The sequence below is a fragment of the Fischerella major NIES-592 genome, from assembly GCF_001904645.1.
GTDB classification, from domain to species: domain Bacteria; phylum Cyanobacteriota; class Cyanobacteriia; order Cyanobacteriales; family Nostocaceae; genus Fischerella; species Fischerella thermalis.
This window is the reverse complement of record NZ_MRCA01000023.1, coordinates 1-41,434: the sequence shown is the minus strand read 5'-3', so window position 1 is coordinate 41,434 and position 41,434 is coordinate 1. Positions and strand designations below refer to the sequence as shown.

The window sequence follows — 41,434 nt, the reverse complement described above, 5'->3', positions numbered from 1 at the left end:
GCTGCGGCGACGATAGTTGGAGGGACACCTCCTGCAAAAATAGCTCGATGCCAGGATATTATTTAGATCGAAAGCCTCCCTACGCTCAAAAAGGAGGCTTTTGATTTTGCTCTATTATGACGATATGAAAAATTGAAAGCTCGATTTTTAGAAAAGACACATCAAAAGCGAGATAATCTTTGAAGCACTAAGACGCAAAGACACAAAGAAACTAATAGCGTTTTGTGAGTTTGATTTGAGTTGATTAATAGGCCAAGTCTAGTAGCTATGAATCACACCACTATAAAAATAGTATTAAGCAACACAGATATCGTATCTAGGTAATAACTCGTGAATAATGTAAAAATGATGTGCCTTTAAGGCATCATGAAATAGTTTCCAATCGCTAGCTAAAAAAGTGGTGTGGTAGGAAAATATTTCGTTGTCTCGATCTACATATTCTTCTGTACCAAGGGCTATGTATTTCCAAGAGTTTTTGCCTTTGGGAATATAAGTGACATATTCTTTACCAAAACTAAATTTACCTTCGGCGATCGCCTGTAGCCATTTTTGGTGTCTAACACTACCTTTTTTATCGGTAATATTTTGTAGCATGGAAGCTATTGTATCTTGGTCAGATTTGGGTAATCCTGGTACATCTGCATCTGGATTGCCTATTATATAGCGCTGCATCGCTTTACACATACACTCAGCCGCCTCTAGAAAATCTTTTGGATTGTCTCTAGTAATTTTTTCACCCCTTCCATTGGTATAACCCCAGCGTAAGTAGGGTTTGTCTGGGTGACTCAGAACTGCTCCATGTCCCAAAGGTAAAGCTTCACTGACACAGTAATTTTTGAGACGATCCATCAGACTACGATCAGGATTGCCGTATTCATCAACCAACTTTTTAGCTTCATTAACTCGATGATTTACACCAGCAAATCCCTGATGCGCCCACGTATCTGCATATACATGCATAGTGATTCCAAGGCGATGTAGTGCATAAGTAGAATCACGGCGACGAATGCATTCACTCACCATATCTTGAGCTACGTAGCTATTAGGACGACAGATGAGCTTGTCAATAAAGCTACTCGTCAGGTATTCTCCTACTTTTTTGCCACCATTTCCGGGTAGAAAATGGAAGGGAATCCAAACGCGATGATTTGCTAGTTCCTGAAAGTTACGATAGTCAAGCATTTTGTGGGCGGAACTGATGCGGCTAAACAACGCGCCGTTGTCAAAGCGAATGATCCCAGCATTTGTGGCATCATCTACGTATTGAGCGCAATATGCAATGATACTAGCAGCTTTATGTTCAAATCCGGCTAGCCGTGCGACTACGTAGGTGACACCATGATGAAAGTCAATTTGCATAACAGTTAGTTGTTTATTGTTAGTTGTTGATTGTTGGTTCCAAACAACCAACAAAAAACTAAATACTACTAATTCTTGTTTGATTAAATTTAAATTTCAGTTAAGCTCCTAAAAGTTTATTTATAAAGATAAAGTAAAAATAAAATTACTTGTCGCTTTTTGCCTCCCGTACTTAATATTTACTATATAATATAGTCTCTGATTCTTTTGCTTCGAGGTGTTTTAATAGTTTTGTAGTCTCAAGAAAATTCATTAATAAATGGTGATATTGCCTTGACAAATTCAGCCGTAGATTCGTATGGTAAAACATTGCGACCAGGAATTTTTATCCCACGACTTTGGGGTAAAGCTGTAAGGTAATCAGATAACCATGCATCTGATTCGAGTTTTTTACCTTCTTTGGCAATACTCGATATATGTTCACCTAAAACTACTAATGTGGGTTTATTAATATTAGCGATCGCATGACTATAGTCCTGTAACCAAAACCCGGCTAGAAATGAAAAAACAGCATAGCGACTAGCAGTATTTTGTGCTCCTGCACGCAAAGTATTTAACCATTCTGAATCAACATCTTCTGCTGCATCAAAAAGTTGTTTAGTTGAAAAATCACGCAAAAATTTTTCTCTCCGGGCGTAGCGATAAAATATATTACCTAAGGGCGAATCTAACAGATTCCAAATTAATTTTGGTTGCCATTTTGGTAATTCTTTTGTGATCAAAGACCAAGCCGGAGGAGATGCTAATACTAACCCTGCAACTAAATTTGGTTCTTTTTTAACTAATTCAATGGCAACTGCGAATAAAGCACCCTGGGCTATCACAATCACAGGTTTTTGGACAACTGTTTTTAAAAAGTATTTTAGTTGTTCTGCCCAATCTTTTGGGGTGTAAGCAATATGGGGCTGATCACTTTCACCACAACCGAGTAAATCAGGGTTATAAATTAAGTTTTGCTGTTGTTGTTCATACCATTTATCACAAAAGCGTCGCCAAAATTGCCGCGATAAACCTACACCAATGGGATGAATTAATAGCAGGGGTATACCAGTAGATGTACCATTAATTGGTTGATGAACTGCGTAAGCACAACGGTACTTTTGCCAAGTGTAAAACTGGGTAGGAGATGCTGTTTGATTTTGAGTCATCATGAGATAGGATTTCTGAGATTGTCAACTAAAAATCATTTGGGGATGAATGAATTCGTATCCTGCTTCTTTTATTTTTTGATTTGATATCTTGGCATTGTATGGACGCTTGCTACTTAAGGAGGAATCCCAGGTAACTTTGGGCAGATTGTGTATTTCACATACACGCTCAAATACTTCTCTTGTTGTTAGCTCATCGTTATCAACTAGATTATAAATCCCTTGCAAACGATGACGACGGGCAAATTCTACAGCAGCAACAATATCATCAACATGAATCCAATTTGCTGGTTCTTCACCACTACCAGGACGAGTTGTACCAGCAATTCGGCTGTATATTTTCACTAGTTCTCGACCAGGACCATAGATTCCTCCCAAACGTAAAATACACACACGGAGGTGATCGCTGGATCCTGCAAGTAATTCTTGCTCAGTAGCATAAAGGATTTCACTACCAGGAGTTTTTGGTGCAACTTGTGTTTCTTCATCTACTAATGCACCATTTTGTTCGCCATATACAGAACAACTACTGGTATATATTAGTTGTTGAACACTAGGAGTTTGCTTTAAAGCTGAAACTAAATTACGAGCAGTTTGTAAGTAGCTTTCTTCATAAGTATTAGGGCCTTTTGCACCAACACTCAAAAGTACAACATCTTGATTTTTTAAAACTGATTTTAGTTTATCAAAGTCATTGCCCTGTAAAACTATAGCTCGTTGGGCTATAGTTTCTAATTCCGCAACTCGTTCGGGAGTAGTTGTGGTTGCAGTGATAATAAAATTACATTCTTGCTGCCAATATTGAGCAACTCTCAAACCTACATAACCACAACCAATGATTGTTATATTCATCGAATTTTTATTGGGTGTTAGTTGTTTGTTGTTTGTTGGTATTCCAATCAACTACCAACAACCAACCATCAACTATTATCAGCCATGAACATTGCCATCGGGCATGATAGCACCACTGAGGTTAGCACCAATCAGTTTTACGAGTAAGCGATCGCCAGAACGAACACGTGCGCCTGTCAAGTCAGCACCACGCAAGTCAGCACCACTTAAGTCAGCACCAATTAAGTTAGTATTCCGGAGATTAGCTTCTCGCAAATCTGCCAAAAGTAAGTTAGCTCTAAACAAGTTGGCTTCAGATAAATCCGCACCCCTGAGGATGACTTTATGCATGAAAGCATCAGTGAGATTTGCACCACTCAAGTTGGCGTAACTCAGATTTCTGCCAGATAAGTCTTTATTACTTAAATTGGCGTGGCTAAAATCTTTACCACTCAAGTCTGGGTTTTGCTTGGGTGGTTCATAGTTTGGTGATTGAGGGTTTGTTGAGCCAGGATTAGGTGACTGATGATTTGCTGATTGAGGGTTTGCTGATTGAGGGTTTGGTGATTGATAGGTAGTTTTTGTTTGTGGCTTTTTTGGTGGGGGTGGTGGCGAATGATGCTGATAAGGCTGATACGAGTTATACGAGTGATGAGAATGATGCGAATGATGGGGAATTTGATGCTTGGTCTTAAGAGAGCGCAATTTTTCTCTAGCCTCGTTAATTTCCTGTAACTTTTTTTGCGCCTTTTCTCTTAGACGCTGGTTTTCTTGGGGGATGCGATCGGGATGCCAAATAAAAGCCAAATCTTTGTAAGCCTGGTTCACCTCCTCTAGGCTTGCTCCAGGCTCTAAGTCTAACACCCGATAATACCGCTCCAGCTCTCTCATAAGACGTTTTGGTAATAATCAACTTAATTATGAGTGATGCAACCAACTATCAGCTAAATTCTTTGTCTAGTGTTTCTGCTGTTGGGAATATTTCAGCTAAAATTCGCAGTTTTTCCGTTGCTTTGGCGACAGTTAGAGCAATGTCGTACTGCTGTGCTCTGATAGGATTGTCTAAGAAATTGTAACAATTGCTTTAGCTAGTCAACTTGATTATCAATTTTTTGTAATGCCTGTATTACCAAAAATCAAGCCAGATTTACCTGCGTCACATGCTCTATAGGTAATTTTCTTAGTAATGTTACTTATTTAAAGGGTGAAGTGCAGTACCTTACTATACAATTTCCCCGACTGTTAATTTTTGACTAGTAGCTGCCATCCTTGAATAATCTTAGTGAAACAGGAAATTTTTGCGACATTACGCGGTTTGTCTGAGCAGGCGCTAGGCTTTGATAACCACTTTCTAGCACAATACAAAGAGTATGTGTTTACCCAGCTACCTCAAGAAAAACCTTTTGCACAGCTTTGCTACGTCAAACAACTGGGGCAATTAATCTACCCTGAGCAAGCGATCGCAGCTGCTTTAAAAATGCTGCAAAATAGTAGCAATGCTGAGGTACGCTTTGCTGTGGCTGAGACATTACAACACTATAATTTAGCGACCAATTAAACGTTGTCGCATAGCTCGCAAATAGGCTCTCACTGGAATCTGATAAATCTCAATCAAAAGCCAAACAATAATTGCTAAATGTGACAAAAAAGTCAATATAGTCCATAGATATGGAACCCAAGATAGAGGGGCATATGGATGTGGCGGAAAAATATAAGCTACTGTTCCAATTAAAGCAGTCGGCAGAAATATAAAAGCAATTGCTGCTACTACATAACTCCAACCAAATTCTACTCCTTCTAAATGAGCTTCTGTCCAGTTAAAGCCATTCCAACGCCAAATTAAAGGAGGTTGTCTAGAAGGTAGAACTAATTGTTGTTGTTCTAAATTGACAGTGAAAATCTGATGGCAAAAATCACAAGACATTGCCTCCATCAATGGCATATTACTAATCTTGCCAACATGACAAACTGGGCAGGGATAAACTCCTTTATAGTCAAATGATGTGGCTAAAATGTTGGATTTGGAGCTAGGCATAATAAAATCACTAGAATTCAGCCGAGAATGAATCAAAATTGTTAATTTTGGTTTTTAGTTGTTAGTTGTTGGTTGCTTGTTATTTTGCTCTACTAGCTACCGTATGCAGGAAAAGCTTTGTGTTCCTACCTACTACTAACCACTATCTACTGTAGGCCGCGTGCATTTGTATGGGTATCTTTTGTTCAAAACTAAATATCTTCATCCAAATGCTACGCCCCTACTTGCTGTTAAATTATGTCAGTACACTAACAAAGGTCTCTTAATTTCTAAGAGCGATATATCTAACAACAAACTGCTTAGCATATACGCAAGCACACAACTAGTTTTGGACCCCAACATTGTAATGAGTCTATCGTTTTTTGAGATTGTGGGGCCATCTGCTTGAGTCTCTAGATTTTACGTAGATAAAATAACAAATATTCTATACTTTTCTATTACCACTCTCAATATTTTCATTTTCTTAATCCTTATTGCTATTTCCGGAAAGGGTATTGACGATACTCAGACCGTCTGTTATCGTTCTTGAGTATAGGTCTATAATTAAGTTTTTCAAAAAAAGCACCTCGCACATGTTTATCAACAATTCCTACTATTATTACTGGTTTAGGGTGGTTCACCGGGAGTGAATTTAGTTTCCTAATGGAAACCGCCCGGTGAACCGCAGAGCAAATTCTGCGGTTTTTGTTTTTCAAGGAGAATGCCATCGTCATGATTTACTTCGATAGCTGGTTTTACTTTTACTTTTGGCCCAGAACAAGTTCCGGGTAAAGTGTCATGTCGATGAAACGCCAGCACCCGGGACTTAAACAAGGTTCCGGGTTTTGTTTTTTGTTGGTTGTTTGGAAGAATGACAGACTCAAAGCTTTATAGCCCAATTAATCAACCACCAATCATTAACTAATAACCATTACTCTATTTTTAAGGAGAACCAGAAGATGATCAATGCCAAATTAGCCGCCAAACCCCATCCTCACCATCAAACCACTGTGAAAATTTCTCAAACAGTTGCTTTTGGTGGTAAAGAAGTAGTAATTATTGGGGGGCCTTGCACAGTTGAAAACACCGAACAAATGGAGATTGTCGCGCAAAAGCTATCTCCTGCATCTGTAAACGCTTTGCGTGGTGGTGTCTATAAACCCCGTACCTCTCCCTATGCTTTTCAAGGAATGGGCGAGGAGGGATTAAAGATTCTGGCAGAAGTGCGATCGCGTTACAATATGCCAGTTGTCACTGAAGTCATGACAATCTCTCAAATCGAAGTAGTTGCCGCCCATGCTGATATGCTGCAGGTAGGTAGTCGCAATATGCAAAACTTCGATTTACTCAAAGCTTTAGGACAAGCTGGTAAACCTATCCTCCTCAAACGTGGTTTAGCAGCGACAATCGAAGAATTTGTTATGGCAGCCGAATATATTTTAAGCCACGGCAACCCAGATGTAGTGTTGTGTGAGCGGGGTATCCGTAGTTTCGATAACTATACCCGCAACGTGTTGGATTTAGGAGCAGTAGCAGCACTTAAGCAAATCACCCACTTACCTGTGATTGTCGATCCTTCCCATGCAGTTGGTAAGCGAGAGTTAGTAGCACCCGTTGCGAGGGCTGCTGTTGCCTGTGGTGCAGATGGTTTAATTATTGAATGTCACCCAGAACCGGAAAAATCCGTTTCCGACGCCCGTCAAGCCTTGTCTTTAGAAGATATGGTGGATTTAGTTGATAGTTTAAAGCCAGTAGCAGCAGCAGTTGAACGCAGTATTTTAGAAAAAGTAGGGGTAGGTTCTAAACCTACCCCTCTTTGTTTGTCTGCGGCTTAGAATTGGGGAATATTGCTACCTGGGTAGCTAAAAATTTTAGTGAATCTCAGATATTGCACCAATGTCAGTAAGCTTGAAATTCCGCCCAGAAGTCAAGTTCTGGGCAATAGCTCACTCCGGTAGCCTTGATCAGCTAAACATAACTGCGATCGCTCAAAACGCACTTTGGTATTTTTGAGAAGGCTATTAGGCTTTTTGCTTACTAAAATCAACTTGATCTATTTTCTAAAGGTAGTGATCAGTTGTGGCTATCGCAAAAATATAACATTCAAAATGGATATAAAAAGATACAGCATAGAAAAACCTTAATCTCCTGCCGAACGTCAAGCTGCAATCAAAGCATTGTGTGAGTCAGCTTTGATAACATTAACAAAATGGTCGACCGCCTACAAACCAAGATATCGGTGTTAACGACTGCGGCAAAAATTTTAGTGCGAAGGAATGAGTAAAATGTTTGACTTAGCAGTTTTTATTTACGATGACACAGATGAAACAACAGCTAATTCCATTGGTCAGTATAGGGCTAGATTTGGAGTTGTGCCAAGAGTAGGAGATTATATTTATAGACATGTAGGTATAGAAGGGGCAATAGACTGTCAAGTCATAAAGGTATCTGTTGTTCCGAAATTAGATCAGAATACTACAGATGCGGATGCAATCATAAAAGCTGTCCGCGTAGAACCCTTATATTGAGATTTCAAAGCCAACTAAATTTCCTCCAAAACACATCTATTTTATTTAAATATTTCTTCCCCCAAAACTGGAGAAGTTAGGGGGATAAATCAACTTTTGCAAAAGTTATAAAAACTCAGTTAATTACCAATTGACACATTGTTATCATGCCAAACATTGGTTAAGCAGAGAAGTAATCTTATTTACATCCAGATTTCTACCAATGAAAACTAGCTGATTTTTAGGTGGAGTCAGCCATTCATCACCATTTAAGCTATAACGAGGGCCGCTAAGTTGAAATATATGTCGTAAATTACTATCACTAAACCAAAGAATACCTTTGGCTCTAAAGACATCTTGAGGAATTTCTTCATTTAAAAAATTCTCAAATTTATGAACATCAAAAGGTCTATCACTTTGGAAAGAAATCGAGATAAATCCATCATTTTCTAAATGATGGGAGTGGTGTCTATGATGATGGTGATGTTCATGATTGTGATCATGATGATGCTCATGTTTCTCCTTAATAAGAGATGAATATTCATCTTTGGGAGTTAAATCTACACCCAAAATTAATGGTAACGGCACTTGCCCATAGGTGGTGTGCAGAATTTTTGCACCAGCTTTCACTTCCCGGATATAAGCTTCTAATTCCTCTAGTTTCTCTTGTGTAACCAAATCAGTTTTATTCAAAAGAACAATATCTCCATAGGTAATCTGTTTTAAAGCTGCTTCACTAAGAAAATGTTCATGGTTAAATGCCTCAGAATCTACCAATGTGAGGATAGAATCTAGGTGAGTGAGGTCTCGAAGCTCTGTACCCAGAAAAGTTAAAATAATCGGTAGAGGGTCAGCAACACCAGTAGTTTCAATTACAAGATAATCAATGCGTTCTTCTCTTTCCAAAACCCGATAAACAGCATCAACTAATCCATCATTGATCGTACAACAAATACAGCCATTGCTGAGTTCCAGCATATCTTCGTCTATTGAAACCAGCAACTGACTATCAATATTAATGTCACCAAATTCATTGACCAGAACGGCAACTTTTAAATCTTGTTTGTTTTTCAGAATTTGATTCAGCAGAGTGGTTTTACCACTACCTAAAAATCCTGTAATGATCGTAACAGGCATTCCTCGCTTAGGAATATCAGCAATTGTGTTTGCATTTGGTGCAGTAAGTTGAGTCATTGTTCGTCCTATATTTCCGTAATGTTTATCTGAACTGAGAAATCCCTATTTCCTGTTCCCTATTGCCTAATTTTTCCAACTACTTGCATCAACATCAGTGCTACTTCCTTGGCAAAGTAAGTCAAAATCAAGTCAGCACCTGCTCGTTTCATACTGGTCAATGTTTCCAAAATGACTCGCTTCTCATCTATCCAGCCGTTTTGAGCAGCAGCTTTAATCATGGCATACTCACCACTGACATTGTACGCAGCTACTGGTAAATTTGTATAATTTTTTACTTTATTAATAATATCCAAATATGCTAGAGCAGGTTTAACCATGATGATATCTGCACCTTCTGCGATGTCCAAAGCAACTTCCTTAATCGCTTCTCTGGCATTCGCTGCATCCATTTGATAAGTCTTCTTATCCCCAAATCTTGGTGCAGAATCCAAAGCATCGCGAAATGGGCCATAGTATGCAGAGGCGTATTTTGCAGAGTATGCCAAAATTCTTACATCTACGTATCCTTCCGCATCTAGTGCCTGACGAATTGCTCCAACTCTACCATCCATCATGTCAGAAGGTGCAACCATATCCGCTCCAGCGGAGGCTTGAGAAAGTGCCATTTTCACCAAAACTTCAACGGTGGGGTCGTTGAGAATCACGCCTTTCTCATCAACAATGCCATCGTGACCGTGAGTAGTAAAAGGATCAAGGGCAACATCGGTAATTACTAGTATTTCTGGCACAGCTTGTTTGATTGCCCTTACAGTTAGTTGTACCAATCCATCTGGGTTGTAGCTTTCGCTAGCAGTATCGTCTTTCTTAGCTTCTGGAATAACTGGGAACAACGCGATCGCACCAATCCCCAACTGATACACTTGTGCTATTTCTTTGAGTAATAAATCCAAAGTGTATCGATAACACCCAGGCATAGAAGCAATTTCAACTTTCTGTTCCTTTCCTTCCATGACAAACACGGGGTAGATTAAGTCATCTACAGTTAGGGTAGTTTCCCTAACCATACGTCTTAGGGTTGCAGTGCGACGTAGGCGGCGGGGACGAAGAATTAAGTTCGTAGAAACCTGATTAGCGTTATTGCTAGTAAGATTTTCTGAAGTCATGATTTTTATTTGAGATGAAATGTTTCAGTACTTATAGACCACTCAAGTGCTCATCAAATGGCAAGGATTATATTGTGTAATTGGTAATCTTAAGCACTTCTAAGCTGTGACAGCGCCATACTCGGCTTCACAATTGCTGGAACAATCTTTTCACTTGCCATTCTTGCACCAGATAAATTTCGTGCTGTTGGTCCTACTTGTAAAGCTGCTAACCCACCCATTAGAAATAATTCACAACCAGGAACGCGCAAATATTGATCCAGAACTGGCAAACCATTAACTATCTTAATTGGGTACACTTCTAATACTTCTTGTAACAACGCTTCAGATGTCACATCAAATTTAGTGCCAGTGGAAAGCCAAATTCGACTGTATTCATGCTGACTACCATCACTACATTGCACTCGCCATTTCTCACCCATCCACTGTGCCATCACCACTTGACAGTTTTCGTTAATCCTAAGATTACCGCTACGTACTTCTCGTCGTAGCTGCATTCCCATTGCTGGTGTCATAGAACCACCGTTACGCGCTTGCAAAATTGTGGCAAAGCGCTTTTGGTAATCTTGTTCTGCAAAAAATCCCTTCAAATACTTTGGCCCTAACCAACCGGGTTCAGCATCGAATAATTTTTCTTGCAGGTGTCGCCTGATCATCAAGTCGACTTTTGCACCACGAGAAATAGCACCTACTGCCAAATGTCCACTCGTTAACCCGCCACCCACAATTAATACTCTTTCGCCTGTAAGGCAAAGCTTACGTAAATCCACTGAACTTGAGTGACAAAGCTTGTGTTCAGGATACCCTGAAGTTATCTGGTTTACCCAATCAGGTAATTGTAATTTACTGCTACCCGTTGCGAGTACTACCCGTCGCGCAATGATTGATTGTCCATCTTGCAACCATAGACGCAGGCGAGGGCGAAACAGATGAGGTAAAGGTTCAATACGTGTCACACCAAGAGGAATAACTTGCTGCTGTAACGAATAGCGGCGAATTACATCCTGACAAAAATCGTCAAATAGTCGAGTCCCTGGCAAGTCATAAGGAGGAAAAAACTCATGAGGACGAGATTCGGCAAATTTCCGTAAAGCAAAAGGATTGGGATCAGGATGATGTACAGCAGGGGAACGCAAATGCGGAATTTCTAAAGCAGCAAATTGATTTTGCCAGCGACTCATCCACCTTCCACTCTTGTCAAACACCAGAAATTTTCCCCACATAGTTTGTCGTTTTTGCAGCAAGTGAGTTACCAAAGTTAAAGCGTGGGGACCAGCACCGATAATTGCCAGGTCAGTTTTAGCGGGTAAGCACTGTGGAGTCTCTTCCATCTGTGTCAGCCATGATAATAATAATTATTATCATAGCCATATATTTAGCAAAATTGTAAAGCGCGCCCTAGCCCGCCAAGAAATCTATTTCTTGACTAATAACTTAAGTCCACTTAAGTGGACTGTTGCATTAGTTCTGGGGGATGAAGATGGAAGCGCCCACTTTTCTTACCGTCGCTTCTTCCCTTTTTGCCAACTTTGGCTATTGGGTTTTTTGCTAAATTCCCCTTTGGGAAATAGCCGTGCTTCTAACTCTTCATAGCTACCTTCAAAGTCACAATGACCATAGAGAGGACATTGGCGACAATAAACACCTTCTGTATAGCGTTCCAAGTTTTCGCGATTGAAGTAATACGGTTTATGGCTGAAGGTGCTGGCTACCCATTGCCATGACATATTATTACTAGCCGGGTCGCCATCTAAAAGATGTTCGAGAAACCATTTAGCTCCAACTTGCCACTGGATACGCCGCCAATGAATAATATAAGCTGCCATCCACATCCGGGCGTGGTTATGAAGATAACCTGTTTCTCGTAGTTCTTGGCTGAAACTATCGATACATACTCTGCCTGTTGTAGCTTGTTTAATATCCTCTGGTAATTCCGGCGCGTATTCACTCTGGTTATAGCCTGTTTTATACTCTTCTTGGTCTTGCCAAATGTTATTTCCCAGCTTGACATACAACCGTTGCCAATAGTCGCGCCAACCTAATTCGTTTATTAGTTTAGTGACCTCATCTTGATTTTGCACGCGATCAAGTACATAATTTCGTATTTCGCGTAAACTGAGAACGCCATAACGAATATAGGGAGAAAGTCGTGTGACTGCACCCGTAAAATAATTACGTGTTTTTGCGTATTTAGCTGGTTCTACTTTTTGTAGTAATTTCTCAGCAGCTTGGCGTCCACCAATTGTTTGACTGATATGATCATCGCGTCCTGCGGCTTGAGGAAATTGTTCGCGCAGGTAAGCTATCAACTCAGCGCGGTTAGCAAATTCGCGTTGCATATCTTGAGTCATGGCACGACAACAGGAGTTAGACAATTATTATAAAAGCGATCGCCTTCCTTGAGTGCGATCGCTTTTGCTAAAGTTTTTACACAAACGCAGAGAATCGCAGAGAAGAACGCAAAGGGACGCAGAGTGTTTGGCAAGATTGTGCTTATCTCAAGGTAATTGCTGTCGAATCTGGTGCTAGTCTGATATCTCTAGCAATAATTACAGGCTTGTTGATGTAATTTCTATAATATTGGTCTTGTAGACTCAGATTGTATTGACGCTCGATTTGTGGAATTGCTAAGTTACGAACTTCACCTGTAACTTGAATGATATTTTCGTGATCACTAGGTAAATCGAAAGGTCGACCAGAAGCATTCACAACTAAAATGGGTTCACCACCAAAAAATCTGCGATCGCTGACTGTAAAGGAACTTAAACCAACTCTTTGCAATGGTCTGCTTCTGACTGTTACAGTTTTGCCAATCAATTCATCAGGGTAGTTAGCTACTTCCGATGTGGTGACAAGTTGGGCAGTTGGAACTGTGGTAGGTTGTTCATTGGTGTAGGAAAGTCTGACTAATACAGCTATAAATGCTATGGCAATTACTACTTTTGCTTCCCAAATACCTTTAAATACGTCTTGGCTTGGATTTCTATAATTGTTTTTATCTTCCGGTTCAGCCATAATCAAAAACTCTTTTTTTATTGCTTAGATGTGAATTTGTCAGAATTTAAGAGTAAATAGTGTTGAAGTCAGCAAATATTTATTTTTTTGAAAAAATGCTGTTTGAACAATATTGATTTTTTGATGAGGACTTACGCAAAAACCCTCTGAAAGCCTCTTTCCTTTGCGTTCTTTGCGTCCTTTGCGGTTCATTTTACCGTGACCACTGCGTAAGTCCTATTGATATATCTTCTTTACATTATTAATTCTCGCTAATAATCTCTTCTCACCCAGGTAATACTACGTCCCTTTCTATGGACAGAGTTGGATGTATCTACTGAGTTGGAGAAATTTTGATTGCTGACTATGACATGGTGAAAGGATACACAAACGGTATCGAAGAAGATTATCGCAAACTAGGTCATTTTGGCAAAGGTGGTGGAGAGGGTTTTGTCTGGATGTATAGTGGTGAGGGTAAATTATTGGTGACAGAAAATGATGGTCTCCGTCTAGATTAAGTCAATTCTATAGGTCTAAGTAATTTCGAGATGCACTGCTGAAAATAGCAAAATTCCTGTAGCCAAACTCTGCGTCCCCTAGCGTTAAAAAACACTACCATAGCGATCGCGAGGCGACAGATGTCTTTAATTTGCGAACTATTTTAGAGTCATCCATAACCATCAACTAGAAAGCACAGTTACGATCAAAAATGTGTCGGAATTGGCTGCGAGGCAATATTAAATGCCCAAATGGAAACTAGTAACTGAATTCTCCTTTAACAGCGCCCATTACATTAAAGATTATGATGGCCCCTGTGGTCGGATGCATGGGCATAATTACACGGTGCGAATCGAAGCAACTTCATCCAAACTACATTCTTCCCAATATTGTCCACACCCAGTCATGGTGGCTGATTTTAGAACCTTGCGCTGGGCCAAACAAGACGTATCCAAAGGCGGACTTGACCACTGTATCCTTAACGAAGTCTTACCGCCTGAGTACGAAACAACTGCTGAGATGATTGCTAAATATATTTATGACGAAACCAAAAAACGAGTCCCAGCAGATGTGCAACTGAAAGTAGCCGTGTCGGAAACACCAAATAGTTGGGCAGAGTATGAGGATGATTAGATATCTTAGTGTCTTTGTGCCTTAGTGGTTCAAAAATCAACTTTCTTCACCACCAAGACACCAAGACACAAAGAAAACTCGCTGAAAAATTAAGCCTTCAGTGCAAAATTAAGTAAAAAATAATTCCTTCTTAAACTTGTAGTGAGATTTATGAAGTCAGGAAAGAATTTCAATTTGACTTCTATTGATCCTGGAGGAATTGATGGCTGATTTGTTCTTCTCGGAATATATTGAGGGAAGCAGCAACAACAAAGCACTAGAAATTTACAATGGTACTGGTGCTGCTATTGGTACAGTCACTCGTACAGGAAGTACAGCCAACGCCCTGACAGTTAGTTTAGCTAGTAACGATACAACTGAGGCTACTGTGCCTACAACAGTAGAAATTCCGGCGGGACAAACCTCAGCAACCTTTGATGTTGCTGCTGTTGATGATGCGATCGCAGACAGTACACAAACTGTCACCTTCACTGCATAGTTTAACATCATCAAGATTGCATAAATTTTAGAAAAAATATTCTTTCAGAGGGATAGTAATCATGAGGGTAAGCGCGAACCTGTAAGGGTAATGGGTAATAGGTAATGAGAAAAACCAATGACCTATTACCAGCGCCTTAACGGTATTAGTAGTTGCAGCCAACAACCAACAACTACCGCATTGTGACAAATTCTTCTGCTGCTGTGGGATGGATACCAACGGTGGCATCAAAATCTTTTTTCGTTGCGCCCATATTAATAGCGATCGCTACACCTTGAATGATCTCACCTGCATTTTCTCCTACCATGTGAGCGCCTAATACTTTGTCAGTACTGGCATCTACTACCAATTTCATCATGGTTCTTTCTTGGGCGCCCGTCAAACTGTGGAACAAAGGACGGAAACGAGTACGGTAGATTTTTACCCCATCGTCTCCCAGCTTTTCCCGGGCTTGGGCTTCTGTGAGACCAACTGTGGCTGCTTCCGGTGTAGAAAAAATAGCAGTCGGGACATTTTCGTGACTAAATACACGGCGGTTATTACCAAATTCACTATCTGCAAACGCCCGCCCTTCACCAATAGCGACTGGGGTTAAATTCATCCGGTCAGTAACATCACCTACTGCAAAAATGTTTGCTTGGGAAGTCTGGCTGTATTCGTTCACAGCGATCGCATCCATTGTGCTATATCCAGGCCCTTCGATGATACCGCAACAGGTTTCGACTCCAGCCTTTTCTAAACCCAGCCCTTCAATATTGGGGGCGCGGCCAGTTGCCACTAAAAACACATCGGCAATAATTGGTTCTTTGTTTTCTCCAGATAACTTGATTTTAAGACCTTCCGGCACTTTCTCCACTGCTTCGACTACATGATTCTGGATGATTTTAATGCCGTGGTTGGTCATCCCCTCTTGAATATTAGTGCGGATATCTTCATCAAAACCATTGAGGATAAGTTCTTTACGGATAACTTGGGTAACTTCGCATCCCAAACCGCGCATAATGCAAGCAAACTCTGTGCCGATGTAACCAGCACCAATAATTGCTATATGCTTGGGTTTTGCTGGGAGATGAAACATTTCATTAGAGGTGATGCCATATTCCATCCCCGGTAAATCAGGTTTAACGGGACGACCACCAACAGCAATTAAAATTTTATCGGCAGTGACTTTGCGTCCATCAACTTCGATAGTGTGCGGGTCTAAAAGAGTAGCACGACTGGGAATAAGTTCTACCCCGGCTTTTTCCAAGAAACCAATATGTAGTTGGGAAAGCCGTCGTACTTCCTTATCTATAGCTGTAATAAAATATTCCCAGTCTAATTCTGCTTCGCCTACCTTCCAGCCATAGCCTGCTGCATCATGGAATAATGCTGGAAAATGGGAGCCATAGACCATCAATTTTTTGGGAATGCAGCCACGAATGACACAAGTACCACCAACTAAACTTTCTTCGGCGATCGCTACTTTTGCTCCGTAGCTAGCAGCACGTTTAGAAGCTGCTAACCCCCCAGAACCAGCACCAATGACAAACAGGTCGTAATCGTAGGTCATAAATTTTTAGATGTCTTTTGCAAAGAAATAAAATTTCATACCAATTTACCAACGAAAAATTGAAAATTTTCAGCCAGGTAAAGTGGTATCGCGGCTTTGAATATTAACGGTGGCATTTGGCGTACATGTGAAAACCACTATCTTGATCCTAGCTTGCTCTTCCCAATCCGAAAATTGAGACAGTAGTGATGGCAAGCGATCGCTTTTTAGGAAATTGTTTCTTCAAAGGTAGAGGGTAGGAGGTTCAGTTGGGGTAGGAATTTTCACTTTTGGTTGTGCCAAAACAGTAGCCTGTTTGTTCAATCATCGCTGATCTTGTGGTTGTACCCTGTACCAGCCAAACCAGTGATGAACTGCTAACCAAACTGCGGAAAGAAAACCAGCTAAACTTAGTGTCAAACCACTATAAGGTACTAACAATCCAAACACGGGTAGCACAGCTCCAGCAATAGTACAAATAACCGCAGCCAGGGAAGCACGAACATTTACACCTAGTCCCCAACTCAACACCAGTAAAACGAGGGAAATCAAAGTCCAAGCAAACTGGGGACTCATGACACGGCTGGTGTAAGTCAAAGCCAATAAACAAGCAAAAAATACCCCACCAGCAACAGCGATATTTTTTAAATTCATAGGAATAGATAAATATAGCAACAATATCCACCACAAAAATAACGCTGGCGCTAGCAATAACAGGCGGGGAAGCACACCTGTATTACGAACAGGATTAGTATTTGTAAATACTCCAAATGGGTTTCTCACAGAAACATTATCGTCAAATACCCAAGTAAATCGGGTGATTTGTCCCTCGCCTGCAATTTCAGTTGGTACAATGCCGCTAGCAAAATCAGCCCCTGGAAAGTTAGCAATAGCTACTAAGCGAAAATTCTGGAGTAACTGTCCATCAGCACTATAAATCCAACGGGGACCGCCTTGAGCTTTGTAAGAGACTCGAAAGGTGGTTTCTTCTCCTTGTCCTAAGGGAAAGGGAAAGCTGTAGTTACCCGGGCTAGTTTGTTGTAATCTCCTACCAGCTTGCTCTATTTTGTAGCCGGAAAGTAGGGAGTAGCCATTGGGGGGTGGTGCTTCCCAGAAGAACTGATTAATGTTTTCTGGAAGCTGATTAACTACTTTATAGTCAGCAGTATAGTCTACGCGATATGTTGCACGGCGATTTTGGACATCGGGAGTTTGGTCGATTTTGACTTGAATTTGTGAACCAGCTAGTGTCAGATAGCGGCTTTCTTCTCGTGTTTCATTGACTGTGACAATCTTGCCATTAACTTGCGTGGTGTAACTGTATGGTACTTGCACGACATAACGTATTTGTGGGGCAATTTGTTCTAGTTTGTCACCAGCAACACTTGCTGCTACTTGCGCCACTTTTGCCTGTTCCCAGTGGTGATATCTATTGCTCAAAGTTGAGCAAAGAAAAAATCCTCCTATTAATAGAATTAAAACTAAAGTTAAGTGTGGTAAGCCTGCGAGGATTTGCGAGTAACGAATTGCCCATTCATCAATAAAATTAGCTTGTTCTACTTGCTGGCGACGCAGGGAAAAGTTGACTAGAGCGATCGCAACTCCCAAAGCCACAATCACAAATACTAGTAACAGCGAAGCTTTCAGGACATCAGTGCCAAATTGAACAAGTTCCGTAGGATGGGTAAGATCAGGTATTCCAGGCATACCTTTAGCTGATTCAGGCATAAGAGAAATTTCGGAGAATGTGAAGAATTTGACCGAGAAAATCTCTCAGAAGTTTCTGACTTTTGATTACAAATTCCGACAAATTTGTTTCTCTAGAGGGATGTTTTAGATATTACATTCACCATTAAATATCAATCAATACGCTACTATTTCTTAAGCAAGTATGCCCCACTGGTGATAAGTTGCAGATTCGCTTTTTTCAAAACGTAGAAGATGAAACCAAACGCCTATCACGCCTCATTGGTGATTTGTTAGATTTGGGGCGTTTGGAAGCTGGGGTGACACTGTTAGAAAAGCAACATATTCAACTGGTAAGCTTGATTAGGCGTGCTGTCAGAGCAGTAGAAACACGAATGCAAAATTCGCAAATCTCAGCCCAAGTCAATGTGGCTGACTTGCAAATCCAGGGTGACTCCGAAAGGTTGTTGCAAATTTATTTGCCTGTATAAAGAATTACTGGGGTATCGTAAATGTTTGAGTTTATTTTTAAACGCAGAGGTTCGCAAAGTGTAACGCAAAGGAGCGCAGAGTGTTAATTTGGTGTTAATTGTTAAATGTGCATTTTTATTTGACTTCGAAATCCGAAATATAGCGATCGCTCTGCCTATTTGCGGTAAATTGGCAAATGCAAGCACACGGAGGAAGAAGTCATGAAAGCAGTCCTAATGACAGCACCTGGCAAGCCTGAAGTTTTGCAACTACAGGATGTAGCAAATCCTAGTGTATCTGTTGGTGAAACTGAACTTGTGGTACGATTAAGAGCAGCTGGTGTTAACCCTATTGATACCAAACTTCGCAAACGTGGCACTTTTTACCCCGATCAAATGCCTGCGATTCTAGGATGTGATGGTGCAGGTGTAGTTGAGGCTGTTGGTGCAGGTGTACAAAAATTCCGTGTCGGGGATGAAGTATATTTTTGCAATGGCGGCTTGGGCGCACACCAAGGCAACTATGCTGAATACACTACAGTAGATGAGCGTTTTGCTGCCCACAAACCCACATCTGTATCTTTTGCAGAAGCAGCCGCAGCACCCTTGGTATTAATTACCGCTTGGGAAGCTTTATACGAACGTGGCAGACTAGAACCAGGGGAAAAAGTTTTGATTCATGCTGGTGCTGGTGGTGTTGGTCATGTAGCCATTCAACTGGCTAAACTTAAAGGTGCAAATGTCTGCACGACAGTCAGTTCTCAAGAGAAAGCAGATTTTGTCAAACAGCTCGGTGCAGATTATCCCATTTTGTACAAACAAACAGATTTTGCGCAAGCAGCTTTAGATTGGACTGGTGGTGAAGGCGTAGACTTGGCTTTTGATACCGTCGGTGGAGAAACTTTTCACAAAACCTTCCCAGCAGTGCGGATTTATGGCGATATTGTGACGATTTTAGAACCAGATGCCAATACAGTTTGGAAAATTGCCAGAAATCGCAATCTCCGCATTGGTTTAGAATTAATGCTCACACCAATGCTGCAAGGAATCCTAGAAGCGCAGCAGCACCATGCAGATATCTTGGCAGAGTGTGCTAAGTATATCGATGCAGGTAAGTTAAAGATTCATGTCAGTCAGGAATTACCATTAGCAGAAGCCGCAAAAGCCCACCAGTTAATTGAATCTGGCTCGACGACGGGTAAGATTGTTTTGGTGATCTAAATAGAGACGTAGCAATGCTACGTCTCTACAGGTTGGGGTCGTCATTTATCCTTTGTCATTCGTCATTTAATCTTGGATTGACCCCACAGATAAATCTGCTTTCTTGAGAATTCTGGATTATTGCATCAGGCTGACTCAGATAAAAACGGTAGCATATACAAAGATTCATCTTCCATACACTCAGCAACAAACACAAACACAGCTTGCACAGCTTGCGGTTCAAAGGTTGTAAAAGTTCGTAGTTAGGGCTTTAGCCCTTGGAATTATATCAAGTCCGGCTAATTACTTACGATCTTATTCTGATGCAGTTGGGCATTGGGCATTGATTTTTCCCATTACCCTTCGGGTTCGCTACTTTGCCATCTCGGCATAAGCCAAGACGGCAAGTAGTCTCACCAATTACCCATTACCCATTACCGGCCTTCACAGATATGATAAGTCTTTAAACGGACATGATATTAAGGGATAAATCGCTCACTACGAACCTCTCTCTCATAAATCATGCGATAGACTACTACCAGATTCTAATCTGGAAAACATCAACTCCTAAATTACATACTTTCCTTGAAATACTTGTTTAGCAGGACCTGTCATATAAACCCTTTGATCAACTTCTGACCAGGCTATTTGCAAACAACCTCCAGGCAATTCTACAGTAGCAGTGCGATCGCATCTCCCTGCCAGCACCCCAGCCACTAAAGCAGCACAAGCACCAGTACCGCAGGCGAGAGTAATTCCCGCACCACGTTCCCAAACGCGCATTTTCAGGTAATCTGGGCGGACAACTTGAATAAATTCAGTATTTGTGCGTTGGGGAAAAACTGGGTGATGTTCAAACTGGGGACCAATATGATCTAGGGGAATTGCTGCTACATCTTCTACAAAGGTTATGCAATGGGGATTACCCATACTTACACAGGTGACATCCCAAGATTTCCCTGCGACTTCTAAGGGTTGGTTAATCACTTTTTGATCAGCAGGACATAGGGTAGTAGGAATCTCACCAGCCAGTAACCTGGGGATACCCATATCTACTTTCACTTGTCCATCGGACATCAGTTCGGGTGTAATTACACCAGCGAGGGTATGAATCCGATATTGATTACTCTGTCGTGACTCACCTTCCAACTCAGCCAAAAAAGCAGCTAAACAACGAATCCCATTCCCACACATTTCTGGTTCCGAACCATCGGAATTAAAAATCCGCATTGTGTAATCAGTATGATTTTCACCTGGCATAGCAAAAATAATACCATCAGCCCCGATACCAAAATGGCGATCGCACAACTGCACTGCTTGCTCTGGAGTGATTACAGGTTCAGAAGAAGAGCGATTATCAATCAAAATGAAATCGTTCCCCAAACCGTGATACTTAGTAAATTCTATTGCCATTCCCAAAATCCATGAACTATATTTGTGTTTTATTCGTTGTTGGTTGTTTATTAATTTTGTCAATCAACTACCAACCACTAACTAACAACTAATACTTATGATTACCGAATTTGACACCTCCTTACCTAGCACTCGCCAATTACAAAACCTGATTAAACAAGCAGCACCAACTGAGATTAAATTGCTGACAGGTGATATATTGACCGGAAGAGTAATGTGGCAAGACCAATATAGTGTGTGTCTTGTTGATGATAACAGTCAACAGGTGATGATTTGGAAGCAGGCGATCGCTTATTTCAAGCCTCTGAGTAATTAGCAAATATAAAAATTGAACACAGTCTGTACACCTAACCAACATCCATATTAGAAATTTGATACTATTAACAAATTAGGCGATCCCCTACAAACAAACCTAAGTGATTTTTATCAGCCCTTTCTGGGTGCATAAAAATCCTGAAAAAATTCCCGAATTTAGGTCTTTTCACCTTTGTGTCTTAGCGTCTTTGTGGTGATAAAATTAACTTTTGAACCACCAAGGCACTAAGACACCAAGGAAAATATATTTAACCACCAAAGGGCTGGTGATTTTTATCTGTAACAGCTACTTTAAATAAATCAACAAATTCAATCCTGGAATGGTACGAGATAATGTCCACAATAGTAGGGTGATATAAAGTATTCCCAGGCTCCACTGATACCAAGCTAATGTGGAGATGATACCGGGGAGGTGTTTGTCTCGTAGGCGAACGTCATTAAAGCCTAATCTTAGAAGATTGTTGAGGCTAAAGTCGTAGTAGTTCAGCCAATTCCAACGCCGATCCCATAGTAATGGCATGTAGCGATCGCGAAATATTTCATACCTGGGTATCACTGGTAAGCGTCCAATTAGCAATCGTAACTGTCGCATACTTCCGTCTTCTGTGAAATAGGAAGTGTCCATTAAGTCGTGATAGCGTCCTTGTTGATATAGTCGCAATAATAAAATCACTGGTACGGGAACAATGATGATCACAAGACACGCTAGTGTCAACCAAGGTTGTTCAGCGCTGCGAAAAATAGCAAACAATCCCAACAGTGTTAAGACACTAAAGCTTGTCAACATCCATATACTTTCGTCAACTGTGGGAATAATGGCGCTAGGATACAGGCGACGTAGCCGATCTATCAGCCAAAATAACCAGCCAAAATAGGCGATCGCAATAGTCCCCACACCAAATACTAGGCGAAAATCTGTACCGTAGCCAGAAAGTAGTAACAGTAAGCTCAAGGTTAGCCAATTCCAAGCTAACAGTAACCACCCACCCAAAAACAAAGGTTCACCAACGACGATTTGTGTGCTGAGTTTGGTGTAAGTTTCTAAATCAATATCTGCTAAAGAAAGTAATTCGCTAGTGTTGCGAAAGGGTTTAATTTGTCGGCGACGGATGATGGCTTCTGCTTGAGTTGGAGAGAAACCCAGGTTAACTAAACTTTTTTTTGAGGCGTCATTAATATTGATACCAACCAAACGACGGCTTAATTCTGCTAGCCGTAGTTGCTGTTTTGTATACTCTATCTGATTAGCATCAGCAATTTGCTGCAACTGCCGAAAATTTTGCCCTAAATTCCGCAAGACGTTTTGATTACCTTGCAATGTCGCTACAACTAGCTTTTTACCAATTTGACCAGAATTTCCTAAAATTTTAGCTTGATTCGAGTTAAAAGCCAATCCAGATACATTTAAAAAAGCAGTTTTAGCAAATTCCGCATCACTAAAATCTGCTTGGTTAAGAATGCTAGCACCCCGCAGATTCACTGGTTGATGAAATTGTGCTTCTCGAAAAGTGACGGCTTGCTCAAAAGTCGCTTCCCCTAAAAATAGGAACTCATTGAAAATAGCTTTGGTAAACTGTGCAGAATTAATAAAACGTACCCCAGAAAAATCTGCATTACCTTGCCACTGAGCGCGATTAAATTTAGCCAACAGTTTAAAATTGCCTTGGTTAAAGTTGGCGGTGTCTGCAAAAAAGCTTTCCTGAAAATATGCGTTTTCCTGAAATTGTGTTTGCTTAAAATTAGCCTTGTCAAAAAAAATACTACTTTGCCATTGACTCTCCCGCCGAAAAGTCGCATTAGCAAAGCTAGCGGAACGACCAAACCGTGTTTCTTGCCAATTGGCTTGTTGGTTAAAAATTGCACCTTGGACATTGACAGATTGCAGAAAAAATGTGTTACTAAACTGGACTTTGCCAGTAAAATGAGTTTTTTCTAAAACTAAGGATCCACGAAAAACACTGATATCACTAGCAGCAGCTGGAGTTGCTAAAAGCGAGCGACAATCTTTGGAACTCGGTAAAGCAACAGTCAGTGATTGTAAGCAAACTACCCGTAAACTTTCGAGTTGTTCTTGTTCAGCAGCAGTGAAAATGGGAGCGATCGCTTGTGCATAAAGAGGGGTTCTTAAACCCAAGTCACTACCAATAAAATCCCCTTGAATCAAAGAATTACTCAAGTCTAACCCCAAAGGTTTAGAACCAGTTTTTTGTAATTCTTTTCGCAGCAGTTGGTAAAAAGCATCACGAAAAGCTGCATTTTCTGGTCGTAAATCAATCATCATCTGCCGTAAATCTACTGATAGGCTACCTTCACGGACAGTAGGTGTACGCAATCTTTCCTGCAACAGTTCTAAAGTTAAGGGTGTCCGTTCCGCTTGGGGAAAAGCAGGTAGGGGAAATAAAAACAGCAGCAACATCAACAAACCAATTATGTTTCGGCTTCGCATATTCGTAGGATGCTCTTCTTTTTTCTGCTTCGCGCACTTTGCGTCTTTGCGGTTCATTACATAACAAAAATCGCCAGGCAAAATTATCTGACGATTTATCCCATATCCAAACTAATTAATCAACCAAAATTTTCAATCAGCGTCAAAACAATGTATTTAAATTTGAAGAACACTTGTACTGGTTATCTAAGTTTAGGCGATCGCAGCAAAAAACCTGTCACAGCATAGCTGTAACAGGAGTAAAACTAATATTCGATTGTGGCTCATCTTACATTAACCGAGCCATTCTAAAACCGCTTCTTCCTTAGTGTTGGTATTACGTGATGGAGTTTCGCGATTAAACTTCATGTGAATTGAGCGGGTTTGCTCACCATCAGCTGCAACAGCCATGATTGGGTAGTCAATCAAGCCATCCTGGAAGGACATTTGGAAGCGGAATGTACCATCTGGATTTAACTTAATTGGACGACCGCCAATGGTAACAGTTGCATCAGGTTCGGTTGCACCGTAGACAATTAACTCAGCATCCGCAATTAACCAGAACTTGCGTGGACGCATAGGTACGGCGGAAGCAGAGAAGCCAACACCGGACATACCCACACCAGACATGGTTAAACCAGATACAGTCGGAACTGCCCACATACCTACACCAGAGGGGAAGACGTAGGAACTGATCGCCTGTTCTGGAGTTACTGAACCAGGAACGTGTTGCATGGAACCGAACAGAGAACCTGCAACCCGTTGGGCTTCGGCAGATTCTGCCAAGCCAAAGATTTGGTCGTAAATAGGGTTGCCATTTGCCGCAGCAGCAGCCTTCTTGGCAGGGGGAACCAATTCGTAGAAAGTCTTGCCACGCAAATCTTCTTCAAAGTTGACGGTGATGAAGACGTCTTCAATCCAGTCTGAAGGATAGACAGGAGGAACGTGGACAGGAGCAGAACGAGCCAAGACTAACCAGCGACCATCAGCACAACGGTAGCCGATATCGATAACATAATCGCGATCGCTTACTGGAACTGGCAAATACCATTCCCGCGCCAGTTCATCACAGGGATACTCCTGAATGCTGTGGGGACTTTGGTACTCCAAGTTGATGTCGGTAACATCATAAATCCGCAGCGCCAGTTGTTGTCCGCCCTGGCGTCGCAATTCTTCTTTATGCTCGTTAGGAACATCCCAATAAGCATAAGCCCACTGGGGATCTCGAGGCATCAGAACAATGCGGCTTTCACCATAACCATCTGGTAAGTCGCCAATTCCTTCGTCTACATCAACTAGAGTGCCACCAGTGCGATCTTCTTGACCCAATTCAAATTTTGCTGCTTCCACGGTTTCCTGTGCCTCCAATGAGAAAGATTGGCTGGGGGATACTTTGCTGCGTTCGATTTCTTGTATTGCTGCCAACAGCTGCGATTTGCGCATTCGGCTATATCGAGAGACACCATAAACGCTCGCTACTTTGCGTAGCTGCCGTAATGTCATCTCTTCTAGCGGTGGTCTTTCTTTTGCCATGAATTTTGGCCTCCAGTCGTTTGAAAGGTTAATAATGTACCCTTGTCTATTGAGTGGATGATTCAACCCCATCCACCCCAGATTAACTTTTGCTTCTCGACTCCTGTTTTGCCTAAATCAATTAGGTTTTTAGTGTTTTTTTATATTGCGGGTCACTCCCTTTCAATTTCCTGTCATGCCAAAATCAGCATTTTTTATTTTGGGAGTTGAGGAGTCTTTATGTTAAAAAATACTAACTGTTCACCTCCCCCTGGGATCAAGAGGCCGCTATGCTTGTTTTTAATGTTTCCACGAATTTTTTAGCTGTTTGGGGATCTCTTTGTCATTATTTTATGACATAACAGTCACGAAAAGAACCATTTAGTCAAGTTTTCATGACAAATGAATCATAAGTTTATGCTATGTCAGCAAAAACATCGACTTATTGTTATGAAATATTGATATTTTTAGCCGAATAGCAACACCCATAAAGGCAACATTAAAAGTAGTAACACTGTGGAGATGATGATACTGCTGGCGATTAAATCGCGGTCGAGATTATATTCTTCTGCCAAAATGAGGCCAGCAAAAGCCGAGGGCATACCAGACATCAAGACCATTGCTAAACGGCGATCGCCTGATAACCCGAGTAGCCATGTGGTTAGAACGCCAACAAGTAGGGGTATAACGCAGACTTTGATAATAGCGGCAACAAAAGCAGGTTTTATACTTTTCCATCCCTGTAATTGTGCTAAACGAATACCAGTCAGCAAGAAGGCACAGGCAATGACAATACTGATACACCCTTGCAATCCTGATTCAATAGCTTGTGGAAACTGGACTTTTTGAGTGAGAGTACCAACCAGAAAAGCCCACAAGCAAGGTACAGTGAGTACCTCACGCAGTTGTATCCACCAGGAATTAGCAGCTTTTGATTGACTAAAGTAACTAGCAACCACAACTCCAAAACCGTAGGGACCAATGACATTGTGAGTAATACTGTAAAGTACAGCCCAGCTCAAAACCTCAGAATTAATTAAAAATGGGGCGATCGCTAAACCCACAAAACCAGTATTTCCCAGGACAGCAGCAAGTATAAAACTCCCATGAGCATGAGAGTACTCTTTAAATTTCCACAAAATCGGCAACACCACCATTAAGCCCAAAAGTAATGTTGCGACTGTAATTATTGGTACTATTAAGGGCAAGCCTATCTCATGATTAAAATTACCCAATTGGCTTTGACGAGCCAAGGCAAACAGTTCTAGTGGCACACCAATCCAGTAAAGACCCCGACCTAAGAACCGAGGCAGCCATTGTGGTAAAAATCTACATATAAATAGCCCCAGACTTGTCCATACAATCAGGGGCGTATAAGCATGAAACAGAGTTTCTGTCATAAATATTATTTACAATCACCAAAAAAAGAGACAGACTCTACCTTAATTAATTCACCTTAATTAACAATAACTAAGAAAGAAGCAAGAAGGAAACAGAAAAAATCACAGCCAAAAGTAGACGATTTAATATTCAATTTTATTCTTCTGTTGACAGAAACGAAAATTCTGTAGTCTTGCATGGAAAGAAACTGAAAAAATTTATGTTTGATTAGCCACGTAGACGTACTGGCTGTTTACCCTCCATCTGCTCTATCACTCCACCGATGACACTACTTTGTCCATAACCCAAACCTTTGAGTGCAGCTAAGCATCTGTCAGCTTGTTCTATGGGAATCGAAGCTAAAAGACCACCGGAGGTTTGTGGGTCGAACAAAAAAGGATAATTGGAGTGATTTTCCCCTATATACAAGTTAGAAATATAACGCGAATTACTTAAATTTTCTGGATGTAGAGAGCTAAAAATCTTTAATTCTACAGTTTCCCTTGCACCTGCCAAAACTGGGATAGCCTCTAGTTCTAACTCTACTGCCACTTTAGAAGCCTGCACCATTTCCATCAAATGTCCCAGCAAGCCAAAGCCTGTGACATCCGTACAAGCTGTAGTCCCATGCTGTAATAAACATTTAGCTGCTGCTTGATTGGATAACAACATCGACTCTAGCGCACCCTCAATCCACCGACCTTTGGCTTGGCGGCGCATATCAGCAGCGAATAATGTCCCAGTTCCCAAAGCTTTAGTCAAAATCAATAATTGTCCTGGTTGCATTCCACCTTTACGCAGTAATTTATCTGGCTCACCTAAGCCATTACAACTTAAACCAAATCCTAGCTCTGCCCCTTCAGTTGTGTGTCCACCAATCAAAGGTGCTTGTGCTTTATTCAACACTTTTACTGCACCAGATAAAAGCTGATACAGAGTTTCTTCGACTTTGGCTGGCGCAGCATAAGGAATAGTAGCTAACGCCAAGGCACTTTGCGGAGTTGCTCCCATGGCAAAAATATCACTCAAGCAATGATTGGCGCTGATTTGACCAAAAATATAAGGGTCATTAATCAAACTAGGAAAATAATCTATCGTTTGCACCAATAATCGATTAGCTGGCACTTGCACTACAGCCGCATCATCGGGTGCATCTAAACCAATGATGATATCTTCTCTATCTTTCCCAAGAGGTTGTTCTAATTTGATCCTATGGAGGACTTTCTCTAAAACTGTACCACCCACTTTAGAACCACATCCAGCACAGCGCATCACCGAATTTTGGATTTTGGATTTTGGATTTTGGATTTGATAATTCCTATCCTCTTGCCATCTCCCCATCATCCCATCACCCCATCGCTCCAGTCCCTTACTAAACCTTTCCATAAAGCGGCGATCAATCCAGTCTTTCCACTGCCACAGTAAGCGATGCGGAGGTAAAGTAAAGGGGCCACGTGTGGCGATCGCTCTACCATCGCCTGTACCTATTAAACTTAGATATTGTTTCTGTGGTATGTAGGGTTTGAGGGGTTTGCCTAGTAAAAACCGCCGCAAGTTCTCAAACAAAGGTTTTCCTTGTCGCACTGCAAACACTCCTGCTTTCGGACGTGGGTGATTGACCATCGTAGCAATATCCCCCGCAGCAAATACGTAAGCATGAGACAAAGATTGCAATGTATCATTTACCAAAATAAAGCCTTGCTCATCAGTTGCTAACCCAGCAGCCTTTAACCACTGTGGTGCAGAAGCTTGTGTCACCCAGAAAATGCGATCGCACTCAACTGTCAAACCAGATTCGCATCTAACTTTACCTGGCTCGACTTTACATACACTTTCGCCTAAATGCAATTGTATACCCCGTTTGCTCAAAAGCTGCTTGACTGTGCGCTGTGCAGACCAATGAGAATTAGGCATTAGTTCCGTATCCCGGTGGAATAAATGAATTTTCAAAGCTCCCTGCTTTAGGGTATTATGGTCGATAACTTCTCTTTTTGAGAAAAATGTGAGGGGATATACTTTGCATACCTGATACAAATGAGCTTGCATCGATAACGCTAATTCCACACCACCTGCCCCCCCTCCTACAATCCCAATACTCAATGGCTTTTGCGGATTGTCAGCTACATCTTCTAGTAGTTGATACCAGTGTTTTAGAAGGTTAGACACTGGTTTTGCCCCAATAGCATATTCTGCTGCACCTGGTACAGATATTGTGGCTGGTGTGCTACCGATATCTACTGATAATAGATCAAACCCTACTTCTGGACGGTCGGCACAAATCACTTTTTTATTTTCCAGGTCAAGACCAACTACTTGGTCAATATACAATTGCGCTTTGGCAAAATTCGTGAGTAGTCGCAAATCAATATGACATTGGTCATGGCTGTAAAAACCAGCAATATGCCCCGGTAGCATTCCAGAATAAGGTGTATCAAATCTATCAGTTATTAAAGTTAATCGGATTCCACTAAGAGGTTTCATTCCTAACATGAACAGAGCTATTGCATGACTATGACCACCACCAATTAGTACTAAATCTTTAGTCACAGGCTGTATATTTTGCTTCATATATAAAGTTGATGACAGGTGATATTGGATAATTATATGGTTGTATTTTGGTCAATTATTGTGGTTAAAGAGTTTTTGCTTCGCCACATAATTATCAAAGTAGGGTGATGTCAAAACCTCATTTTTAAAAGTGATGGATAAAACGGCACCTCACCCGGTAATGGGTAATTGGCAAGAACTTGTTCTAATTTTTCCAATTAGCAATTGACAATTACCCTTAGTTGCCCACAGCTTTGCACTCCGCGCCTCAACAACCCCGTGATTGCATGTTGGGCGAATCTCCCTAATTTTATTCGGGGGTGTCCCCTCAACAAAAAACTAAAATCAGATTTCCTCTATCATGCCTAATCAGTAAAATATTTTCACTTTGTGATTACAAGACTAAAACTTCTGCCTCTTGGAGTCCTGCCAATAGCAGGAATGGAGCGATATGTATAGCTAGATTGTGGCAGATTGATATAACAATTAATAATCAATAATCAATCACAAAAGAATAATTAATCTTGAGATTGCATCTTATGATAGATATTGAAATTTGTTGACAAATGATATACTCTTTTTTTTCAATAATTGTCCGTAATAATTCTGTGTAGTGAGGATTACTATCCATATGTCTGGCAGGAAGACAGACGCATTCAAAAATTGGTTGATAGCGATCGCAATTTTATTTAGCCTATCACCGAATGTAATATTCTTTGCAGTTTCACAAGTTGAGGGATTATCCAATGAACAAAAAGTAGTTAGCAGAAATCAAGCACTAAACACAACAGCGACCTTATTTGTAGGATTAGCAGTGATAATTAATGCTTATTATGCAGCCAAGCGTACCGAAGCATTAAAAAAGAGTGCGATCGCAGCTGAAAAAAGTAATGAAATAGGCGTTCAAAATCTACAACTAGCCCAAGAACGCTTGATTACAGAGCGCTTGACAGCAGCAATTACCCAGTTGGGGCATGAACACGTAGCGACGCGCATAGGGGCAATTTATGCCCTAGAAAAAATTGCCCAGGAATCACCAAAACAGTACTGGACAATAATGGAAATCCTGAGTGCATTTGTGCGAGAAAACAGTGGTATTAAGCCAGAGCAGGAAAATACTGTGGAAGAACTGGGCAAGGTTACCAAAGTATCCACAGATTTACAAGCAGCTCTCACCGTTATTGGTAGACGCAACTGGGAACAAGACCAGGAAAATCAGCAACTCGATTTAAGGAATACTGATATAAGACAAGTAGACCTATCAAATGCCAACTTGCAACGCCTAGATTTGCGGGGAGCAAACTTGACAAAAGCCAACCTCCAGAAAGCTAACTTGTTTGCAGCAAATCTTGAAGGTGCAAAGCTTTGTAGTACGACTTTGTATGAAGCCAATTTGCAATCATGCAATCTCCAAGAAGCTAACCTCCATGGGGCAAACTTAAATCGAGCTAACTTGAGTGGAGCTAACTTGCGATCTGCAAACTTGTCTGGAGCAAGCCTGCGTGCAGCTAACTTCTGTGAAGCCAATCTGTATAAAGCTAATTTGCAATCTTGCAACCTTAAAGTTGCCAACCTCTCTAAAGCCAAGTTATTTCTTGCTAATTTACAAGGGGCAAAGCTCGGTAAAGCTAACTTGCAAGAAACAGGATTAATTGGTGCAAACCTCAAGCAAGCTAACCTCAATGGAGCAAATTTACAACAAGCAAATTTGAATGCAGCCAAACTAGAACACACAGAAATGTTTTTTGCCAACTTGTCTGAAGCTAGCCTGAGAGAAGCCAACCTCTATGGGGCTAATATGATGGGAACCAACCTGCAAAAAGCTATGTTCCATGAAGCTAATCTCTGTGGTGCGAATCTGATGGGAGTAGACTTATTCGGCACAAATTTGTGTGATGTGAAATTGTCGGGAGCAATTCTGACAGGAGCTAAAAACTTACAATCACATCAAATAAGGTTTGCAGTGGGCGATCGCACAACTGTTTTACCAGATTACTTGGATATTCCCACACATTGGATGCGCTCAGAACACTCACAAAAATCTGTGGCAGAAGCTGAAACTTGACTTGCACACAATCATAATTGTGGTGTAAAGCTGAAAGCATTGTTAATATAAAAAACTCGATTGTTCGAGTACTTAAGTATTCTCAGGGTGCTTCCCAATATATAAATTATAATTAATAATACTAAATAGAAATAATATCATGTCCGTTTGAAGACTTATACCAATTTTGGATTTTGCGAAAATATTGTAGACGCGTAAGCGGTTTTCCATTAAATTACTTCGGCTTTCGTTACTAAAAACTTTTCCAGACGGATTAAAACCATTGACTAGTAGGCTATTCCAGAATCTTGAAACAAGACTTTCTACGCCAATTTGGTATTTTCATTTCTGTGAAAATTGGTAATCGGTAATGGGAAAAAATAATTATTAATTACCAAAAACGCGTATCTACATATCCTTAGACCCAGTTGCAGCGGTCAGAAATTATTTTTTCACCACAAATGTTAGATTTTGTACTTGACAAAAATAGAGAGAAAGGCTTGAAAATGCTATTTTTCATGTGTTCTGGTGTATCCAGATTTTAATTAATAGTTAAACGAGGAAATCCTGTTTACCAAAAATACACGTGAAAAAGAAAACTAGTAGATTACGTCGGAAATCAACACAAAAACTGAAAAATAAGTCAAAAACATAGAATAATTAGGATTTTTGACTTTTGAATTCCACGTAACGGTAATAGGGTGCTGTCTGTGATTCCCATCGTCTCAAACGATGACGCGATCGCTTGGTGAATCACGAATTAGGTGATTCTATTCAAAACTGTCGATCTCAAAACACCACATTTCTAAGGGAATTCAAAGCATGGCAATCATTAAAGTTACCAACACCGCAGACAGTGGAAAAGGTTCTTTACGAGCAGCGCTCGACTCAGCCCAAGCAGGAGACACAATTCAGTTTGATTCTAGCCTTGCCAACAAGACTATCACTCTCACCAGTGGAGAACTTGCCATTACCAAAGACATCACTATCGATGGTGCAGGGGCAGAAAATTTAACAATTAGTGGCAATAACGCTACACGAGTATTTAGTGTTTGGAAGTATACAGATGCTACAGTTAAAAACCTAAATATCAACAATGGTTTGGCCACTGGTAAAGACCCAGACATCAGAGGCGGCGGTATTGCAGTCTGGGACTACGGCACTATAGAGGTCGTTAACTGTAACTTTAACAACAATAAAGGTGGTCAAGGCGGAGCCATCTATCTTGGTTTTGGTGGCAAATGTACGGTCCTTGGTAGTAGCTTTGACGGCAACGATGGCAGTTTAACAAATTCTGGGTTCAGTAGTGGAGCGATCGCCACCTACGGTTCCGGTGTACTTGTAGTTAAAGATAGTAAATTTACCAATAACAAGGGTGTAAATGGTGGGTCGATTTATAGCCTGTTAGGTGAATTAACCGTAGAAAACTCAGTCTTTCTTAACAATAGTTCAGAAGGTGATATTGGTGGCGGTGCAATCTTTACCGATGGAGCCAACCCAGTAGGTCCGGGTTCCACAGTGGGAGGAAAAATTGTTATCCGTGGCTCTCACTTTGAAAACAATCGTACCAAAGGAGAGGGTGGCGCCCTCATGCTCTATGGTTACGGTCCCGACGAGATTATTCTCGAAGATAGCACCGTCATCGGCAACACCGCAGACTTTGATGATAAAGGTATGGCGCGAGGCGGTGGCTTGCGAGCCAACAGTGCCTTGACAATTCGTAACGTCACCTTTGCAGACAATAAAGCTGGTAAGCAAGGTGGCGCTTTGTGGTATGACGATCAAGACTCACCTGTTAATATCATCAACACCACCTTCTCCGGCAATAAAGCCAGTGACAATGCTGGCGGAGCAATGTTTTTAAGCACAGGAACATCTCCTGTTAATATTACTAACTCCACCATTGTCAACAACGAAGCAGGACAGATTTGCGGAGCAATTTGGACAAATAGCGCCCAAAATCAAATCACCCTCACTAACTGCATCGTAGCCAACAACACCGCCCCTGATCCAGCAAACCAACAAGTGGGTTATCAGCTCGTAGATGGCGGTGGTAACATCGAATTTCCAACCCCAGCCAGAGGTAAGCAAGTTGTTGCAGGTAGCCGGATTGTTGATCCTCTTCTGGGACCTTTAGAAAACATCGGAGGAGTTCTTGTACACCCTCTTCTACCAGGTAGTCCTGCAATTAACACAGGTGTCACAGTTAATGGTGTCCCCAACACTGACCAACTAGGAAGCGAGCGAGATAGCAAACCTGATATTGGGGCCTTTGAAGTGGTTGTTACTCCATCTCCCCAGTCCAGCCCAAAAGATACTTTAGTGATGGGTGTCACAAACTCACCAAACAATACCACCAACGATGTTGAAAGTAGCGATGTCTTAAACGGAAGCAATAACAATCGTCAGTTGGTTGATTATAAAGCTAAGGATATCTTGACTGGTAATTACAGTCACAATCAACCGACACGTGTAACGGATAGCGATGAATTAGTCAACCAATTCATGCCAGCAAAGAGTAATAGGATTCAAAATATTGATCCCCCAGAAAACGTGATAGACCTCAGAACAATTTTGAGTCAATCCAAATCTTCAGGTTCTAATCTGTTCAAAGAATACATAAAGTCAGAGCTAAAAGGATCACGAACATCTTTGAGCGTTAACCCTGAAGGTTATTTCGACCTTAATCAATTTCAGGATCTCGTCATGCTTGATGGTGTTACAGTTAGCAGTCTAACCGACAAAAATTTTCTTGGTAGTAAGTAACTAATGATTTGACATAATTTACATCAACAAATAGGGGTATAGGGAAACCCCATAGCTTCAGTTTGGGGCTACTCCTATACTCCTACACCCGCTACTTGTAGGCGAGTCTATTAATCAGTACTAAATTGCATAAATTCAGAGCGAAATTACTGTAACTAAACTCTGCGTTCCTTTGCGTTCCCCTTTGCGATTCTTTGCGTTTAAAACACTACGAACTAATACAAATCAGTACTTAGTTTCATAATATTTCTTGAACTCACATGTAAGTTATTTTGAGCAATCAGTAATCGAAAACAATTACTATGATAAAGGAATTTAAACAATTATTTTTTGAGAAATGATCTCTAGTATAGATGAATAAAATGAATGTAAAAAAAAGTGATCCCCAGGAAACATATGTAACGCAAAAGAAGCGCTTGTTTGCTCCTGCCAAGCTTGAATTTGATCACGACTAACTTCTTGATCTTGCAAACCACCAAAAGCAGTAATAGGAATATTTAATGGTGCTTGTTGAGTGTAAACATAAGTTTCTAGCACTGCAAAATCTGCGCGCAACAGCGGAATAAATAATTGCATAAGTTCATCATTTTCAAGTAAAGCTTGCGGAGTACCATTCAAACGATGCAATTCTGCAATAAATTCTGCTTCTGGTAAGCCGTGAATAGGTGGTTTTGGAGCAACAAGTTGAGGTGCGCGGTGAGCTGATACAAACAAATGATTTGGGTTTATACCATACTTTTTGCGGAGTAGAAGAGCAAGTTCAAAACTTACAAGTCCACCCATGCTGTGGCCAAAAAAGGCAAATGGTTTATCTAATTTTGGCTTGAGAACACTAGCTAATTCTGTGATTAGAGGTTCTAATTGAGTGAATGGAGGTAATTTTATCCGCATTCCTCTGCCAGGAAGCTCAATTGCACAGACTTCTATAGTATTAGGCAGATGATTTGACCAGCGACGAAAGATATTAGCACTACCACCAGCGTAGGGAAAACAAAATAACCGGATTTGGGCATCTGGATTAGGTGTAGGGTAAATTAACCAAGAATCTAAACTTGAGGGATTTGGCATTTTACTATCATTTTTACTAGTGCGCATGAGTTTAGTTCACAAAAAAATTCGTTTTAAAGTCTTTTTGGCTGAATTTTGACCAATCCTACTATTTGACAGCAATTTCTGCATTAGTCAAATCATAGTAGACATAGCCTAAAAAATGATAGCGATCGCTTTTGGTATAGTAAACAAAGCAATAACTTTCTAAAAAAATAAAGCTAATTTATGAACATTCAAAAATACAGTTTTCATTCTGCTAGAAAGTTAATTGAATCAAAGTTAAGTTAGTACCACTGCATTTTTATTACATGGCTTTACAGAATTGGAGACGCAAACGCGGAGTTACACTGACTACTAGAGGTTTACAAAAACTTCAGGAGGCAAAGCGTACATCAGAAGCACAGGAAAATTTTGGAAATAGTTATACACTCGAAGAACTGAGTACACGTACTGGGTTATATCCTAGTACAATCTCCAAAGTACTAAATCGCGAAGGAGGGGTTGATAAAAAAACTCTTGAAAAATTATTTTCGATTTTTAACATAAAACTAGATAAAAGTGACTATTTAAGCTCTAATACTCGCTTAGATTGGGGTGATGCTACCCATACATCCGTTTTTTATGGACGTACGCAAGAGATTGCCACTTTAGAGCAATGGATTCTCGATGAAAGATGTCGATTAGTGGCAATATTAGGAATGGGTGGTATTGGTAAAACGACTCTAGCTGTTAAGCTAGCTCAACAAATTCAGGAAGAATTTGAATATGTGATTTGGCGTTCGCTCAGAGAAGCTCCACCCATTAAATCCATCCTCGCAAATCTCATTCCATTTCTCTCCGACGAACAAGAAACAGAAAGTAATTTACCAGAAAATTTAAGCGAGAGAATATCGCGGCTAATCTATTATTTGCAAAATAATCGCTGTTTGGTTGTACTTGATAATGTAGAGTCTATCTTGCGTAGTGGTAGTCGAGCTGGACAATACCAAGAAGGATACGAGGGATACGGTGAGATGTTCAGATTGTTAGGAGAAGCAACTCACCAAAGTTGTGTAATCTTAACAAGTCGGGAAAATCCCAAAGAAGTATCATTACTAAAAGGACGAGCATTACCCGTTCGCTCCTTACAATTAAGGGGTTTGAAAGTTGACGACGCCCAGGAAATCTTAAAAGTTAAGGGGCTATCTGCAACAGAGAAAGAATGGCAAGTCATGACTGAACGCTATGCAGGCAATCCATTAGCTTTAAAGATAGTTGCTACGACTATAGAAGATGTCTTTGATGGTAATGTGACAGATTTTTTGCGAGAAAATACTGCTGTTTTTGGAGATATTCGTGATGTTTTAGACCAGCAGTTTGAGCGTTTATCACATATAGAAAAAGACATAATGTATTGGCTAGCAATTAATCGCGAACCAATCACGCTTTCAGTACTGCGAGAAGATATGGTATCGCCAGTACCATCGCCAAAATTACTGGAAGCTCTAGAGTCTTTGCTGAGGCGATCGCTAGTTGAGAAAAATGCAGCAACTTTTACTCTCCAGCCTGTAGTTATGGAGTATGTAACTCAGGTATTGATCGAGCAAGTCTGTGAAGAGATAGCAACTGAGAACATTGAACTTTTTAGATGTCATGCTCTCATGAAGGCGACAGCGACAGACTATGTGAGGGAGTCCCAAATTCGTCTTATCCTCCAACCAGTCATAGATGGGCTACTGACTGTCTTTAGAAGCAAAAAGGGCATTGAAAAACAATTAACTAAAATCCTAGCAAGGCTGCGAGAGGAATCCCCGCAAGAACCAGGATATACAGCTGGAAATATTGTTAATCTACTAAAATCTTTGGGGATCGATTTCACTGGCTATGATTTTTCCCACCTCAGTATTTGGCAAGCAGATCTACGGAAGGTAAATTTACATCATGTAAACTTCCAAAACGCCGATCTAGCAAAATCTGTTTTTTCCGACACTTTCGGTGGGATCATGTCTGTGGCCTTTAGCCCCGATGGCAAACTCCTAGCCGCAGGGGATAGCAATGGTGAGATTCACTTATGGCAAGTTGCTGATGGAAAACAACTTCTCATCCTCCGAGGACATGCCAACTGGGTTGTCTCCCTTGCCTTCAGCCCTGACAGTAGGACTCTTGCCAGTGGCAGTAGTGACTGTACTGTCAAGCTATGGGATGTCAGTACTGGTGGATGCCTTCACAGTTTGCAGGAGCATGGTAATGAGGTTTGGTCAGTTGCCTTTAGCCCGGAGGGTGACAAGTTAGTCAGCGGCTGTGATGACCAGCTTATAAGGCTATGGTCTGTTAGGACTGGTGAATGCCTGAAAATTTTTCAGGGACATACAAATTGGGTACTCTCAGTTGCCTTTAGTCTGGATGGTCAGACGTTGGTGAGTGGCAGTGACGATAATACAATCAGGTTATGGGATGTTAACAGCGGTGAGTGCCTAAAAATTTTCCAGGGACATAGTGATGGGATACGGTCAATCAGTCTCAGTCCTGACGGTCAAATGCTAGCTAGTAGTAGTGATGACCAGAAAATCAGGTTATGGAACCTCAGTACTGGTGAATGTCAAAGAATTTTCCGGGGACATACCAATCAAATATTTTCAGTTGCCTTCAGTCCCCAAGGTGATATTTTGGCTAGTGGCAGCCATGACCAGACAGTAAGGTTGTGGGATGTCAGGACTGGTGAATGCCAAAGAATTTTTCAAGGACACTCCAACATAGTATTTTCGGTTGCCTTTAGCCCAGGGGGTGATGTTTTAGCTAGTGGTAGTCGTGACCAGACTGTGAAGTTGTGGCATATTCCCACTAGTCAATGTTTTAAAACTTTCCAAGGACATAGCAATCAAATACTATCAGTTGCTTTCAATCCAGATGGTAAGACGTTGGCCAGCGGGGGTCATGATCAAAAGGTGAGATTGTGGAATGTCTCTACTGGTCAAACCTTAAAAACTTTCTACGGACACACCAATTGGGTATACTCAGTTGCCTTCAACTCCCAAGGCAACATCTTAGGCAGTGGTAGTGCAGACAAAACAGTGAAGTTGTGGGATGTTAGCACTGGTCAATGTCTGAGAACTTGCCAAGGACATAGTGCTGCGGTTTGGTCAGTTGCTTTTAGCCCTGACGGCCAGATACTGGTGAGTGGCAGTGAAGATCAAACAGTCAGGTTATGGAATGTCGGCACTGGTGAAGTTTTGAGGACTCTCCAAGGGCATACTGCTGCGATTTGGTCAGTTGCTTTCAGTCCTCAAGGGACTGTACTAGCCAGTGGCTCTTTGGATCAGACAGTTAAATTGTGGGATGCTAAAACTGGTGAATGCCTCAGAACCTTAGAGGGACATACGAGTTGGGCTTGGGCAGTTGCTTTTAGTTCAGATGGTGAGTTGTTGGCAAGTACCAGTACAGATCGAACCTTAAGATTATGGAGTGTCCATACTGGTGAATGCCTGAGAGTTTTGCAGGTGGATACGGGTTGGCTATTATCAGTTGCCTTTAGTCCAAACAATAGGATGCTAGCAACTAGCAGTCAAGACCACACAATCAAGTTATGGGATATTAGCACTGGTGAATGTTTTAAAACTTTGTTTGGACATTCGGCTTGGATTTGGTCAGTCGCCTTTTGTTCAGATAATCTAACCCTCGTTAGTGGTAGTGAAGACGAGACTATTAGACTTTGGAATGTCAAAACTGGCGAATGCTTAAAGATTTTGAAAGCTGAAAAACCCTATGAGTGTTTGAATCTCACAGGGGTTAGTGGTATAACAGAAGCAACGAGAGCGACACTGAAAGCTTTAGGGGCAGTTGATTAAACCTCTCCCCACTCTAGCTTTATGTAGCTGCCGTGGATGCTATTACCTTATTTTTATGCCGTTTGAGACTGAGAAACAAAATCTTTTAGAAACCGTCAATACCAGCTAAAATTAGAGATCCTGGCTCAGACTTCTCACTGGAAATACTTTCCCACTCTTTATTGAGATTGATTTCCTCTAAGACTGCGCTGTTGTTTTGATTAAGGCGGCTAATGGAATCCTGGCTTAAAGACTGCTGCTCACCTGCGGGAGCCAAATTCTGTGTATTTGACTCCTTCTCAATTAATGCTGTTGTTGTAGATGTAACGATCGCACACAGACTCAGAACAGTCAGGAGATTTAAAGACTGCTTTTGCTTGGCTTTGTTTATGTTCTTAGATTCCATGAGATCCTCGTTAAATTTTTGCGTAAAATTCCTTTAAAGACATTTACGAGAAAGATATAGATTTATCCTTCCTCTAGGCTTTTTACCTCACCAGCAAACTCTCAAATTCGTCTTGGGGTTGCGGATGCAAAGCCAACGGTTTCAACACTTGCTGTAGTTGTTCATCCGTTGGATAGCCTTCTTGAGAAGAACTAAAGCGCAACAGCGCAGTTTCGTAACAAGCAATAGCGACGCGAGTCCGCTCCTCTGGAGAAAGTCCAGCTACCATCTCAATGGTTTCCTGCACATGCTCCACATCGCTGCCAACACCACTATGTACGTGCAGAAATCGAGTGGCTTTAATCCCAGATGGCAGTAGTGCTTCCACTGCTTGAATGTGCTCTTCACCAGTAGTGAGCGCCAGGCGTTCCATTGTGTAAGAATAGCCTACACAACCAATTGGATCTGGGCTTTGGACACTGCGGGTGAAGTAATCCAGTAAAACCTGTGCCGATAGTGGAACAAGAGCTTCCACCACTGCCTGGGCATCGTATCCCAGTGACTGGATATCAAGCAGGGCAAGGCGGTCATGTCCACGTTCTTCAACTGCTTTCTCGGCTGCCCACTGTGCCAAAGTCTTGCGACCAGCAGCAGCAAAACGTTGGGCGGCTTCCTCCATCAGTCGTGGCGTAGAATGGGTAAGATGATATTGACCTGCCAAACGCCAAATCCAAAGCATGAGGCTAAAGGCAGGAGGAGGGCTTGATGAAACCGCACGCTTGGCAAGTATGATGGACGTATCAAGAAGCTTTTGGGTTGTGGCTACACTGCCTGCAACATTCATTGGTTGAGCGAATAAATCGCTACTGTTTCCAGAACTGGGTTGGTATAACCAAACACGATCAGCTGTTGCTACTACTACTTTGTCAGGTGCAACACGTGCCCATTCAAGATGACCAGAAATCTCATTAATCATGCTTCGTTTGCTAACTTGTTGCTACACAATCACAAAGTCTTTGTTGGAAAAATTCCTTACTAGAACTTATTTGAGTGATGTGGGAATACTTCAGTGTGCTACGAAGCGATTCGGTTTTCTATGATTGAGCTGTGTCGCCGTGTATGCTAGAGCCATGCGATCGCACCTATCGAAACACCAAACGCATGTTGCACTCTCATCTCTTCCAACATCTTGACCACCGCCTCTACTGCCAGCAATAATGTGCAGATAGCTTGTGATGAGATGACTTTTCGGGCAAATTCAACTATTTATTCGGTATCATCCTCCTATCACCTTCAAGTTTTATATTCATAGCAGGTAAAAGTAGATTTACTAAAGTTGAATACAACTTATTTTCTACTCTGAGAGGATTTTATCATAGTAACAACATCATTTAAAACGCTTATCATCTACTATTTCTTTTGGGAATATATGCAGATAAATAAGAAATATTCTTAATAAGGACAAAGACTGAGAAGTTAGAGTCTGAGCTATCAACCAAGCTAGTCTATGAAAAATGGTTAGAAAAAATACTCGTATAATTACCTATTTATTTATTGACAGTAATGTCAATAAGTTTAAATTTGATTATTAAAATTTGATGAAATAATTAAGTTTGTTTTAGAATTCATTACATGTTTCAAAATTCAGACAAGCGAAAAATCAGGAATTTAAGGGAGTATTTAAAAAATACTGTAAAGTTTGCTTAAGAAATTGATAATTTAGTACTTATGTTCTAATAACCAGATAAGTCTTAGATGAGTCATTCGCTTATATCCCCCCTTTAGAAAAGGGGGGCTTTACGCTTCACGCCTCGTAATGTGCAGATGAAGTATGGATAGAGATGCAAATGGCAAAGATAGAAGTAGAAATGTACCACATATTGCACATAAGCTGTTAATCAAAAGTACCTTATACTCGACAGCAACCAGGCCAATATCGATTTGACTGATTGACTGAAGAAAAGCACCTATGCTGAGAATCTAGTACACCCTTGGAGGTTCCTTGTAGCAGGTGGCATAGCAGAAGGTTAAAAAATTGTTGTTGCTGCAAGATATGAATTTACAATTCACGGGTATGTAGAGACGTAGCAATGCTACGTCTCTACAAAAATGTATACAAACATAATTCATGACCAAATTCAGCAA

General features: G+C 41.0%; 31 protein-coding genes and 2 pseudogenes. 12 read left to right on the top strand and 21 right to left on the bottom strand.

All coding sequences use genetic code 11. The annotated features are described in order from the left end of the window. Positions 1–294 precede the first annotated feature (294 nt). From NIES592_RS22995 to NIES592_RS22980, 4 genes are all read right to left on the bottom strand, one after another. Positions 295–1,359 carry a DUF6765 family protein gene (locus NIES592_RS22995; protein ID WP_009460246.1) on the bottom strand — a complete coding sequence of 355 codons (1,065 nt, stop codon included), beginning with the start codon at positions 1,357–1,359 and terminating at the stop codon, positions 295–297. 239 nt (positions 1,360–1,598) lie between these two features. Further along, a complete protein-coding gene (locus NIES592_RS22990) occupies positions 1,599–2,510 on the bottom strand; it encodes an alpha/beta fold hydrolase (protein WP_073557014.1) in 912 nt (303 codons plus the stop codon). 21 nt (positions 2,511–2,531) lie between these two features. Further along, positions 2,532–3,359, bottom strand: a complete 828-nt coding sequence (locus NIES592_RS22985) for an SDR family oxidoreductase (RefSeq protein WP_073557013.1) — start codon at positions 3,357–3,359, stop codon at positions 2,532–2,534. A gap of 78 nt (positions 3,360–3,437) precedes the next feature. Beyond that, positions 3,438–4,229: a pentapeptide repeat-containing protein gene (locus tag NIES592_RS22980; protein WP_073557012.1), complete on the bottom strand. Its 792-nt coding sequence runs from the start codon at positions 4,227–4,229 to the stop codon at positions 3,438–3,440. Between the two features lie 391 nt (positions 4,230–4,620). On the opposite strand from NIES592_RS22980, the gene NIES592_RS22975 reads away from it, so the two are divergent. Then, positions 4,621–4,896: a hypothetical protein gene (locus NIES592_RS22975; protein ID WP_073557011.1), complete on the top strand. Its 276-nt coding sequence runs from the start codon at positions 4,621–4,623 to the stop codon at positions 4,894–4,896. On the opposite strand, the gene NIES592_RS22970 is transcribed toward NIES592_RS22975, so the two are convergent. Further along, the gene (locus tag NIES592_RS22970; RefSeq protein ID WP_062250347.1) at positions 4,882–5,373 is read right to left on the bottom strand and encodes a hypothetical protein; all 492 of its coding nucleotides are present in this window, start codon (positions 5,371–5,373) and stop codon (positions 4,882–4,884) included. The genes NIES592_RS22975 and NIES592_RS22970 overlap by 15 nt on opposite strands. A 938-nt stretch (positions 5,374–6,311) precedes the next feature. On the opposite strand from NIES592_RS22970, the gene aroF reads away from it, so the two are divergent. Next, the gene (gene aroF / locus NIES592_RS22965; RefSeq protein ID WP_073557010.1) at positions 6,312–7,187 is read left to right on the top strand and encodes a 3-deoxy-7-phosphoheptulonate synthase; all 876 of its coding nucleotides are present in this window, start codon (positions 6,312–6,314) and stop codon (positions 7,185–7,187) included. Positions 7,188–7,637: 450 nt separating this feature from the next. Beyond that, positions 7,638–7,880, top strand: a complete 243-nt coding sequence (locus tag NIES592_RS22960) for a hypothetical protein (protein WP_062250340.1) — start codon at positions 7,638–7,640, stop codon at positions 7,878–7,880. A gap of 144 nt (positions 7,881–8,024) precedes the next feature. On the opposite strand, the gene NIES592_RS22955 is transcribed toward NIES592_RS22960, so the two are convergent. The 6 genes from NIES592_RS22955 to NIES592_RS22935 all read right to left on the bottom strand — a co-directional run bounded on the left by NIES592_RS22955 (position 8,025) and on the right by NIES592_RS22935 (position 13,174). Next, positions 8,025–9,053: a CobW family GTP-binding protein gene (locus tag NIES592_RS22955; protein WP_073557009.1), complete on the bottom strand. Its 1,029-nt coding sequence runs from the start codon at positions 9,051–9,053 to the stop codon at positions 8,025–8,027. A gap of 59 nt (positions 9,054–9,112) precedes the next feature. Beyond that, positions 9,113–10,159, bottom strand: a complete 1,047-nt coding sequence (gene hemB, locus NIES592_RS22950; protein WP_062250336.1) for a porphobilinogen synthase — start codon at positions 10,157–10,159, stop codon at positions 9,113–9,115. Between the two features lie 89 nt (positions 10,160–10,248). Beyond that, entirely contained in the window at positions 10,249–11,490 is a 1,242-nt protein-coding gene (locus NIES592_RS22945) for an FAD/NAD(P)-binding protein (protein WP_062250334.1), read from the bottom strand. Positions 11,491–11,658: 168 nt separating this feature from the next. After that, complete coding sequence (locus NIES592_RS22940; RefSeq protein WP_062250331.1) at positions 11,659–12,510, bottom strand: FAD-binding domain-containing protein; 852 nt, start codon at positions 12,508–12,510, stop codon at positions 11,659–11,661. Beyond that, entirely contained in the window at positions 12,507–12,644 is a 138-nt protein-coding gene (locus tag NIES592_RS25490) for a hypothetical protein (RefSeq protein WP_178379616.1), read from the bottom strand. Before NIES592_RS25490 ends, NIES592_RS22940 begins: the two co-directional genes overlap by 4 nt. A gap of 8 nt (positions 12,645–12,652) precedes the next feature. Continuing rightward, positions 12,653–13,174: a hypothetical protein gene (locus tag NIES592_RS22935; protein ID WP_073557008.1), complete on the bottom strand. Its 522-nt coding sequence runs from the start codon at positions 13,172–13,174 to the stop codon at positions 12,653–12,655. A gap of 323 nt (positions 13,175–13,497) precedes the next feature. Here NIES592_RS22935 and NIES592_RS25485 point away from each other — a divergent pair. The 3 genes and pseudogenes from NIES592_RS25485 to NIES592_RS22925 all read left to right on the top strand — a co-directional run. After that, positions 13,498–13,671, top strand: a pseudogene (locus NIES592_RS25485) (AIM24 family protein); the annotation flags it as partial. A 223-nt stretch (positions 13,672–13,894) separates the two neighbouring features. Beyond that, a complete protein-coding gene (locus NIES592_RS22930; protein ID WP_062250327.1) occupies positions 13,895–14,284 on the top strand; it encodes a 6-pyruvoyl trahydropterin synthase family protein in 390 nt (129 codons plus the stop codon). A 202-nt stretch (positions 14,285–14,486) separates the two neighbouring features. Then, the gene (locus NIES592_RS22925; protein WP_062250326.1) at positions 14,487–14,762 is read left to right on the top strand and encodes a hypothetical protein; all 276 of its coding nucleotides are present in this window, start codon (positions 14,487–14,489) and stop codon (positions 14,760–14,762) included. A gap of 172 nt (positions 14,763–14,934) precedes the next feature. Here the strand turns inward: NIES592_RS22925 and gor are convergent, their stop codons facing one another. Beyond that, a complete protein-coding gene (gene gor / locus NIES592_RS22920; protein ID WP_062250324.1) occupies positions 14,935–16,314 on the bottom strand; it encodes a glutathione-disulfide reductase in 1,380 nt (459 codons plus the stop codon). A gap of 303 nt (positions 16,315–16,617) precedes the next feature. After that, on the bottom strand, positions 16,618–18,021 hold the full coding sequence (locus NIES592_RS22915; protein ID WP_073557007.1) for a hypothetical protein: 1,404 nt from the start codon (positions 18,019–18,021) through the stop codon (positions 16,618–16,620). A 191-nt stretch (positions 18,022–18,212) separates the two neighbouring features. Between NIES592_RS22915 and NIES592_RS22910 the strand changes: the two are divergent. Then, positions 18,213–18,461 (top strand): annotated as a pseudogene (locus NIES592_RS22910) (two-component sensor histidine kinase); the annotation flags it as partial. 210 nt (positions 18,462–18,671) lie between these two features. Beyond that, positions 18,672–19,670, top strand: coding sequence for a zinc-dependent alcohol dehydrogenase family protein (locus NIES592_RS22905; RefSeq protein WP_073557006.1), 999 nt, complete (start codon positions 18,672–18,674; stop codon positions 19,668–19,670). 546 nt (positions 19,671–20,216) lie between these two features. On the opposite strand, the gene dapF is transcribed toward NIES592_RS22905, so the two are convergent. Then, entirely contained in the window at positions 20,217–21,062 is an 846-nt protein-coding gene (gene dapF, locus NIES592_RS22900) for a diaminopimelate epimerase (protein ID WP_073557005.1), read from the bottom strand. Positions 21,063–21,159: 97 nt separating this feature from the next. On the opposite strand from dapF, the gene NIES592_RS22895 reads away from it, so the two are divergent. Further along, positions 21,160–21,378 (top strand): Hfq-related RNA-binding protein, encoded by a 219-nt coding sequence (locus tag NIES592_RS22895; RefSeq protein ID WP_073557004.1) that lies wholly within the window; start codon positions 21,160–21,162, stop codon positions 21,376–21,378. 285 nt (positions 21,379–21,663) lie between these two features. Here NIES592_RS22895 and NIES592_RS22890 read toward each other — a convergent pair whose 3' ends face one another. The 4 genes from NIES592_RS22890 to selD form a co-directional block, all read right to left on the bottom strand. Further along, positions 21,664–23,823, bottom strand: coding sequence for a pentapeptide repeat-containing protein (locus tag NIES592_RS22890; protein WP_082720528.1), 2,160 nt, complete (start codon positions 23,821–23,823; stop codon positions 21,664–21,666). 273 nt (positions 23,824–24,096) lie between these two features. Further along, complete coding sequence (locus tag NIES592_RS22885; RefSeq protein WP_062250313.1) at positions 24,097–25,335, bottom strand: DUF4912 domain-containing protein; 1,239 nt, start codon at positions 25,333–25,335, stop codon at positions 24,097–24,099. 446 nt (positions 25,336–25,781) lie between these two features. After that, the gene (locus NIES592_RS22880) at positions 25,782–26,714 is read right to left on the bottom strand and encodes an AEC family transporter (RefSeq protein ID WP_073557002.1); all 933 of its coding nucleotides are present in this window, start codon (positions 26,712–26,714) and stop codon (positions 25,782–25,784) included. Between the two features lie 208 nt (positions 26,715–26,922). Then, positions 26,923–29,262 (bottom strand): selenide, water dikinase SelD, encoded by a 2,340-nt coding sequence (selD, locus tag NIES592_RS22875; RefSeq protein WP_073557001.1) that lies wholly within the window; start codon positions 29,260–29,262, stop codon positions 26,923–26,925. A gap of 610 nt (positions 29,263–29,872) precedes the next feature. Here selD and NIES592_RS22870 point away from each other — a divergent pair. Further along, complete coding sequence (locus NIES592_RS22870; protein WP_062250308.1) at positions 29,873–31,306, top strand: pentapeptide repeat-containing protein; 1,434 nt, start codon at positions 29,873–29,875, stop codon at positions 31,304–31,306. A gap of 801 nt (positions 31,307–32,107) precedes the next feature. Continuing rightward, positions 32,108–34,051: a choice-of-anchor Q domain-containing protein gene (locus tag NIES592_RS22865; protein WP_073557000.1), complete on the top strand. Its 1,944-nt coding sequence runs from the start codon at positions 32,108–32,110 to the stop codon at positions 34,049–34,051. Between the two features lie 315 nt (positions 34,052–34,366). On the opposite strand, the gene NIES592_RS22860 is transcribed toward NIES592_RS22865, so the two are convergent. Continuing rightward, positions 34,367–35,119: a thioesterase II family protein gene (locus tag NIES592_RS22860; protein ID WP_178379617.1), complete on the bottom strand. Its 753-nt coding sequence runs from the start codon at positions 35,117–35,119 to the stop codon at positions 34,367–34,369. A gap of 290 nt (positions 35,120–35,409) precedes the next feature. On the opposite strand from NIES592_RS22860, the gene NIES592_RS22855 reads away from it, so the two are divergent. Further along, on the top strand, positions 35,410–38,925 hold the full coding sequence (locus NIES592_RS22855) for an NB-ARC domain-containing protein (protein WP_073556998.1): 3,516 nt from the start codon (positions 35,410–35,412) through the stop codon (positions 38,923–38,925). Positions 38,926–39,010: 85 nt separating this feature from the next. On the opposite strand, the gene NIES592_RS22850 is transcribed toward NIES592_RS22855, so the two are convergent. Both NIES592_RS22850 and NIES592_RS22845 read right to left on the bottom strand, forming a co-directional pair. Next, entirely contained in the window at positions 39,011–39,310 is a 300-nt protein-coding gene (locus tag NIES592_RS22850; protein WP_062250301.1) for a hypothetical protein, read from the bottom strand. Positions 39,311–39,392: 82 nt separating this feature from the next. After that, positions 39,393–40,265 (bottom strand): hypothetical protein, encoded by an 873-nt coding sequence (locus NIES592_RS22845; RefSeq protein WP_073556997.1) that lies wholly within the window; start codon positions 40,263–40,265, stop codon positions 39,393–39,395. Positions 40,266–41,434 lie beyond the last annotated feature (1,169 nt).

Excerpts from the sequence above, each read along its gene's own strand:
- NIES592_RS22995 (WP_009460246.1), bottom strand. The coding sequence starts at position 1,359 with ATGCAAATTGACTTTCATCATGGTGTCACCTACGTAGTCGCACGGCTA.
- NIES592_RS22990 (WP_073557014.1), bottom strand. The coding sequence starts at position 2,510 with ATGATGACTCAAAATCAAACAGCATCTCCTACCCAGTTTTACACTTGG.
- NIES592_RS22985 (WP_073557013.1), bottom strand. The coding sequence starts at position 3,359 with ATGAATATAACAATCATTGGTTGTGGTTATGTAGGTTTGAGAGTTGCT.
- NIES592_RS22980 (WP_073557012.1), bottom strand. The coding sequence starts at position 4,229 with ATGAGAGAGCTGGAGCGGTATTATCGGGTGTTAGACTTAGAGCCTGGA.
- NIES592_RS22970 (WP_062250347.1), bottom strand. The coding sequence starts at position 5,373 with ATGCCTAGCTCCAAATCCAACATTTTAGCCACATCATTTGACTATAAA.
- aroF (WP_073557010.1), top strand. The coding sequence starts at position 6,312 with ATGATCAATGCCAAATTAGCCGCCAAACCCCATCCTCACCATCAAACC.
- NIES592_RS22960 (WP_062250340.1), top strand. The coding sequence starts at position 7,638 with ATGTTTGACTTAGCAGTTTTTATTTACGATGACACAGATGAAACAACA.
- NIES592_RS22955 (WP_073557009.1), bottom strand. The coding sequence starts at position 9,053 with ATGACTCAACTTACTGCACCAAATGCAAACACAATTGCTGATATTCCT.
- hemB (WP_062250336.1), bottom strand. The coding sequence starts at position 10,159 with ATGACTTCAGAAAATCTTACTAGCAATAACGCTAATCAGGTTTCTACG.
- NIES592_RS22945 (WP_062250334.1), bottom strand. The coding sequence starts at position 11,490 with ATGGAAGAGACTCCACAGTGCTTACCCGCTAAAACTGACCTGGCAATT.
- NIES592_RS22940 (WP_062250331.1), bottom strand. The coding sequence starts at position 12,510 with ATGACTCAAGATATGCAACGCGAATTTGCTAACCGCGCTGAGTTGATA.
- NIES592_RS22935 (WP_073557008.1), bottom strand. The coding sequence starts at position 13,174 with ATGGCTGAACCGGAAGATAAAAACAATTATAGAAATCCAAGCCAAGAC.
- NIES592_RS22930 (WP_062250327.1), top strand. The coding sequence starts at position 13,895 with ATGCCCAAATGGAAACTAGTAACTGAATTCTCCTTTAACAGCGCCCAT.
- NIES592_RS22925 (WP_062250326.1), top strand. The coding sequence starts at position 14,487 with ATGGCTGATTTGTTCTTCTCGGAATATATTGAGGGAAGCAGCAACAAC.
- gor (WP_062250324.1), bottom strand. The coding sequence starts at position 16,314 with ATGACCTACGATTACGACCTGTTTGTCATTGGTGCTGGTTCTGGGGGG.
- NIES592_RS22915 (WP_073557007.1), bottom strand. The coding sequence starts at position 18,021 with ATGCCTGAATCAGCTAAAGGTATGCCTGGAATACCTGATCTTACCCAT.
- NIES592_RS22905 (WP_073557006.1), top strand. The coding sequence starts at position 18,672 with ATGAAAGCAGTCCTAATGACAGCACCTGGCAAGCCTGAAGTTTTGCAA.
- dapF (WP_073557005.1), bottom strand. The coding sequence starts at position 21,062 with ATGGCAATAGAATTTACTAAGTATCACGGTTTGGGGAACGATTTCATT.
- NIES592_RS22895 (WP_073557004.1), top strand. The coding sequence starts at position 21,160 with ATGATTACCGAATTTGACACCTCCTTACCTAGCACTCGCCAATTACAA.
- NIES592_RS22890 (WP_082720528.1), bottom strand. The coding sequence starts at position 23,823 with ATGCGAAGCCGAAACATAATTGGTTTGTTGATGTTGCTGCTGTTTTTA.
- NIES592_RS22885 (WP_062250313.1), bottom strand. The coding sequence starts at position 25,335 with ATGGCAAAAGAAAGACCACCGCTAGAAGAGATGACATTACGGCAGCTA.
- NIES592_RS22880 (WP_073557002.1), bottom strand. The coding sequence starts at position 26,714 with ATGACAGAAACTCTGTTTCATGCTTATACGCCCCTGATTGTATGGACA.
- selD (WP_073557001.1), bottom strand. The coding sequence starts at position 29,262 with ATGAAGCAAAATATACAGCCTGTGACTAAAGATTTAGTACTAATTGGT.
- NIES592_RS22870 (WP_062250308.1), top strand. The coding sequence starts at position 29,873 with ATGTCTGGCAGGAAGACAGACGCATTCAAAAATTGGTTGATAGCGATC.
- NIES592_RS22865 (WP_073557000.1), top strand. The coding sequence starts at position 32,108 with ATGGCAATCATTAAAGTTACCAACACCGCAGACAGTGGAAAAGGTTCT.
- NIES592_RS22860 (WP_178379617.1), bottom strand. The coding sequence starts at position 35,119 with ATGCCAAATCCCTCAAGTTTAGATTCTTGGTTAATTTACCCTACACCT.
- NIES592_RS22855 (WP_073556998.1), top strand. The coding sequence starts at position 35,410 with ATGGCTTTACAGAATTGGAGACGCAAACGCGGAGTTACACTGACTACT.
- NIES592_RS22850 (WP_062250301.1), bottom strand. The coding sequence starts at position 39,310 with ATGGAATCTAAGAACATAAACAAAGCCAAGCAAAAGCAGTCTTTAAAT.
- NIES592_RS22845 (WP_073556997.1), bottom strand. The coding sequence starts at position 40,265 with ATGATTAATGAGATTTCTGGTCATCTTGAATGGGCACGTGTTGCACCT.